This window comes from Nostoc cycadae WK-1 (genome assembly GCF_002897135.1).
GTDB lineage: Bacteria > Cyanobacteriota > Cyanobacteriia > Cyanobacteriales > Nostocaceae > Nostoc_B.
On the sequence record NZ_DF978423.1, the window covers coordinates 208,510 to 266,180 of the forward strand.

The 57,671-nt window shown below is 40.4% G+C and carries 51 protein-coding genes and 2 pseudogenes (1 of these 53 running past the window's edge); 28 read left to right on the forward strand and 25 right to left on the reverse strand.

The window, feature by feature from the left end; all coding sequences use genetic code 11:
* The 8 genes and pseudogenes from NCWK1_RS05235 to NCWK1_RS05265 all read right to left on the reverse strand — a co-directional run.
* A partial coding sequence (locus NCWK1_RS05235; RefSeq protein WP_103123978.1) for a galactokinase occupies positions 1-750 on the reverse strand: 750 nt, incomplete at its 3' end.
* A gap of 613 nt (positions 751-1,363) precedes the next feature.
* Entirely contained in the window at positions 1,364-1,519 is a 156-nt protein-coding gene (locus tag NCWK1_RS30025) for a hypothetical protein (protein ID WP_245894824.1), read from the reverse strand.
* A gap of 195 nt (positions 1,520-1,714) precedes the next feature.
* Positions 1,715-2,116, reverse strand: a complete 402-nt coding sequence (locus NCWK1_RS30030; RefSeq protein WP_245894825.1) for a M24 family metallopeptidase — start codon at positions 2,114-2,116, stop codon at positions 1,715-1,717.
* Positions 2,117-2,146: 30 nt separating this feature from the next.
* A complete protein-coding gene (gene galT, locus NCWK1_RS05250) occupies positions 2,147-3,247 on the reverse strand; it encodes a galactose-1-phosphate uridylyltransferase (protein WP_103123979.1) in 1,101 nt (366 codons plus the stop codon).
* Entirely contained in the window at positions 3,226-3,522 is a 297-nt protein-coding gene (locus NCWK1_RS05255; RefSeq protein WP_245894826.1) for a hypothetical protein, read from the reverse strand. Before NCWK1_RS05255 ends, galT begins: the two co-directional genes overlap by 22 nt.
* A 12-nt stretch (positions 3,523-3,534) precedes the next feature.
* Positions 3,535-4,179, reverse strand: a pseudogene (galE, locus tag NCWK1_RS05260) (UDP-glucose 4-epimerase GalE); the annotation flags it as partial.
* Between the two features lie 188 nt (positions 4,180-4,367).
* Positions 4,368-4,586, reverse strand: a complete 219-nt coding sequence (locus NCWK1_RS30035; protein ID WP_245894827.1) for an SDR family oxidoreductase — start codon at positions 4,584-4,586, stop codon at positions 4,368-4,370.
* Between the two features lie 3 nt (positions 4,587-4,589).
* The gene (locus tag NCWK1_RS05265; protein WP_340641196.1) at positions 4,590-5,711 is read right to left on the reverse strand and encodes a family 1 glycosylhydrolase; all 1,122 of its coding nucleotides are present in this window, start codon (positions 5,709-5,711) and stop codon (positions 4,590-4,592) included.
* Between NCWK1_RS05265 and NCWK1_RS05270 the strand changes: the two genes are divergently transcribed.
* A complete protein-coding gene (locus NCWK1_RS05270) occupies positions 5,711-6,004 on the forward strand; it encodes a DUF4142 domain-containing protein (RefSeq protein ID WP_245894828.1) in 294 nt (97 codons plus the stop codon). The genes NCWK1_RS05265 and NCWK1_RS05270 overlap by 1 nt on opposite strands.
* 37 nt (positions 6,005-6,041) lie before the next feature.
* On the opposite strand, the gene metK is transcribed toward NCWK1_RS05270, so the two are convergent.
* From metK to NCWK1_RS05285, 3 genes are all read right to left on the reverse strand, one after another.
* Positions 6,042-7,226: a methionine adenosyltransferase gene (gene metK, locus NCWK1_RS05275; protein ID WP_103123981.1), complete on the reverse strand. Its 1,185-nt coding sequence runs from the start codon at positions 7,224-7,226 to the stop codon at positions 6,042-6,044.
* Positions 7,227-7,473: 247 nt separating this feature from the next.
* Positions 7,474-10,494, reverse strand: coding sequence for a cation-translocating P-type ATPase (locus NCWK1_RS05280; RefSeq protein WP_103123982.1), 3,021 nt, complete (start codon positions 10,492-10,494; stop codon positions 7,474-7,476).
* A gap of 149 nt (positions 10,495-10,643) precedes the next feature.
* Complete coding sequence (locus tag NCWK1_RS05285; RefSeq protein WP_103123983.1) at positions 10,644-11,168, reverse strand: DUF5132 domain-containing protein; 525 nt, start codon at positions 11,166-11,168, stop codon at positions 10,644-10,646.
* A 308-nt stretch (positions 11,169-11,476) separates the two neighbouring features.
* Here NCWK1_RS05285 and NCWK1_RS05290 point away from each other — a divergent pair, with 308 nt between their 5' ends.
* Complete coding sequence (locus NCWK1_RS05290; RefSeq protein ID WP_103123984.1) at positions 11,477-11,923, forward strand: pyridoxamine 5'-phosphate oxidase family protein; 447 nt, start codon at positions 11,477-11,479, stop codon at positions 11,921-11,923.
* A 35-nt stretch (positions 11,924-11,958) separates the two neighbouring features.
* Positions 11,959-12,165: a ChaB family protein gene (locus tag NCWK1_RS05295; RefSeq protein WP_103123985.1), complete on the forward strand. Its 207-nt coding sequence runs from the start codon at positions 11,959-11,961 to the stop codon at positions 12,163-12,165.
* Positions 12,166-12,382: 217 nt separating this feature from the next.
* Here NCWK1_RS05295 and NCWK1_RS05300 read toward each other — a convergent pair whose 3' ends face one another.
* Positions 12,383-12,610, reverse strand: coding sequence for a hypothetical protein (locus tag NCWK1_RS05300; RefSeq protein ID WP_096580921.1), 228 nt, complete (start codon positions 12,608-12,610; stop codon positions 12,383-12,385).
* Positions 12,611-12,952: 342 nt separating this feature from the next.
* On the opposite strand from NCWK1_RS05300, the gene msrB reads away from it, so the two are divergent.
* Together msrB and NCWK1_RS05310 are read left to right on the forward strand one after the other, a co-directional pair.
* A complete protein-coding gene (gene msrB, locus NCWK1_RS05305) occupies positions 12,953-13,447 on the forward strand; it encodes a peptide-methionine (R)-S-oxide reductase MsrB (RefSeq protein ID WP_096580923.1) in 495 nt (164 codons plus the stop codon).
* A 264-nt stretch (positions 13,448-13,711) separates the two neighbouring features.
* The gene (locus NCWK1_RS05310; protein ID WP_187308060.1) at positions 13,712-18,241 is read left to right on the forward strand and encodes a tetratricopeptide repeat protein; all 4,530 of its coding nucleotides are present in this window, start codon (positions 13,712-13,714) and stop codon (positions 18,239-18,241) included.
* Between the two features lie 117 nt (positions 18,242-18,358).
* Here NCWK1_RS05310 and NCWK1_RS05315 read toward each other — a convergent pair whose 3' ends face one another.
* Positions 18,359-19,684 (reverse strand): alpha/beta hydrolase, encoded by a 1,326-nt coding sequence (locus NCWK1_RS05315; RefSeq protein WP_245894829.1) that lies wholly within the window; start codon positions 19,682-19,684, stop codon positions 18,359-18,361.
* Between the two features lie 118 nt (positions 19,685-19,802).
* On the opposite strand from NCWK1_RS05315, the pseudogene NCWK1_RS05325 reads away from it, so the two are divergent.
* Positions 19,803-21,187, forward strand: a pseudogene (locus NCWK1_RS05325) (IS4 family transposase).
* Here NCWK1_RS05325 and NCWK1_RS05330 read toward each other — a convergent pair.
* Entirely contained in the window at positions 21,184-21,594 is a 411-nt protein-coding gene (locus NCWK1_RS05330) for an alpha/beta hydrolase (RefSeq protein ID WP_103123989.1), read from the reverse strand. The pseudogene NCWK1_RS05325 and the gene NCWK1_RS05330 sit on opposite strands and share 4 nt — an antisense overlap.
* A 182-nt stretch (positions 21,595-21,776) precedes the next feature.
* Entirely contained in the window at positions 21,777-22,703 is a 927-nt protein-coding gene (locus NCWK1_RS05335) for a DMT family transporter (protein WP_103123990.1), read from the reverse strand.
* Between the two features lie 395 nt (positions 22,704-23,098).
* On the opposite strand from NCWK1_RS05335, the gene NCWK1_RS05340 reads away from it, so the two are divergent.
* The 4 genes from NCWK1_RS05340 to NCWK1_RS05355 all read left to right on the forward strand — a co-directional run bounded on the left by NCWK1_RS05340 (position 23,099) and on the right by NCWK1_RS05355 (position 31,467).
* Positions 23,099-25,015 carry a cytochrome-c peroxidase gene (locus NCWK1_RS05340; RefSeq protein WP_245894845.1) on the forward strand — a complete coding sequence of 639 codons (1,917 nt, stop codon included), beginning with the start codon at positions 23,099-23,101 and terminating at the stop codon, positions 25,013-25,015.
* 584 nt (positions 25,016-25,599) lie between these two features.
* A complete protein-coding gene (locus tag NCWK1_RS05345) occupies positions 25,600-28,536 on the forward strand; it encodes a zinc-dependent metalloprotease (RefSeq protein ID WP_103123992.1) in 2,937 nt (978 codons plus the stop codon).
* Between the two features lie 245 nt (positions 28,537-28,781).
* Positions 28,782-30,140 carry a guanitoxin biosynthesis MATE family efflux transporter GntT gene (gntT, locus tag NCWK1_RS05350; RefSeq protein ID WP_103123993.1) on the forward strand — a complete coding sequence of 453 codons (1,359 nt, stop codon included), beginning with the start codon at positions 28,782-28,784 and terminating at the stop codon, positions 30,138-30,140.
* Between the two features lie 82 nt (positions 30,141-30,222).
* The gene (locus tag NCWK1_RS05355; protein ID WP_103123994.1) at positions 30,223-31,467 is read left to right on the forward strand and encodes a glycosyltransferase family protein; all 1,245 of its coding nucleotides are present in this window, start codon (positions 30,223-30,225) and stop codon (positions 31,465-31,467) included.
* On the opposite strand, the gene NCWK1_RS05360 is transcribed toward NCWK1_RS05355, so the two are convergent.
* Positions 31,464-31,850, reverse strand: a complete 387-nt coding sequence (locus NCWK1_RS05360) for a hypothetical protein (RefSeq protein ID WP_096580937.1) — start codon at positions 31,848-31,850, stop codon at positions 31,464-31,466. The two genes, NCWK1_RS05355 and NCWK1_RS05360, sit on opposite strands and share 4 nt — an antisense overlap.
* Positions 31,851-32,409: 559 nt before the next feature.
* Between NCWK1_RS05360 and NCWK1_RS05365 the strand changes: the two genes are divergently transcribed.
* The 4 genes from NCWK1_RS05365 to NCWK1_RS05380 all read left to right on the forward strand — a co-directional run bounded on the left by NCWK1_RS05365 (position 32,410) and on the right by NCWK1_RS05380 (position 36,485).
* Complete coding sequence (locus NCWK1_RS05365) at positions 32,410-33,087, forward strand: M23 family metallopeptidase (RefSeq protein ID WP_103123995.1); 678 nt, start codon at positions 32,410-32,412, stop codon at positions 33,085-33,087.
* Between the two features lie 637 nt (positions 33,088-33,724).
* Positions 33,725-35,317, forward strand: a complete 1,593-nt coding sequence (locus NCWK1_RS05370) for a general stress protein (RefSeq protein WP_096580941.1) — start codon at positions 33,725-33,727, stop codon at positions 35,315-35,317.
* Between the two features lie 101 nt (positions 35,318-35,418).
* Positions 35,419-35,880: a BON domain-containing protein gene (locus tag NCWK1_RS05375; protein ID WP_103123996.1), complete on the forward strand. Its 462-nt coding sequence runs from the start codon at positions 35,419-35,421 to the stop codon at positions 35,878-35,880.
* 173 nt (positions 35,881-36,053) lie between these two features.
* Positions 36,054-36,485: a CAAD domain-containing protein gene (locus tag NCWK1_RS05380; protein WP_103123997.1), complete on the forward strand. Its 432-nt coding sequence runs from the start codon at positions 36,054-36,056 to the stop codon at positions 36,483-36,485.
* A 136-nt stretch (positions 36,486-36,621) separates the two neighbouring features.
* On the opposite strand, the gene NCWK1_RS05385 is transcribed toward NCWK1_RS05380, so the two are convergent.
* On the reverse strand, positions 36,622-38,706 hold the full coding sequence (locus tag NCWK1_RS05385; protein WP_103123998.1) for a glycoside hydrolase family 10-like protein: 2,085 nt from the start codon (positions 38,704-38,706) through the stop codon (positions 36,622-36,624).
* A gap of 423 nt (positions 38,707-39,129) precedes the next feature.
* Here NCWK1_RS05385 and NCWK1_RS05390 point away from each other — a divergent pair, with 423 nt between their 5' ends.
* Positions 39,130-40,077, forward strand: coding sequence for a DNA-methyltransferase (locus NCWK1_RS05390; RefSeq protein ID WP_103123999.1), 948 nt, complete (start codon positions 39,130-39,132; stop codon positions 40,075-40,077).
* A gap of 5 nt (positions 40,078-40,082) precedes the next feature.
* On the opposite strand, the gene NCWK1_RS05395 is transcribed toward NCWK1_RS05390, so the two are convergent.
* Positions 40,083-40,967: a hypothetical protein gene (locus NCWK1_RS05395; protein ID WP_103124000.1), complete on the reverse strand. Its 885-nt coding sequence runs from the start codon at positions 40,965-40,967 to the stop codon at positions 40,083-40,085.
* Entirely contained in the window at positions 40,960-41,184 is a 225-nt protein-coding gene (locus NCWK1_RS05400) for a helix-turn-helix domain-containing protein (protein WP_103124001.1), read from the reverse strand. Before NCWK1_RS05400 ends, NCWK1_RS05395 begins: the two co-directional genes overlap by 8 nt.
* 22 nt (positions 41,185-41,206) lie before the next feature.
* Here NCWK1_RS05400 and NCWK1_RS29415 point away from each other — a divergent pair, with 22 nt between their 5' ends.
* Complete coding sequence (locus NCWK1_RS29415) at positions 41,207-41,353, forward strand: hypothetical protein (protein WP_187308061.1); 147 nt, start codon at positions 41,207-41,209, stop codon at positions 41,351-41,353.
* Positions 41,354-41,430: 77 nt separating this feature from the next.
* Entirely contained in the window at positions 41,431-41,793 is a 363-nt protein-coding gene (locus NCWK1_RS05405; protein WP_146033947.1) for a hypothetical protein, read from the forward strand.
* Between the two features lie 15 nt (positions 41,794-41,808).
* Here NCWK1_RS05405 and NCWK1_RS05410 read toward each other — a convergent pair whose 3' ends face one another.
* Complete coding sequence (locus NCWK1_RS05410) at positions 41,809-43,017, reverse strand: NupC/NupG family nucleoside CNT transporter (RefSeq protein ID WP_103124003.1); 1,209 nt, start codon at positions 43,015-43,017, stop codon at positions 41,809-41,811.
* Between the two features lie 229 nt (positions 43,018-43,246).
* On the opposite strand from NCWK1_RS05410, the gene NCWK1_RS05415 reads away from it, so the two are divergent.
* A complete protein-coding gene (locus NCWK1_RS05415; RefSeq protein WP_096580957.1) occupies positions 43,247-43,516 on the forward strand; it encodes a peptidase in 270 nt (89 codons plus the stop codon).
* A 38-nt stretch (positions 43,517-43,554) separates the two neighbouring features.
* Here the strand turns inward: NCWK1_RS05415 and NCWK1_RS05420 are convergent, their stop codons facing one another.
* From NCWK1_RS05420 to NCWK1_RS05430, 3 genes are all read right to left on the reverse strand, one after another.
* Positions 43,555-43,944 (reverse strand): type II toxin-antitoxin system VapC family toxin, encoded by a 390-nt coding sequence (locus NCWK1_RS05420; RefSeq protein ID WP_096580959.1) that lies wholly within the window; start codon positions 43,942-43,944, stop codon positions 43,555-43,557.
* On the reverse strand, positions 43,934-44,161 hold the full coding sequence (locus tag NCWK1_RS05425; RefSeq protein WP_096580961.1) for a hypothetical protein: 228 nt from the start codon (positions 44,159-44,161) through the stop codon (positions 43,934-43,936). Before NCWK1_RS05425 ends, NCWK1_RS05420 begins: the two co-directional genes overlap by 11 nt.
* Before the next feature lie 185 nt (positions 44,162-44,346).
* A complete protein-coding gene (locus tag NCWK1_RS05430) occupies positions 44,347-45,744 on the reverse strand; it encodes an amidohydrolase (RefSeq protein ID WP_103124004.1) in 1,398 nt (465 codons plus the stop codon).
* Positions 45,745-45,826: 82 nt separating this feature from the next.
* On the opposite strand from NCWK1_RS05430, the gene NCWK1_RS05435 reads away from it, so the two are divergent.
* Positions 45,827-46,618 carry a cysteine hydrolase family protein gene (locus tag NCWK1_RS05435; RefSeq protein ID WP_096580965.1) on the forward strand — a complete coding sequence of 264 codons (792 nt, stop codon included), beginning with the start codon at positions 45,827-45,829 and terminating at the stop codon, positions 46,616-46,618.
* A 3-nt stretch (positions 46,619-46,621) separates the two neighbouring features.
* Positions 46,622-47,077, forward strand: coding sequence for a cupin domain-containing protein (locus tag NCWK1_RS05440; protein WP_096580967.1), 456 nt, complete (start codon positions 46,622-46,624; stop codon positions 47,075-47,077).
* Positions 47,078-47,228: 151 nt separating this feature from the next.
* Here the strand turns inward: NCWK1_RS05440 and NCWK1_RS05445 are convergent, their stop codons facing one another.
* Positions 47,229-48,086 (reverse strand): metallophosphoesterase, encoded by an 858-nt coding sequence (locus NCWK1_RS05445; protein ID WP_103124005.1) that lies wholly within the window; start codon positions 48,084-48,086, stop codon positions 47,229-47,231.
* Positions 48,087-48,239: 153 nt separating this feature from the next.
* Between NCWK1_RS05445 and der the strand changes: the two genes are divergently transcribed.
* The 3 genes from der (at position 48,240) to NCWK1_RS05460 (ending at position 52,171) form a co-directional block, all read left to right on the forward strand.
* A complete protein-coding gene (gene der / locus NCWK1_RS05450) occupies positions 48,240-49,601 on the forward strand; it encodes a ribosome biogenesis GTPase Der (protein ID WP_096580971.1) in 1,362 nt (453 codons plus the stop codon).
* Between the two features lie 81 nt (positions 49,602-49,682).
* A complete protein-coding gene (locus NCWK1_RS05455) occupies positions 49,683-50,615 on the forward strand; it encodes an energy-coupling factor transporter transmembrane component T family protein (RefSeq protein WP_103124006.1) in 933 nt (310 codons plus the stop codon).
* Positions 50,616-50,629: 14 nt separating this feature from the next.
* Entirely contained in the window at positions 50,630-52,171 is a 1,542-nt protein-coding gene (locus NCWK1_RS05460; protein WP_096580975.1) for an anthranilate synthase component I, read from the forward strand.
* Here the strand turns inward: NCWK1_RS05460 and NCWK1_RS29055 are convergent.
* Positions 52,158-52,340, reverse strand: a complete 183-nt coding sequence (locus NCWK1_RS29055) for a hypothetical protein (RefSeq protein WP_146033948.1) — start codon at positions 52,338-52,340, stop codon at positions 52,158-52,160. The genes NCWK1_RS05460 and NCWK1_RS29055 overlap by 14 nt on opposite strands.
* Before the next feature lie 239 nt (positions 52,341-52,579).
* Between NCWK1_RS29055 and pipX the strand changes: the two genes are divergently transcribed.
* The 5 genes from pipX to NCWK1_RS05485 all read left to right on the forward strand — a co-directional run.
* Positions 52,580-52,858 carry a transcriptional coactivator PipX gene (pipX, locus tag NCWK1_RS05465; RefSeq protein WP_096580977.1) on the forward strand — a complete coding sequence of 93 codons (279 nt, stop codon included), beginning with the start codon at positions 52,580-52,582 and terminating at the stop codon, positions 52,856-52,858.
* Positions 52,855-53,523: a YggS family pyridoxal phosphate-dependent enzyme gene (locus NCWK1_RS05470; protein ID WP_096580979.1), complete on the forward strand. Its 669-nt coding sequence runs from the start codon at positions 52,855-52,857 to the stop codon at positions 53,521-53,523. The genes pipX and NCWK1_RS05470 overlap by 4 nt, the downstream gene beginning before the upstream one ends.
* 363 nt (positions 53,524-53,886) lie before the next feature.
* The gene (locus NCWK1_RS05475) at positions 53,887-54,483 is read left to right on the forward strand and encodes a cell division protein SepF (protein WP_096580981.1); all 597 of its coding nucleotides are present in this window, start codon (positions 53,887-53,889) and stop codon (positions 54,481-54,483) included.
* Between the two features lie 87 nt (positions 54,484-54,570).
* A complete protein-coding gene (gene proC / locus NCWK1_RS05480) occupies positions 54,571-55,383 on the forward strand; it encodes a pyrroline-5-carboxylate reductase (protein WP_096580983.1) in 813 nt (270 codons plus the stop codon).
* Positions 55,384-55,482: 99 nt separating this feature from the next.
* Positions 55,483-57,671, forward strand: the 5' portion of a protein-coding gene (locus NCWK1_RS05485; protein ID WP_096580985.1) for a DEAD/DEAH box helicase. The gene runs 484 nt beyond the window's last position; 2,189 of the gene's 2,673 nt are visible here — the first part of the coding sequence; it begins with the start codon at positions 55,483-55,485; the stop codon falls past the right edge of the window.

Sequence of the window (57,671 nt, forward strand, 5' to 3'; positions counted from 1 at the left end):
TTTTTTTATCAGGTGCAAGATGTGAGGTAAGCTTTCTGTCACCTGAGCATCTGTGATATCTCGTAATGCCTTGACTCCCAACAAATGTGCCGCCTCTTCACACTCTGCACGGCGTTGGTTGTATCCGCTACTTGCCAAGGTGCGGGGTACACCGCTATCTATCACTAAAATCGTTGTTTTGTTGGGTAAAGGAAGTATATGACGTTCTAGAGTGCGGGTATCTAAAAACAAAATATGTTGAGTGTCCGCAAGACTAGAAGCCATTTGATCCATAATGCCGCATTGTACTCCTGCATAGTGAATTTCTGCTTGTTGGGCAAGTTGGGCAATTTCCACATCATCTATAGGGAGATGTAAAAGTTGGCGAATTGCTCGGAGTGTTGCGACTTCTAATGCTGCACTGCTAGATAAACCAGAACCTATAGGAACTGATGATTGGACATACACATTCAGCGAAGGAATCGTGTATCCTGCTTGTTTCAAAATTTCAATACAACCAAAAATATAACTGGCAAATCCAGAAGGACTATGATGAATATCTAAAATACTGACATGTTCTTGAAGATTGGCGGAATAAAAATGGTGTTGTCCATCATCACTGAAACTTAACTGTACCGTTGTATGTTGAGGAATCGCTGTTGGCAGCACAAAACCATCGTTGTAATCGGTATGTTCGCCCAGTAAATTCACCCTTCCCGGTGCATTAGCTTGAGTTACTGATAATGTGCCGAATATTTGGAGAAAATCCATAAGTATTTTTTAATAGAAAATTAATTAAATATTGCACATCTGTCTAGAGGTTTAACTTTTTAGAAAAACCTAAGTAGATGATATTTGCGAATGTTTATGAGGTTATATTCTAACTCTGTTTTATTGCTCATAACATTGTATAACTTGATAAAATTTCCTAGAAAAGCTTCCAAGTATTAACAATTACAGACTAACTTCATATTAGATAACTCTTTGAGCAGAACCAACGTTGAAACTAAGGTAATTCTTCAGGCTGATGTATTGATAAGTTAATTTTTAGAAAAATAGCAGCAACAAAGCCAACAATATGGCAAAAAAAGTCTATGCAATTTTTAACAAATCACACGGAAACAAAAGAAAATCAATCTAATTACATTAATCCTGACAATTCCGGCGAGAACCGCTAACTCAGGTGCAGAAGGATAGTGTAATCACTAAACAAGATTTGCCAAATAAGCGATTACGTTATGACTTAACTTTGGTAATCTTGAGTGCTTGCTTATTTGTCACTGCCATTTACTACGGAATTATTAACCCCTAATCTCGCTTTCCTGAACAGAGTAAATGTTATTTCTGATATGGGACACATCATCATTGTGTCCCTTTGATTTTTCTACATTTCCAAAGGTACTGCACGCAATCTTCCATCCACCTCAACATTAGGAAAGTTAGAGTCAAAAGTCAGGTTTTCTAGCTTTTTATTCTTGAGGATGACAAAAGTATCTTCAACCTTCGCTCCTGATAAACTAGGATTCCAAGCGATCGCCATATTTTCTGTTAAAAAGTCGTTTGTTAGTGGATTGGCGACAATCTCTCTGGCTAAATAGCCTGTAGTTCCTCCTTGGTGATGTTCGTGGATAGCATTGGGGAAACCATGCTGTTCATAAGCTTGGGCTAGTGCAGAATAAACTGCGTCAAGAGTTATTCCCGGCTGAGATGTAGATAGGGCGATGGCTTCTATTTCTCACACATGACGATGTAATTCAGCTTCATTTTTTGAAAGGCTACCAAAACAAACAAAGCGCGTGAGGTTGGCATATAAACCATATCCTCTAGCGCAAAATACTAACATTGCCTGCCTTCCAAGTTTTTCTCCGGTTGGGGTAGCATGACGATACAAAGGTAAACGTCTGTCTCCAGCTACCAGTGTCAGCGCTGGATGTAAACCTCTAGCCCACAATGCTTCTGCACCTGCACCCGCTAATTGATATTCTGTCCAGGTAGGACGAGCAGCTTTGAGTACTTCTGTCATCGCTGCGCTGGCTTTTTGTCCGACTTGGCGATCTGCGTCTGTCTGAGGTGTTGAAACCCAATCTTCATCAGCCAATAGTCGCTGTGGTTGAGGTTGGTAGTCAAAATCGTACATTAGCGATCGCAACTACCACAACCTGTAACTTTATACCGAAACTGGCATTTCCAGATTTACAGCCACCGCTTGTAACTCTTTTGCCTTCTCCTCCGGTAAAGCATCATTCGCAAACATCCCGGCGGCGAGTTCTGTTCCCGCCAAATACTTCAGCCTTTCACTGGTACGATAGGGTGGATAAAACTGGGCGTGTAAGTGGGCTTCGGGATGGGCTAATCCGTCAGTTGGCGCACCAAACCAAGCCATTAAATAAGGAAATGGGCGATTCCACAAACCGTCATATTTGAGAGTGACGGTTTTTAATGCTTTGGCAAGTCCCCAACGTTGTGCTGGATTAAGTTCCATAAAACTGCTAACTGGCTGTTTAGGCGCAATCCAAACTTCATAAGGATAACGAGCGCACACGGGGACGAAGGCGATCGCATCTTCATCTTGATAAATAATTCGTTGGTTGTCGGCAATTTCCTGCTGAATTAAATCTTGCAGTAAACCCCGCCTATGTTCTTGATAATACTCCTGTTGCATTGCTAACATCCGCGCTGGCACAGGGGGAACGAAAGGATATGCGTAAATCTGTCCATGTGGATGGTGCAAAGTTACACCAACTTCTACACCTTTGTTTTCAAAGGGCAACACATATTGAATCTGCGGATTTGCCCCTAGTTCGCGGGTGCGATCGCCCCACACTTCCAACAGCAAATCCAGGTGCGCCAATTCTAGGGAACTGAGGGAAGCACTGGCATTTTGAGTAAAAACAACTACCTCACAAGCTCCATTGGCGGGTAACGTTTCCACAATGGTTTCCGGTGGATTGTTGGCTGTGAGGCTCATGGAGGGAAAGCGGTTATCGAACACTGCCACGTCATACTTACCTTGGGGAAGTTCTGTGGGAAACTTCGGGTTGGTGGTAGGTGCCAGGGGGTTATATTCTGGGGGCGGCATGAAAGTCCGGCCTTGACGGTGACTAGCGTAGGCTACCCATTCGCCTCGCAAGGGATGCCAGCGTAGATGGGGATTGGCTTGTACTGGCTCATGACTGGGGCTAGTAGCTTCTAACTGACTAGTAATTGGGTAACGACTATATAAGGTGAGTTTGCGTCCGTCGGGCTTTAACAGCTTGTGGGAGTACATAATCCTTGTCCTGAGAGGGTGGCAGCGCGGATTGCTTCGATAGGGAATTTCGGTGTGCGATCGCTGTACAATAAACCGTTAGCTTCTTGGAAGGTATCTGTGAATTGTGTGTAACAGAAACCGCTAAATAGTTCAATGTCATTGACTGTTTCCAGCAAGGCAGCATATTTCATTTCTAGTTCGGAGATACTTGAGCAGTTTTCATATCCCCAAGCTTGATCCGCGTGAGGTTGATCCAGAGGCGCATAGGCAATCCCACCAAACTCGGTTAACATGACTGGTTGTCAGTAATCTGTACCAAAAATTACTATAGATTCCCTTTTACCTAAAGCAGCTTGTAAAACTAAGGGAATGAGATGAGTTTCGGGGATATGATCTTCGCCTAGCAATCCATTGGGTTCAGCCCCGGCGGCATTAAAATAACGAAAGCTGACAGACTTGAGATTGTAAGCAATATCAAAATCTGACAAAATTCTTTCTACCATCCACTTAGTAGTAGCATAAGGACTAATGGGGCTTTGCGGATGGTCTTCAGTTAAAGGAATAAATTGCGGTACACCATAAAGAGCGCAAGTAGAAGAGAAGATAAATTTATTAATTGATGCCGCTAACATTGCTTCTAACAGCGTCAAAGTACCGACAACATTATTGCGATAATATTTAGCTGGCTCAGTTACAGATTCACCCACAGCAATATAAGCAGCAAAGTGCATAACTGCGGCTATATTATGTGTAGCAAATAGTTGATCGAGAAGAGGGCGATCGCTCATATCCCCTACAATCAGCTTAACCTGCAAAACTTCCTCGACAATTTCTCGATGCCCATTTGAAAGATTATCTAGGACAATAACCTCATACCCTGCGGTTTTTAGAGCTAATACTGCATGAGAGCCAATATATCCGGCTCCCCCTGTAACTAAAATAGTTGACATAATTAAAAATTAACGAATACAAGTTAGTGAATTGTGAATGTGAAGCAACACATTGTGAATGTGAAGCAACGCATTGCAATTGCGAAGCAACGCATTATAAATGCAAAGCAACGCATTGCAATTGCAAGTCAATACATTGTGAATGCGAAGCAACACATTAGGATTGCAAGATGGTAAATATTGAATGGCTAGTTTTTAGTTATTTCCTCAAAGTAGCGAGACATAGCACTGTCGAGGCAAGGCATAATTTCACCGCGATCGCTACCGAGTACACTGTAAATTGGGCGGGGAGCAATTAAACCTAGTTCTTGTGTAGGTAACGCAATCAAATTACTCACACTCACACCTGCGTGTTTTGCTGCTAGTCGGGCTAAATCAGCCCACGCGATCGCACTTTTATTAGCCAAATGCTACAAACCGCTTTCACCATCAATTAATAAATCGAGACTAGTATGAACAAGATCCGGGATGTATGTAGGTGAAATAATGGCATCTTCAGCCACAACAAATTTATTTCCCGGCTCTGGACGATGCCACCATCCTGGTGTATTAAGTAATGGATGATAAGGTTGATTACCTGTAGCTAAATCACGAACTAATTTAGCGATCGCAGTTGGTCTAGGCTGGGGAGAACGTAAATCAAATACGCCTGGTTCGTAATAGCCTGCGGAACGAGTTACTAAGCTATTCCAGTCGTAACTACCTAAAAGCGCCCAAGCTGTAATAGCACGAATATCTACACCTTCAGCTTGTAATTTCTGTACAGCATTCCAAGCTTCGTATAACCAACGTAATTGTTCCTCACGGGTACAGCTAAGGTGAATTTCCGTCACAGCCATTGGTAAGTTGTAACGTTCCCAAACTTCTTGCAGTAATGTGTACACACCTGCAACACTATCGGTACAAACTCGCACCGCCTCAACATCAGCATATTTGTCCCACCCATTACCACCATGCGTCCAAGTTGGATAATTTTCTAGATGCTCATCTAAAAAGCGATCGCTTGTAAGGTAATGATTAATGCCAATAATATCTGGTGGACAGTAAATATTTTGACAAACTTCTTCCAGATCCGTCTCGCTCAAACCACAATAAAGTAAGTAACCCCACATAGAATGAGTTGGGGTAATGCGACCACATAATAAATCAAAGCTTAACCAACGCCGTTCATTTTCAAATTCTGCTTGATAAGCTAGTTTTGCTGTAGTGTAAGTTTTACCTAAGTCTTCCGTTTGTACAAGTTGAGCATGAGGATTAATTTCTCGAATTGCTTGCATTGAAAATGCGATCGCTCGACACTCCACTAATAAAGCACGGGCAAAAGTTACATTATCCCGTCCGTGAGGATACCAGTGACCATACATCCCACTAAATCTTGCTGTTGTTAGTGGTTCGTTAATGGGAGTGTAATATCTGATCCAAGGATATCGCTCGGCAACTGCACGGGCAAACTCAGCTAATTTTTGCGGAAATTCTGGATCTATTAAACTGGTATCACGGGGGCCGCTACCATGATGGACTAATCCGACAATTGGCTAATCAAAAAGGGATTACTACCCCAACTACTTTAAGCCCAAAATATCAGGCTGCGATCGCCAGACTCTCACAATTTTCTGGCGGAGATTTTGACCAAGCATATAAAGAAGAAGCTGGGATTAACTTACATACAGAATATTTTGTTGTGCAACGACGTGAGTCACAACTTGGACAAGACTCAGATTTACAGGCATTTGCTACTAAAAATATACCCATTACCCTGAGACACTTACAAATGGGGCAACGCTTGTTAACTCAAGCCACTCCGCAATCAAGCAAGGGTAATTAATTTCCCTAATTGAAACTAGAACTGAAGTTAAATTCAGTCACAATATACCAACTTTATCTATTTTTTCCCAAGGTAAATCTAGATCCATCCTTCCTACATGGCCATAAACTGCAAGTTGGCGATAAAAACCACCTGGATGAATTGTCGGTAAATGTCTTAAATTAAATTGTTTAATAATTCCTGCCAAGCGAAAATCAAAATGCTTTTCTAATAAATTAGTAATTTCTTCGTCAGAGATTTTCCCTGTGCCAAAAGTTTCTACTTGAACACTCACAGGACGAGACAAACCAATGGAATAACTGAGTTGCACTTCACATTCATCTGCAAGTTTGGCAGCAACGACATTTTTAGCTGCATAACGGGCAATATAAGCGCCTATCCTATCTATCCTAATTGGGTCTTTGCCACTCAAAGCTGAACCACTATGTTTAGAATATTCGCCGTAGGTATCGATCGCGTTTTTTCTGCCAGTTAAGCCAGAATGGACTGCTGGCCCACCTTTAATAAATGCGCCATCGGGATTAATAAATATTCTAGTTTTGGCATCGGGTCGAATTTCTTCATTCTCAAAAACAGGATTAATTACTATTTCTTTAATATCATCTTGTAATTGCTGTAAATCAGGTTTACCTGCTTTATTTTGACTGGCAATTACAGTAATACTATGTATTCTATCAGGACGGCGATTTCGATATTCTACTCCGACTTGAGTTTTACCATCAGGTGTTAGATAGGGTAATATATTTCTGTGTCTAACTTCACTTAATTGTCTGGCTAATTTATGGGCCAACCAAATTGGCAGAGGCATTAGGGTATAAGTTTGATTACAAGCAAAACCAAAGACTGTTACTTGATTTGTCACGGTAATTTTTTCTATCTCTTCATCAGATAAATTATGCTCATCAAATAAGTGAGTTTGGCTGGCTGGCAATTCTCGCAAGCTGGTCAAAATACTACAAGTTTTGCTATTAAATTCTTTTTGTTCGTAACCAATTTGTTCAATTACTTGTCTGGCAATATTGGTAAAGTCTACATTGGCATTTGGTTCAAATCGGGCAGCAATAAATAATATGCCTGTGGAAGCAGCACATTCGGTAATGACTCTGGCGTAGGGGTCTTGTTGTAAGAATCGGTCTACTATGGCATCACTGATTTGATCACACAATTTATCAGGATGTCCTTCGGTGACTGATTCTGATGTGAACATGAAGTCTTTTTTCATAATATTTAGTGTATTGGCGCGACATTTTTTTAACGAACCGCAAAGGACACAAAGTTCGCAAAGAAAGAGGAAAATCAGAGGAATAGCATTGCTTTATCTCAGAAGGCAAATTTGATGGATTACTAGCCTCAAGTATGAATACTAAGATTACTTAATCTTCTTCCTTTGTGTCCTTTGCGTCCTACCCTGCGGGAAGCCGCTGACGCGTCTATGTGGTTCGTTTTTTTTAGTTAACAAAACTCTAGAGTTACAGATTATTATCTGGCATAAGTAATGGTGGAACACCATTGATATTTGGCTGAATATTCTTTGTTGATTCGCTTAACAATAAAGGCCACAAAGCACTACCAATGATGACAGCAGTATCCACAAAGTTAATTGGGGTAATCTTTAAGAGATTTCTTAAAGGTGGCAGAGCGATCGCTAAAATTTGAATAGCAAAGGAACCAACAATGGCAGCATTTAAATAGCTATTACGTGGGAGTTTTTCTTTGCTAAATAGGCTGTGATGTTCGGAACGACAACTAATTGTATGCAGCAATTGGCTTGAGGTCAGGGTGAAAAAGGCAATTGTACTAGCTTGGGGGCTAAAACCATATCTGCGGAGGGCGTAGGCGTAAGCGAGTAAGGTACTAACAGATAATCCGGCGGACTCAAAGACGATTCGACCAAAGTCGGATTTTTTAATGATTGGTTCGTCGGGGTTGCGTGGTGGTTGACTCAAAACTTCTGGTTCTGGGGCTTCCATCGCTAAGGATAAACCAGGGAAGATGTCGGTAACTAAGTTTAGCCAGAGTAATTGAATTGCATTTAAGGGTTCGCCAATACCTGCTGCGGTGGCGGTGGTCATCACCATGATTTCGCTGAGGTTGGTGGCGAGGAGGAAATGTACAGATTTGCGGATGTTGTTGTATATTGTCCTTCCGCGACTGACGGCGACAATCATGGTTTCGAGTCGGTCGTCTTCCAGGACGATATCTGCAACTTCTCTGGCGACATCTGTACCGCCTTTCCCCATAGCCACACCAACTTGGGCGGCTTTTAAGGCGGGTGCATCGTTAATACCATCTCCGGTCATAGCGACGACTTTCCCGGCGGCTTGCAAGGCTTGGACTATTTGCAGTTTATTGCTGGGACTGATGCGGGCGAAGACATCTACTTTGTCGCTGAGGGCGGTTAAGGCTGCGGGGGTGAGATTATTGAGGTTGCTGGAGTCGAGAATTTCTAATTGTTGTTCTTGACTTAATTCTAATTCTTTGGCGATCGCGTAAGCTGTGGGGCTTTGGTCGCCGGTAATCATCACGGTGGCGATACCGGCTTGATGAAAGTCGCTAATAAGTTGTTTTGCACCTTTGCGGATGGGGTCGGCCATACCGACTAAACCCAACCAAATCAAGTCTAATTCATGATTATTATTGCTTTGAAACTCGTTAATGTGGTTGTAGGCTACACCTAATACTCGTAATGCTTTCCCTGCCATGCGATCATTTTCTATAGCGATCGCTCTTTTATCTGCTGGGGTTAATTCTACTATTTCTCCATGTTTTACCCATGTTTGGCAAAGTTCCACCACTTCGGCGGGGCTACCTTTAACGGCGACAAACTTTTTCTCATCATGAATTTGATGAATTGTACTCATCAGGTTGCGATTTTCTGACCGCAGGTTGGTTTGCACTAGAGGATACTTTTGTTTGAGGTCGATGATATCTACCCCAGAACTAATGGCCATGTAAATCAGGGCGTTTTCGGTGGCTGAACCGATAACTTCATACTTACCATTTCCCTCGCGGCTGACTTGGCTTTCGTTGCAGAGAACTGAGACATGAATTAGTTTTAATAGTTCATCGTTGTGATAGGGATTAATTTTTTGTTCCCCTGTGATAAATTCTCCGTCTGCAACTTTGATGTTGTGGGTGTTGCTTTGAATTTCCACGACTGACATTTTATTTTCTGTCAGTGTCCCGGTTTTATCCAGACAAATTGTCTGGACTGAACCCAAGGCTTCAACTGCACTCAAACTCCGCACTAGAACGCGGTTGCGGCGCATATCGCGGATACCCAGGGCGAGGGTGGTAGTAGCGACGGTGGGTAAGCCTTCGGGAACCGCAGCCACGGCGAGGGAAATGGATGATTTCAACATCTGTACTAAGCCGTATCCTCGCCACACACCCAAACCGAAGACTAAACCACAAATACCCATACTGATTAATACCAACTGGCTGCCTACTTGGTCTAGTTGTTTGGCGAGGGGTGTTTCCATTGCGGTGGCTTCGCCCACAAGTTGCTGGATATTGCCCATTTCGGTAGATTGACCTGTGGCGACCACTACCGCCAGTCCTTGACCACCTGTGACAAAAGTGCCTTTATAGGCCATGTTCACGCGATCGCCTAATGGGATATCTTCACCTATAAGCAAATCATCAGTTTTAGTTACAGGCAGACTCTCCCCAGTTAAGGCAGATTCATCAATACTCAGGTTATCTGCTGCAATTAAACGGGAATCTGCGGAGACATAAGTGCCTGGTTTGAGGGCTAAAATATCGCCTAAAACTACATTTTCTGTGGGGATTTCTTGCAGGTTGCTGTCTCTAATTACCCAAGTTGATGCAGGTTCTCGATTTTTGAGAGAGTGAATGATTTTTTCTGATTGGCTTTCTGTGGTATAACCAATTGCCGCATTGAGAATTACTACGCCTAAAATTACCGCCGCATCAATCACTCCACCCGTGAAAATTGACACCCCCGCCGCCACTCCGAGTAATGCCACTGGCAGAGATTTAAATTGTTCAATAATAATGCTGAAATCGGAGCGTGTTTCTGTATGCGAGAGGACATTAGAACCATATTTTTGCAGATTGGCGCTGGCTGATGCACTGGATAATCCATCAGTTGGCGAGGTATGTAATTGGTGAACCACTTTATTAACTGGCAGTAAATACCAATCTTCTCCCTTTTGTTGTTGGGTATTAGTAATAGTTGGTTTACTTACTTTTAATTTTTTCTCGCTTTTATTTGCTGCAATTAACTTGGTTTTTTCTTTGTATGTTAATAAAACTTTTTCAATAAGAGTGCCTATGTCTTTATAGCTTTTTTCTTGGGGAAAATAAACCAAAATTTTGCTGGTTAAAGGATTAGCATTCACCAACTTTATTTCTGGATAATTTCCTAGCGATCGCTCCAGATAATTTTTGAGTTCTGCTGAATTGTGAAGTTCTTCTATTTTATATCTAGCTCTGCCTTTAACTTTAGTATGTATTGCTTGAATCACTGCAATTTTTGCCCCCGTGTTTGCTCTTGCAAAACTGCAATTTTTAAATGTATCTCCATTGTCAAATTATAGATGATGAAACTCTCATTGCTGTTAACAGCAATGTTAAGAGTTTCAAAGTTTATCCCTTAATAATCAGGCTCAATTGATTAATTTTTATTTACATTTATTCGCTGTGATTCCTCAGTAACGTTAAGTTTTATGAAACTATCAAAGGCAAACCATGCTAATATATACCAAGATATCTCTCCAAACTTAAATCCTTGTTTGATTAACTGAGTAAGGGCAAATAAACCAAGACCTAAAGGTACTATCAATCGCAAATCAGCGGCACCGTTAGTCATTGTGTAAACATCGGCATTAAAATCAGACATTACATTTAACAAATCTTTAGCGATCGCTGATTTCCCGTCTGTTAAATAAATTGGAGAAGTTGAGCCATTTCTATAATTAACTTCCTCGGTTGTTGGTCGAGTGCGAACATCGCCTGTTACGGCTGCGACTGTTTCTTGATAACTTTGAGATAGATTTATACCTTCTTTAATAGCCGTTTGGACTAGAGGTTGTTTGATAACTTCAGCTATTAGGACAATTATCGGTGAAAAAATAATCGCGGTCAAACCGTCAACAATTTCTGGTAAATTCACTTTTTCCCAATCAAAGGTAGACTCCATAGTCATATCTCCTCTAGCAGCGACTAATCACTATAGAAGCGTAATCAAACTATTAGCTATTTCCATCGTCCAAAAGTCACAGACATAATTTTAAATTTCCATCTCTAGCATTACTTATGTTTGAGTAATTCAGCTTTTTGACTTCTCTAAGGATGCCGAAATATATTAGTCTATCCAGCAAAATTCTGTCTTTAGACTCAAGTAATCAGCGTAAGTAAATGTTAAGAATAAAAAATAGATTACACCAGAATCAAATATTGGTTGTAATCCATAAAATCTAGGTAAATAAATTAAGAGAAAAAGGTGTTATGGCAATTTCCACAAACAGCGATCGCCAAATTCAAGAACTGCAAACCTTAATTAAAGGTATTGACTATGGGATGTTGACCACAGTCAATGATGATGGTAGTTTGCACAGTTGTCCAATGCACTCTATTGATGAACTAGATACAGATGGGACACTCTGGTTTTTTACTAGCGCTAATTCTCATAGAGTTAGTGAAATTGAACATAATCAGCAAGTGAATGTTAGCTTTACATCATCGCAAAATCAGCGTTATATTTCTATTTCTGGCACAGCACAACTACTACAAGACCGCCAAAAAATGGCAGAGTTATGGAAACCAGAATTACAAACTTGGTTTTCTCAAGGATTAAATGAACCAGATTTAGCTTTACTCAAAGTGAGTATTAAACAAGCTGATTATTGGGATAGTCGTTCTAGCTATCATCCCCAACATATAAACTTGTCTTGAATATCATCCATTTAAAACAGGAGGGTAATAATTTTATGCCCTATCAACAAATTGATGAATTACCAGATGCAGTAAAAGACCACTTACCCAAACACGCCCAAGAAATCTTTCGGGCTGCATTTAATAGTGCAGTAAGAGAATATGATAACGAAGAAAGTGCTTTCCGGGTGGCGTGGAGTGCGGTAAAGCGTGATTACAAAAAAGGCGAAGATGGTCAGTGGTACAAAAAATCAAATAATTAACATGTAATTGATTTTACTGCTGGTCAAAATAAGTGCCAAAAAGCTCTTTCTTTAGTTAGACGCTAACAAAAGTCATAAAAGTTATTTTTCTTACTGGCAGTAGTAGTAAACTTCGATCCTGGGGATTTAAACAAACAATAGTAAAATTCTTGAGCATTCAAGATGAGTAACTAAAAGTTTGTCATGTTCCCAGGTTATTTCGTATTTTTAAACATCATCAACAAGATTCGTTTTGAGAATTTAGTTCTGGCTCACTTTGCAGATGGGTATGATTGATATGCTGAATTAAGCTTTCCGCCATCTCCACAGCCACAATCATTAATTGCTGTTCCATCTTTCCATATCCTCCTTCATCGCTAACCTGGGGGTAAATGTGAGGGTTAGATAGCATGGCGGCTAGTAGTTGAGTCGCAGTTTCTTTTAATTCATACATTTGTAAATTCACACCCTAATTACCTCCGGTTCCCAGCTTTGTCCTGATTCTAAAAAGTGCAGCACTATCTGTCCTCCGACTAACGGGGCGACATCTTAATTTAAAATATCTATCATTAGGTGGGCGCTTTTTTAGCTAAAATGTAAGTCTCCACTTGAAAACGTGCTACTCTGTTCCCTGTTACTTAGCTCAAATATGTTTAGTAATCAAACCAGATTCTTCATCTCTGGCAATGCAATTAAGCAAAAACTCATAATAGATATATAGCGTTTCTCATTTTAGTGGTGTACATTTCTTTAATGTCAGAGATTAAAGGCTGGGGAAGATCTACTTAATTAGATTGGTAATTGCTATATGAAAAAACGCTATTTTTTAGAGGCTGGTGCCGTATTAACAGGTGCAGCCTTATTATCACAGTTTATTAATCCAAGAGGAGAAATCGTGGCAAGTTCTAACACTGAGTTTGAAGTTACCAAATCTGAAGATGAATGGAGCAAAATATTAACAAAAGAACAGTTTTATGTTTTGCGTAAACATGGAACTGAACGTGCTTTCACCAGTCCCCTTGATAAGGAGTATGCACAAGGTACTTATGTGTGTGCGGCTTGTGACTTACCACTGTTTAAATCAGATACCAAATTTAACAGCGGTACTGGCTGGCCAAGTTTCTTTCAACCCATTGAAGGTGCGATCGCTACTACTGTAGATAGGTCGTTGTTTATGACGCGTACAGAAGTACATTGTAGGCGTTGTGGTGGACATTTAGGCCATGTATTTGCTGATGGCCCTGCACCTACAGGTCAACGCTATTGTATGAATGGTGTGTCGTTGAAGTTTATCCCTGCTTAACTAATCAAAGTGCGATCGCTTCTATAACTCAATAGCCCAAAAGCCCAGTTTTCTAAAAAACTGGGCTTCTGCTTTTTTACGAATTATTAAAAATACAGCTATTTTTAATAAAAATATACTTACGTATTGTATCTCTATCTTATACCAAGTTGAAAAATATTGGCAATATAATATATTAATTAAATGCGTCACAACTCTAAAAGCTTTACCGTTACTACCCTTATACTTTCTCTGTTTTGTTTTATAGGACTATCAGCAAATAATGTGTTAATCAAGCAGACATTAGCACAAACTGTTACTCAACCTAACCGCAAAGCACAAGCAGATAAACTCTACCAACAGGGAGTGCAACAATATCGACGTGGATATTATGACGATGCAGTGAAAAGTTATGAACAAGCCTTAGCTATTTACCGCCTACTAGATGATAAAAAAGGAGTTGGGCAAACTCTCAATAATTTAGGACTGGTTTATAATTTAATATTTCAATACCAAAAAGCATTAGAACTTTTGCAACAAGCTTTAGCAATTCGCCAACAAATCAAAGACCGTACAGGTGAGGGAGAAACTCTTGATAATCTTGGCGCAACTTACTTCAACTTAGATCAAAATGAGCAGGCTTTAGAAACATTACAGCAAGCTTTAGTAATTCGCCGTGAAGTCAAGGATAAAGCCGGAGAAGGAGTTACTCTTAGTAGAATTGGGTTAACTTATTCTTATTTAAAACAACAACCTAAAGCTTTAGAAATTTTACAGCAAGCATTAAAAATACATCAAGAAATTGGAGATAAATTTCAAGAAGAATATACTCTATCTAGAATAGGGATAGTTTATAAAACTATATCAAACTATCCTCATGCTTTGGAATGGTTTAATAAAGCTTTAGCTGCCAGTAGAAAAGTAGGAAACCGTGCATTTGAAGGAAGATTGCTATATTTTATTGGGCTTACATATAGCAACCAAAAAAAAGATGACATCGCTTTAGATTCTTACCGCCAAGCCTTAGCAGTTCAACGCGAAATTAAAGACAAAACTATTCAACTGAACACTTTAAAATTAATTATTTCTCAATATTTAGTAATTGCTACAAATGCTAATGTCAGTGGGATAACATCTCAAGCAAAAGATATATCTAATCAAACAGTTAAGTTGGCTGAGGAAGCTTTAGTTATTGCTAAAGAGTTGAATAAAGCAGACCAGGAAGCCGACGCATTAAGAGCATTAGGAAGTGCTTACCAATATTTAGGAGATAATCAAAAAGCCATTGAATTATTACAGCAATCAATTAAAATTGCGCGACAAATTAAAGCACTTGATACAGAACATTCTGCTTTATCTAACTTAGCATCAATTTATAGTAACCAGGGAGAAAATCGCAAAGTAATTGAGTTAAGACAGCGAGAATTAGAAATTTATAGAGAACAGAAAGATACTGCCAATGAAGTTAGTGTATTATTAACTATTTGCAGTACATATAATGTATTGACAGATTATCAAAAAGCAATTGAAGCTTGTCAACAAGCTTTAGTTAAATCAAAAGACATAAAAATTACTGAATTACCACCTACAATACAAGATTATGCTCTAAGTTATCCAGCCTCTGCTTTACAAGGCTTGACTCTTATTTATAAGAATCTTGGAGAATACGAGAAAGCACTAGATTTTGCTAAACAAAGTTTAAGTGCAGTACAAAATCTTCACCGACCAAAATTAGAAGCTGATGCGTTAATTTATTTAGGTTATGTATATCAGGATTTACAAGATTTTCCTAAAGCTATTGAAGTTACTCAGCAAGCTTTAGATATTACCCGTCAAATTAAGGAACCGAAGCTAGAAGCAGATGCTTTAGAGCAACTCAGTGGAATTTATATACGAAAGGGAAATTATAACTCTGCTATTGAGTTAGCACAACAAATGTTAACTATTGGTAAACAGTTACAAAACTCAGGGATAGAAGCAGATGCTTTAGATAAATTAAGTGAAATTTATCTAAAACAAGGTAACTATCAAAAAGCTTTGGAATTAAGACAACAGCAATTAGTAATTTTTCAAAAAAGTAATAAACGTTCTTATCAAATTGCTACTTTAAGTAAATTCAGTGACATTTACCTTTTATTAGGAGATACACAAAAAGCTATTGAAGTAGCAAATCAAGCTTTAACAATAGCAAGGCAATTAAAAGCTCCAGAGTATGAAATGCAACCTTTAACAAGAATTAGTAGAGCATACAATACACAAGGAGAATATGAGCAAGCAATAAAATACGCTCAACAACATTTGGTCATAGCTCAAAAATCCCAAAATTTCGTAAATATCGCACTTGCTTCACTTAATCTTAGTAATGCCTATGATTCGCTAGGAGAATATAATAAAGTCATTGCTATAGCAGAACCAGGATTATTATATACTAAAAAATCTCATATTCGTCCTCTAGAAGCTCAAAGTTTGCTTTATTTAAGCATTGCTTATACCAGCATTGGTAATTACCAAAAAAGTAAGGAATTAGTAGAGCAAAGTTTAGCAATTATACGAGAAATTAAAGACAGTTCTTTAGAAGCTCAAGCACTAGCTTCTCTAGGGAATATTTACAGAAATATCCAAGCTTATCCCCAAGCTTTAGAGCTATCACAACAAAGTTTACAAATTGCTCAAGCAATCAAAAGTCCTGCATCTGAGGTATACGCGTTAGCTAATCTTGGCGATACATATAGTAATTTGGGTGCTTATCAAAAAAGCAATGATTTTTATCAACAACTCGTAGTTAAACAACGACAACTAAAAAATCGTAATGGAGAAGCGTTTGCTTTACTGGCGATCGCAGGTAATTATTACAATACTGGAGAAGCGCAAAAAACTGTAGACTTTGCCCAACAAAGTTTAGCTATTTTAAAAGCAAGTAAAAAACCAGCCTGGGAAATCATACCACATCGGATGTTAAGCCTAGCCTACGGTGAATTAGGCAATGATCAACAAGCAATACAGGAAATACAAACAGTTTTAGCATTTGCTAGAAAGGTGCAGAACCCAGTTTATGAAAAAGATGCGCTGACTGTTTTAGGAGATTTACATCGCAAATTTGGCAGAAAACAGCAAGCAATTACAGCTTATCAACAGGCGTTAACAATTCAAACACCTACAGAAGTTACAGGTGGTGGTTGGGGTATTTATGCTGGGTTAGGTCGTACTTACGCTGATTTAAATCAACCAAATGTGGCAATTACTTACTACAAACAATCTGTCAATGGAATTGAACAAGTCCGTCGTAATATTGAAGGATTACCACCACAGTTACAAGCATCTTTCTTGCAAACAAAGATTGATTTTGGCAAAGTAACCACCTCTGATATTTATCGCCAACTGGCAAATTTATTACTGGCTCAAGGTAGAGGAAAAGAAGCAACACAGGTTTTAGAATTACTGAAAATTCAAGAAATTAAAGATTTTGCCACTACTAGTATTTCTACAACAGAGAAACCAAAAGTTACTTTAAATCCAGAAGAGACAAAAATTGCTACGCCTAATCAATCAATTGTTGCTTTAGCAAAACAAATTAGCGAATGCGAAAAAAATAACTGTAAGGATAAAACGAAACTCAACGATAAACTGACAAACGTAGTTGCAGAGTTTAATCAAGAGTTAGCAAAAATCGACATAGAAATTAGAGAACGCCTAGCAAAAGATCCTGGTGCATTTCGTCCCGATAGTCCCAAAGTTTTAGAAATAGTCAAATCACAACCGGGTACAGTGATGATTTACCCCTTGGTGCTAGAAGATAAACTTTGGCTATTGCTATATTCTGGTGATGCTGCTAAAAAGTTTGAAGTCAAAGTTGGGCGAGAAGAATTAGGAAATACAGTCAAAGAATTTCGGCGGTTAATTGGAAGATGTCAAAATATTGATTGTGATGTTAAAGATATTTCGCAGATTCAGTCAGTTAGCCAAAAACTTTATACCTGGTTAATTAAACCATTAGAAGCAGAACTAAAAGAAAATAAAGTAAAAAATCTCGTGTTTGCGCTTGATAGGGTAACACGTTATATCCCTATGAGTGCTTTGTTTGATGGTCAGCAATATTTAATTGAGAATTATACTGTCTACAATGTTTTATCCGCAGATTTAACAGATACTACGGCTACCTTACCCGCAGGAACACAAAATATTTCAGTTTTAGCAATGGGAGTTTCGCAAGCGGTAGGTGATTTTCCCGCGCTAGAAAATGTCCCTACAGAGTTGAATGCAATTGTTAAAACTAAGAATAATCAACAAGGTATATATCCAGGACAAGAGTTCCTCAATAATGCCTTTGATTTTCGTAATTTACGAGACAATCTCACAGGGAATAAAATTTTACACCTGGCGACTCATGCTGAATTTGTTCCTGATAGCAAAGATGCTTCTTATTTGTTGTTAGGAAATGGGGAAAAACTGGTAATTCCTCAGATTCAAACTTTAACGGGGTTAAGCAATATTAATTTAGTTGTTTTATCTGCTTGTCAAACAGCCCTTGCAGGCTCTCGTCAAGATGGAGTAGAAATTGCTAGTGTTGCATATTCTTTTCTGAATCGAGGTGCAAAAGCAGTGATAGCTTCTTTGTGGCAAGTAAACGATCGCAGCACCAGTTTACTTATGCAGCAATTTTACAGCAATCTAGCCAATAAAAATCACCCGACAAAAGCTGAAGCTTTACGCCAAGCACAATTAACTTTACTACATAGTCATTCTAGTACTACAGAAAATAATTATTCTCACCCTTATTACTGGTCGCCGTTTATTTTAATTGGTAATGGGTTGTAATCTTTAGATCCCCGACTTCTTTAAGAAGTCGGGGATCTGAAACCATAACATTGTTGTCACCAAAAAATCATCGCATACAGCAACGATACGCCAATATTTAACAACCAAAACCCAAAATTAGCTATGGAGTAAGGAAGTTTTTTTTAGGTGTTTGGTATTATCAAAGTCAGCACTAATAACTTGAAATAATTCAACTGTACTGAGAGACTGGACAAGATTTAAACCCAGAGTTGGACTAGAAATTTTTTGGGCGTAAGCAGGATGGAGATATGAAAGATATTGTGGCTTTTTAGCAATATAAGTTTGAAAAAACGGCAGGCTGAAAGCATTTATGTAACGCCGTGTTTGCAAAACATCACCAACGATATCAGTAGGTAATGGGATTTGTCCAGATGTGGAATTTCCATCGCCAATAGCAGAGAAGTGAGTTCCACCGACAAGGGTGACAAGATACTTTTGGGAATTGGTAAACCAAGCAAAAGGTAAAATTTGCTCAAATATAGCGGGTGCGACAATATCATTGCTACTAGCAAAAATCATCACTGGTGTTTTGATTTGGCTTAAACTAGCCTTGCCAAAAATCGAACTTGTTACTGGGTTAATGGCGATCGCAGCTTTAATGCGATTATCTTGTAAATTATAATTAGCAGATTGGTTTGGTATTGCCAAAGCGCGACATTGAAATAATAAAGACATATTCCAAGTTTGATGCAGCGCTTTAGTTGTACAATCTTGTTTTAACTGAGCAAAATTAATTTTCGCACCTGCTAAAGCCAGCGCTGTGTAACCACCTAAAGAATGACCAACAACACCAATTTGTTGTAAGTTAAGTTTACCTTTAATTCGAGTATCTGATTTGTTACCTTTTTCTAGCTGATCCAAGATATATTTAATATCTAAAGGGCGATTTTGAAATTCATCGGGTGTAAATAATTCTGTTTCTTGTACTTGAATTAGCGATCGCAATTGTTGCGTATTACTCTCTGGATGCTGGGGAACAACCACCGCAAACCCATAAGAAGCTAGATGTGTGGCTAAATATTGAAAGTTACTATTATCTGTACCCAAACCATGCGAAATTACAATTAGTGGTGCAGGAAGCAGCAGATTAGGAAGATAAATATCAGTTAATAATGGGCGGTTACGGGTTGAGTCAAAATAATTTAATGTATATTTTTGTGATTTTAAACTTCCTGGTTTTTGCAAGTCTGCTAGTTGTGAAAAATTGCTAGGTTTTGGGATTGTGATAGCTTCTAGATTAGACCTTTGTGTAACTATTGCGATCGCTTGATTAGTCGCCTTTACTAAATTTTCTAGTTCTGTCGCTATATTTAAGCTACTTTCTAAATCAATCCGAATATTCTTAGCCGGATACTTGCGTAAAAGATTTAATAACGTTAAACCATCTGGTTCTGCAACAGCCAAAATTAATGCCGAACGCATCTCTTCTAATATCTGACTTTTCCCGTTAAGTCTTGAAAGGCTTGCTGGTAAAGGGCTTGAAGAACAGCACAGCATATACGGTAAATTAATTGTCATCGGGTACTAAAGGTAACAAGCAATGCTGGACTGGTGGGAGAAGAATTTTGCAACCATATCTCTGGGAGATCGCCGATTGAATGAGCGCGCAATGTCAATTGGGTATGCTCTAAGCCTTGGATTTGGGAAAGCACTGTCAGAAATCTTCAGCAATGGAACGGTACTCAAGAGAGCCTATGAGTTTTTGCCAACCCAAAAGTGCAATTTTCCAGCGTGATTGAGCCGCACTGTCAGATGACGGCAGAAAATGTTGCAGAACGCGACATAGTGCTGTGTGTTGGAGACACAACTTTTCTAGATTATGGCAGTATTGAGGTGAAAAAAGAAGGTTACGGCCCAATTGGTAAAGGGGGTAATGGTTTAATATTACACAGTGCCTTAGCGATAGAGCCTCAGAAAGGTCAATCCATAGGTCTGTTATGGCAAAAACTTTGGAATCGTGAGCCGAAACACAAGCCACCGAAAGATGAAACACCGACACAGAAGAAAAAAAGGCAAGCAGCAGCACGTAAAGAAGCCCGAAACCGCCCTTTTGAACAGAAAGAATCTTATAAGTGGGTAGAAGCTCTAACCACTGTAGAAAAGCTTGTAAGCCAGCACACACAAGTGATTCATGTTTTCGACCGCGAAGGTGATATTACAAAAGTTTTTGATCAACTTCGCCAACTCCAACACACTGGAATCATAGTTCGTGCGGCTCATAACCGTAGTTTAGATTCCGAAAGCGAACGTCTGTGGTCGAAGTTAGAAGCTCAACCTATTAGTTTTGAACAGAAAATTGAATTACCATCCACGAGCCAGCGTACTGCTCGTCAAACCAAACTAGCTATACGATTTTGTCCGGTCAATCTACGTACTCCTTATCGTTTTGATAACCGTAACCCGCTATCTGTGTATGCTGTTTATGCCACAGAAATTGATTGTCCCGAAAGCGAAACACCTGTGGAATGGATGTTGTTAACAACAGAAGTTATTGCAGATATTCAGATGGCTTCTACAATTTTACGTTGGTATACGTATCGTTGGCGTGTGGAAGAATACCATAAAATTTTCAAGTCTGGATGTCAGGTAGAAAAATACAGACTTGCTGCTGATGGGATGAAAGTTCTCATTGGTTTCTTGAGCGTGATTGCGGTAGAACTGTTGCAACTAACTTATCTACACCGCACTCAACCTGACTCTCCTGCCATTGAGATTCTTAACCCCCTTGAACTTAAGATTTTAAAAGCTAAGTCCCCCAAACTTCCCAAAGTATTAACAGTTAGCTGGGCTGTTGAAGTCATTGCCCGTCTTGGCGGCTACTTAGAACATCGAAGTAAAACACCCATTGGTATTCAGGTGCTGTGGCGAGGTTGGTTAAAATTACACGACCTTTGTGAAGGTTGGCAGCTTGCAAAAGAGACTTAACGGGAAAAGTCAGCTTCTAATATCGGTTGCGTTTGCGGTGCTTTATTGTGAATTACTTCTATAAAACGCCTAACTAAAAATTCTCCTTGTGGTGTCGAGAGAAATTGCGATACTACCGCCGGACTAGATTTTACAGGAGTAATTAAAATTCGCTGTAATTCTTGAAATTGTTTTGCAGGAATATACTTTTGATAAGTCGCTAATTCATCATTAATTACACCTTTTTTAGCATAATTTTCTAACGCAGCAACAGAAACAGAAAATTCTACAGATGAATAGGAAATATAAACTCGTTCTGCTGCTTTTACAGATTGATTAATTCCCAATATTAGTAACAATGTTGATATAAATAACAAGAGCGATTTGCTTTTCAGGGTGCTAAACCAATTACTCAATAAACTATTCATCGCTCAACTTTATTGGTGATATTGTTTCACTGGATGTTGGCTTTGGTATTGATTAACGCACCCTATTAATAATGTTAGTTTTTAAGCTTGTAGGGATAATTACGAACAAGACATACTCGCAAAAATCATAACAAATCAGCAATTACTCTGCATCGGTATAGGTGATGTAGTTTTGCATTAAATTATTCAACTCTTTTCCCCAAAGCGATCGCCATCGAACCAGCTACTACTAAAATAGCCCCAACCATCCCAGTAATTGTAATATTTTCCGCAGGGATTAAAGTAGGTACTAATATTGCCACTAACTCAACAGATATTAATGTCACAATCGGCGCTAAAGTTAGCACAGCACTAACACGCGATGCTTCCCAATGTTCTAATGATTCCGCAAAAGCACCATAAGCAATTAACGTATTTAAAGCACAAAAAATTAACATCCCCAACGGCAAATTATTCAGTTTTAAAATAGTGTCTGGTTTTGCTAAAGGTGTAAATAATAAAGCTGCACCTCCATAAATCAGCATCATGATATTGGGTGACGATAAAGATTGTAACAACTGCTTTTGTGCTAAAGCGTAAATAGCCCAAACAGATGCACCTACCACTACCAAACCACTACCAAAAATATATGTACCATGTGCGGTAATTAAATTAGCAAGTTGGTCATGGAAAAATACCACATAACCACAAATCAGTACACCCACACCAACCCATTGACGGAGTGTATAACGTTCGTGAAAAATAACTAACCCACCTAAGCCTAATAACAAAGTTGCTAATTGAATCAGCACTTCTGCATTTGCAGGAGATGTCAACGCTAAACCCTGCATAAAAAAGAAATAATTAGCCCCTAACATCAGTGTAGCGATCGCTAACAATTTCCAAGCAGCGGCAGGTAATTGTTTTAACTTTGGTAATTCACCACGTACCCCTAAATATACACTCAGTAGTACAAACGATACTAAAAAGCGAAACCAAATCACCGTATAGACATCCAGCGCTTGAACTATCACCGCCAGCGCAATTGGTAAAATTCCCCACAAGAAAACAGTTAGAAGCGATAATGCCAGCCCTAAACGCCAGCGGCCAGAATTTTGATGTAATGACATTCAGTTATGGTAACAAAACTCTAATTGCTAGTGCAGAACTCACAATAGATGGTCATTTGTAGAGAAGAAACAACACCCACAAGACAGAAGCACTTTTATACATCCATATAGTAATTACTATTCAATCAACTTTTTTAATGTAATCTTTTTAGCTTGATAAAGTTAAATCAATGTTACGCGGTCAATATCAGGCTAATAGCTTACTATAAAATTTGGTTAAATCTACTTGATGTTTTTTACTAAAAAACATGGCAATTATACCTGTCATTATTGTTGGGCTTGTGATAACGAGCCTACTTACATACTTTCTACTGAGTTTCAAGGGTAGATGGCGAAACAGGCAAAAAATTAAATCTCTGCAATCTAAACGGCTGAGATCTAGGTGGCAAAAAGTGATGATCATTGGAGCGATCGCCACAGTCGCCATCATTGCCGGCAACACCGTATCAGCACAAGTTACACCACCCTTGGCTTCCCTCAAAACAGTTACAGTACCAGAACCTGACAACCTCACAGACTTCGTAAAAAACAAAGTCGCCGCTATTAAGTTAGGAAAAGCACTGTTTTGGGATATGCAAGTGGGGAGCGATGGTGTAACCGCCTGTGCAAGTTGTCACTTCCATGCTGGTGCTGACAATAGATCGAAAAATCAGATTTCCCCTGGATTATTGCGAGTTAACACCGATAAAACAGCAAACCCAGATACAGTTTTTGATGTTGGTGGCGCACCTAACTATCAACTCCAGCCAGAAGATTTTCCCGTCCAGACTAATGATATTGTGTCGTCCCAAGGTGTATTCAACAGCGAGTTTGTGAATGCTACGCCTGGTAATCCGGTAGATCAAGTTAACTTTTTGCCAGATCCAGTGTTTAACGTCAACGGTACAAATGTGCGCCGTGTTGAACCGCGTAACACACCAACCGTAATTGACTCTGTATTTAACTTCCGTAACTTCTGGGACGGTAGAGCGCAGGAAATCTTCAATGGAGTAAATCAATTTGGGTTAAGAGATCCCAATGCTTATATTTATAAAGCCACTACTCCTGGCCATCTGGAATCTGTAAAAGTTAGCCTCAACCATGCGTCGTTAGCTTCCCAATCTGTCGGCCCGCCAATCAGTGCTTTTGAGATGTCGGCTGATGGTCGCACCTTTATAGAAATTGGTGATAAGTTTGGGGCAATTGACCATAAATCTTACAGTGTGGGCAAAGGTAAGAAACTACCTAGAGAGACGGCGAAAAAATTACTTCCCCTAAGACCACTAGCTAAACAGATAGTACATCCAGAAGATAGCGTATTAGGCACAGATAGTAGATCACCTCAAACTGGACTGCAAACTTCAACCTATGAACAATTAATTGCCCAAGCATTTAAAAATGAATGGTGGGAATCTAATCGCGTCATTCAAGTGAATGCTAACGGTAGCAAAAATTTCAGTGATAAACCAAACGGCTCCTTACCACATAATAAGTACACACTCATGGAGTACAACTTCCCGCTGTTCTTTGGACTAGCGGTACAACTCTATGAGTCTACACTTATTGCTGACGATACACCTCTTGATCGCTTCTTAGAAGGAGACACCACTGCCCTCAACGAACAGCAGCAGCAAGGAAAACTATTATTTGAAGGCAAAGCTCGCTGCACTACTTGTCACAATGGCGCAGAACTCACAAGAGCTTCAGTTAGTGCTGTGCGGCAACAACGTATCGGGATAATTAATATCCCGAACCGCAGAATTGTCTTTGACAATGGCTTCTTCAATATTGGTGTAAGACCAACTCTCGAAGATGTTGGTGTTGGTGGTAATGATCCCTTTGGCAATCCACTGTCAGAATCGCGATTATCTTTGTTAGGGACGTTTAAGCAATTGCTTGGTTCTGACCCTAATATTCTTGTTACTGCCAATGACTTATTACTTGCAGATGGTAGTTTCAAGACACCGGGACTACGCAACATCGAACTTACAGCACCTTACTTCCATAATGGTGGCTACTTGACTTTGCAACAAGTTGTGGACTTTTACAATCGTGGCGGAGACTTTCGTCAGCAAAGCGCCCTTGCCCCATTAAATTTAACGGAACAGGAGAAAGCTCAGTTGGTGGCGTTTCTTCAAGCCTTGACTGATGAGCGAGTTCGCGATGAAAAAGCTCCTTTTGACCATCCACAATTGCTCGTTCTCAATGGACATCCAGGCGACTCTACCTCTGTCACTGACGATGGTACAGGCAAAGCTACAGATAGCTTCCTAGAAATTCCTGCTGTGGGTAAGTTTGGTGGCAATGGTACACCTAATTTCTTGGAAGATTAGTAAATTAGCTAGTTTTGCAATTCACTAATATTTTCGTACTACCCCTGTATGTCTACAGGGGTTTTCTGTAGAAAACGGTTGTTGAAATATTTGCATCTTTTATTACTATCTATAGAATTTAATATTAAAAAATTATTAATTTTTAATTGTCGAGTCTAGTTTCGAGATGGTAAAAGATAGAAGTATAAAGTAGTATGTATATCTTATTGACGAAAGTACTTAGTAACAGCTAAATTTCTGGCAGTGAGAGACTATATATTGAGGATAAACTTTAGTTTTAGCTTTCAAAGTTAATTATTTATCAGGAAAATTATATTTTTTAAAAGTTTTTGCCGAAATTGTGTATTTTTTACCATTATCTTTACTCAGCGGGTGACACAATCATACTTACTATTTATTCGCTAAGGAATTGTGAAGAAAAATAATACATAACTGCATAATATCTCTCAAAACTGAAGCCAAAAGTCTGCCAGAGAATATCAGACAACTTCAGGAATTTTTAGGTTGCTTCTACTGATGGCAGCCAAAAATTTTATTGGTAAAAATTAAAAATTAACTCATAATCTTTATCAGGGTTAAAGTAAATGAATAAAGTAACTTTTTATGTAATTTTGTTGCAAGGTTTATTATTAGGAATAGGAACGGCTAATGCTGAGTCTCTACGGACTAACAAAGACAATAAAGCTTTAAATGTTAACCAGCTTGCAGAAATTACAGGCAGCAAAAATAGCCAAGAACCTACCTGGAAAAAATTACCATCGCCGCAAGTTTGGGTAATTAATCAAGATAAAAAAGTCCAAATTCAACCATTTACTTGGGTCGTCAAAAATATCAAGCAAGCAGAAAAACAACCCTTTTTAGAAGTGGGTAAACCCAGCAATAAACCAGAAAAAAAGCCAAATAATCCTGCGAAACCAGCAGCTAAAGATGATTTAGAAGCATTTGATGAAGTAATTAAAGATGCTGAAAAAAAAGAGGGACTATTTACTCTCTATCGCAATTCTAAAAAGAATAAAGTTTACCTAGAAATTAAACTAGAACAGTTAAATAATAATTATTTAGCAACTGCCACATTAGAATCGGGAATTGGCGAACGAGGTATTTATAGCGGTATACCTTTGCAAGATTTTTTGTTTTATTGGCAGCGGGTAGGCGACAAATTACACTTTGTTGTTCGCAACGTTAATTTTCGCACGCGGGATGGAGATCCACAAGCGCGATCGCTGGCTCGGTCATTTAGCGATTCAATTCTCTATATGTTACCAATCAAAAGCGTTCATCCCCAACGCAAAACTATCCTCATCGACCTCAGTGATTTACTCCTTTCCGACTTAGCCGGATTATCTGCAAGTTTAGGTGTGACCGCCACTACAGACCAATCATACTTTGGTGAGGCGAAAGCTTTTCCCCAGAACGTCGAAATTGAGTCGGTATTAAATTTCTCTAGTGGAAGTAGTAGTAGTCGAGATAATCAACGGCTGAATTTCGCCTCCCTCGCTGACGACCGTGGCTTTACTTTACGCGTCCACTACAGTCTTTCACAATTACCCAATAATAATTACCGCCCACGTTTAGCCGACGAACGAGTGGGTTATTTCATCACCGCTTATCAAGACTTAACCAAAGACAGCGGCGACCCCTTTGTGCGTTATGTCAATCGCTGGAATTTAGAAAAAGAAGACCCCAAAGCCAAAATCTCCCGTCCCAAAAAACCAATTGTTTTCTGGATTGATAATGCAGTCCCTTTAGAATATCGTGATGCCATTAAAGAAGGCATCTTAATGTGGAATAAAGCTTTTCTCAAAGCCGGATTTAAAGATGCGATTGAAGCCAAACAAATGCCAGATAACGCCACCTGGGAGCCAGCGGATATTCGCTACAATACAATTCGCTGGATAAACACAGTCGATGGTTATTTTGCAATGGGGCCATCCCGCGTTAACCCCCTAACCGGAGAAATTTTAGATGCAGACATTTTAGTTGATGCTAGTTTTGTGCGGGCATTGAAGAGCGAGTATCGCAAAATTGTCCAACCTAACGCCAACCAAAATCGCACCTCCCTATCAGCATGGATGCAAAATCGCTTTCTTTGCGGCGGGGAAGCAGCCAAAGACCAAAATTCTCCCCAGCCAGAACAAAACGGGTTATTGCGAAATTTATCCAAACTAGCTGGGGAGTATGACTTGTGTTATGGCATGGAAGCAGCTAATCAATTTGCCTTTGGTTCCTTGGCAATGACGCTGTTAAAAGACGGTACACCCAGCCAAGACCAAGTAAAAGAATATATTAATCAATATTTACGGTTAATTATTGCCCACGAAGTCGGTCACACCCTTGGTTTGCGGCATAACTTCCGGGGTAGTACTTTGTTACCACCCCAGGAGATGAACAATAAAGATGTCACCCACAATAAAGGTTTGACTGCTTCTGTAATGGATTACATTCCGCCAAATATTGCACCCCAAGGCACAAAGCAGGGTGATTATTTTCCGAGTGCGGTGGGGGCTTATGATGATTGGGCAATTCAATATGGTTATATCTCCACCCAAGCAACCACTCCCATTGCCGAAAAACCATTGTTGCAGGAAATTGCCAACCAATCTTATAAGCCAGAGTTGAGTTATTCCACAGACGAGGATGTGTACGACCTCGACCCCACCGCCGATGCTTGGGACAATAGTAACAACGTACTGGTTTATTCCCAATGGCAGTTAGATAATTCACGGGTGATGTGGGATCGTCTGAACAAAGGTTATCCCACAGCCGGAGAAAGCTATAGCGATGTCAGTGAACGCTTTAGTACAGTGTTAGGCAATTATTTCCAGCAAATTTATTATGTGAGTAAATATATTGGCGGACAGTCTTTTTACCGCATCAAAGGCGGTGATGCCGACTCTAGCAAACTGAGTGGACAAAATCGTTTACCATTTCAACCAGTCCCCGTAGAAGAACAACGCCAAGCCTTAAAAACCTTACAAAAGTATGTGTTTGCCGAAGATGCCTTAAAATTTTCCCCAGATTTGTTGAATAAATTAGCACCTTCACGTTGGCGACACTGGGGCAGCTATCCCCGCGTTGGGCGTTTAGATTATCCGATTCACGAGTTGGTTTTATTCTTACAGAGTGCGGTTTTGCGAGATTTACTCTCAGGCGATCGCCTCAACCGTCTCAAAGATTTAGAACTCAAAGCCCAATCAGGACAAGCACTGTCACTGCCAGAATTATTTGATACACTTCAATCAGGTATTTGGACAGAAGTCATCAAACCGCAAAGGTCAGCTTTGCAAATCTCCAGTATGCGGCGAGGTTTGCAACGAGAATACCTGAATCTCTTAATTGGTATGGTGTTGCGTAAAGAATCCGTCCCAGAAGATGCGCGGACTTTAGCTTGGTACAAACTCAAGCAATTAGATGAAAAACTGGCTCAGGTCAGTTCTGACGATGAATATAGCAAAGCTCATATTCTCGAAACACGCGATCGCATTGCCAAAGCCTTGAATGCACAATTACAAGGAAATTGAAGAAGCTAAACTCTTTACACAAAAAGATCCCCGACTTTTCAAAAAAGTCGGGGATCTGAGCCAATCCAATTTTCACAAATCAAATCTGATTACCGTATGTCATTTCTTAATGAAATAGTACAGACTGGAATGTAAATCAATACAGTTCACTTAATATCCCCCGCCTGCTTTTTAAAGGGGGGTTGGGGAATCTAAGAAGAAATTGAACAGTATTGAAAGATAAATTCCAGTAAAGACAACAATCTATGACAATTGAGGTCTCACCCAAGTACAACTTCTTGCCTCGCTTTTACAAATTGGCAAGCATTAGTATGCTATCCAACATGATGGTTCCCCTAGCAGGTTTGGTAGACATCGCCTTTTTGGGACACTTGGCAGATATCCGTCACTTGGCGGGAGTTATTTTAGCAACGATTATTTTTGACTACCTTTACCGAGTCTTGAAATTCCTGCGTTCTAGTGTGAATGCGCTGACTGCACAAGCTGTCGGACTCGATGACCACAAAGCCGTACTCTTAGCTGGGATACGTAGTGGCTTAATTGCGCTGGGAATGGGCTTATTAATTCTGTCCCTACAATACCCATTACAAAAACTTGGCTTTACAATTCTCAGCGGTTCCCCAGACATTGAAATTGCTGGGGCTGATTATTTCCAAGCCAGAATTTGGGGAGCGCCAGCCGTGCTGCTGAATTTTGTCTTAATTGGCTGGTTTATGGGGCAAGAAAAGAATAGTGTAGTCTTGCTCATGTCTGTGATTGGTAACGGTTCTAATGTGGTCTTGGACTATTTGATGATTTCGCTGTGGGGTTGGGAAAGTATGGGGGCTGGACTCGCCACAGCGATTAGTCAATATCTGGCGCTAGTGACTGGCGTGATATATGCCTGCTTTAGTATTCCCTGGCAAACTTTACCCGCTGCTATACAAGAAGTATTTGATTGGGTAGCCTTGAAAGATACTGTAGCGCTCAAGAGTAACATTCTCATTCGCTTTGTTGTGCTGATTTCCACTTATGCCATCTTCACCAACTTGAGCGCAGCAATGGGAACAGAAATCTTAGCCGAGAATGGGTTGTTATTACAGATTGCTTTGCTAAGTCAGTTTACAGTCCAAGGTGTGGGAATGACCACTCAAACACTCACTGGGAACTTTTATAGCAAAGGTGCTAAAGAACAGATGAGTTCACTACTGACTGTCTCAATATTAACCAGTTTGGTAATTGCATTAGGTTTTGCTGCCGTATCGGTTCTGTTTCCTGATACAGTATTTGGGCTGTTAACTAATCACGCCGAAGTCAACAAACATATCAGTAATTATACAATTTGGTTATTGCCGCTTTTAGGATTAACAGCCGTTGCCTTTATGTTGGAAGGTTATTTCATCGGCTTAAAAGAAGGTGCAACCCTACGTAATGCAGTCTTAATTGCCTTTGGATTGGGCTTTTTGCCTGTAGCAATTACAGCTTCGTATCTTCACAATAACCAACTATTGTGGATGTCGCTGGTAGCTTATATGGCAGTTAATTTAACAGTATTGGCAGTACAAATACCCCGCACATTTGGTAGCCCAACTCTCGAAAATCAGCAACCACTACCATCTAGTTAGTTAAAGCAGAAAATTGCACGCAGATATACTACTAATATTAAAAACAATTGTTACTTTTGCCTTTTGCCTTTTGCCATAAATCATGACTCCAGTAGATATTCTCATTCTCTCCAATGGCCCTGGAGAAATTACAACCTGGGTGCGCCCAGTTGTCCAAGCATTACGCCAACAACTAGGAGATGACCGTTCTTTAGTCAGAATTTCTGTAGTCTTATCACCTTGCCCAAATGCTAGTGGTAAAGAAGCTGCGATCGCATTATCCTACCCAGAAGTTGATAGAGTTCAGGGAGTAGAACATTTTTGGCAATTTTTACTTTGGGGAAAAACATATAACAATTGGGATTGGAGAAGCCACGGTGTCGTAGTTTTCCTGGGTGGCGATCAAATTTTTCCGGTGATTATTGGCAAAAAACTTGGATATCGCACCGTGGTTTACGCCGAATGGCAAGCCCGCTGGCATAACTTAATCGACCGCTTTGGTGTAATGAAACCAACAGTCGCCCAAAAAGTCTCCCCCAAATACGCTCATAAATTTACAGTTGTCGGCGACTTAATGCTAGAAGCCCAAAACTCAGCACTTAGCACTCAGCACTCAGCACTCATAGGCATTCTCCCCGGTTCAAAAGCCGCAAAACTCACCCAAGGAATTCCCTTAACTTTAGCCATTGCTGAATACATCCACACCAAACAGCCACAACTCAAGTTTGTCATTCCCGTAGCGCCAACTTTGGATTTACCAACCTTAGTCAGCTTTGCTGATCCTCGAAAAAACCCTTTTACCGAAACTTTTAAATTTTCTGGTGCTTCTTTAGTGATGCCAGAACAAAATCATGAGTACCCGTTATTGAAAACAGATCAAGGATTAAACATCGAACTACACCAAGAAAATCCTGCATACAGCATCTTATCGCAATGTAGTATCTGCTTAACGACAGTCGGCGCAAACACTGCCGAACTTGGTTCTTTAGGCGTACCAATGCTTGTGTTATTGCCAACTCAACAGCTTGATGCTATGCGTTCTTGGGATGGTCTACCTGGATTATTAGCGAATTTGCCGGGATTGGGTACAACATTTGCCAAATTAATTAACTGGCTATTTCTGCGACGCAAGGGTTTATTAGCATGGCCAAATATCTGGGCGCAATCAGAAATAGTCCCAGAACTTGTAGGTCAATTGCAACCGCAAGAAATTGGCGAAATGGTATTAGACTTGTTAGCGCATCCAGAAAAATTGGATGCGATGCGTCACAATCTCAGACGCGTTCGCGGTGAAAGTGGCGCAGCACAAAAAATAGCGCAGATTGTTTGTGAGGAAATTGAGTCTTAATCTGAAGACTGACCATCTCGTCGCCCCAGTTCATAAATCCCAGAACCCATACAAGCCAGTATCCCCATACTAATTGCCCAACTGCGCCCTAAGCTGATTTCTACACCCCAGTTACATAAAGTACCTATGCCTAAAAATGGCAGGATGCTAAATAATGAGGCATAAAAAGCGTTTTGAGATTCTCTGGCTTTGCGAGTCTTTTCAAATTCCGTCTGGCTGGTGTAAAGCGATCGCTCGGCAAAATTAAACCAGCGGTTCAATTGCTCAATTACCCATTCACTACACGGGAAAAAACCTAAGTACAGCGCTAAAGACCACAGACTAGCGCCCGCGATCGCAACGGTATCTACTTCAAAAGAGAAAGGTAATATATCAGTCAGCATGGCTTGGGTGCGTCCTGCAAATGGTCATCTTGGCCTTTTTTCAAGCTCAATTGACCTACTCAGCAATTTTAAGCATAAATGCCTGCACGATTTCAACTATCTAGAGCAAAAAGTCACCGTTCACAAGATACAGGAAATAGTCAGCAGGCAATATTTTTCTCAGTTCCTGATTCTCTAGTGCTACTTACGTATATACATAAGTATGGCTACAGCTCCTATGGCTGCAAACTACCAGTAGATAAGAGATAGCAACTAAGCGCATAGTGTAAAAAATATGTTTATCTAGTAAAAAATCTGCAAAATTGCCACTTGAACCTAATTTTTTAATTCCAACATCTGATAACATAATCGAGGCAATGCCTTGGCTATTATCCTTAATCCACAAGTAATTTTAGTAAATTCATCAAACAAAATAACATTGTGATGTAAAAAATTAGCATAAATAATCAAAATTAAAAATTAAAAACAAAATTGCATTTTCTGGCATTAATTAAGAGCTAAATCATCGGGACTTTCTGAAAAGTTTGCAGATAATACTGTGAAAATAAGGAATCAAATAATGGGTCAAAGACCAAAAAAAGTATTGCTTTCTGGAGCTACACTATTAGTATTTGGTTTAGGTGTTGTTGGTTTCAGCACTTTAGGGTCAAATGTAGAAACGGTTACAGCCAGAGAAGTGCAACAAAGAACAGCCACCAGAAGCAATGGTTGGTTAGCCGCTTCTTTTCCGGTAGAAAACTTTCAAGCATACACATCACCCTTTGGTTATCGCCGTTCTGCGACGGGTGGGTCTAATTGGGAATTTCACGGCGGCTTAGATATAGCTGCACCACAAGGTAGTTATATTCGCAATTGGTGGGTAGGGACAGTAGTTAAAGTGGCCGATCGCACTGCTTGCGGAACTCACATAGTTATTAAATCCGGCGAGTGGGAACATACCTATTGCCATTTGGAAGGTCATGTAGAAACTACATCTGGTCGGCGTTACTTGATAGATAGGGCTGGTGGAATTCAGATTTGGGAAGGTCAAGTAATTCCCACTGGAGTCAGGATTGCTCGTGTGGGTATGACAGGACGCACCACCGGGCCGCATCTCCATTGGGGACTGAAATATGCAAATAACTATGTAGACCCTGCTTTAGTGTTACGAGAAATGTTTACTCAGCAACAAATTGCCAGCCGAGAGTCAAAAATTGTTATTCAAGAGTCAAAAAATCAGCGCGATTCTGGTTATTAAAATATAATTCAGGAGTTAGAATCCTGGCTCCTAACTCCTGAATTACATTTTGGCATTTTGGCACATTGACAACTGTAAAAGTTGCTATGCTATTTGAGAGAAAAACATCCTAAATTAGAGCAATATTAATTTGATCCTCTGGTATCAACCAGGGGATTTTTTATCTTCAAATCTAAAAAATTATTAGAACATAACAGTAAAAAATAAATTCTCATACTAACAGTCACAGCAAATAATTTGGTATATATGTCAACAAAAAGACTGGATTGTTATCTCTTAGGAAATAATGAATGACTACATACAGTTGTTAGTTAAATAGATGGGCATAAAGAAATCTCATATCCTCCCTCATTGCAAGGGAAGCAAAGCAATTGCATAGTCTCTGGGATTGCTTCGCTTCTCTGCGAGACGCTAACGCGAACGCTCGCAATGACATTTTATATTTAATTATGCCGACCTACTTAATCAACTAAAAAATATTTTTTGCCAACTAATTATACAGTGACGTATATCTGATGACAGAGAAGAAACTTACTCCGAGGGATTGAGGAAAATTTTAGCAAAAAAGGATAGGAATAGAAGTATTGAACTCAATAAAATTGTAATCACAAGATTTTACTTAATAGGAGAAGTTAAAATGGTTGTTGGTGTACGGAGACGGTCTATAGGCGTATTTTCTAATCGTAGAGATGCCGAAGAAGCATTACATGAATTGAGAAATTCTGGCTTTCCGATGGATAGAGTTTCTGTGATTGCCAGAGATGCAGACGGCAAAGATGATATTGCTGGTACCCAAGTCAGCGATCGCATCGGCGACAAATCTGATGAAGGTGCGAGAGTTGGTGCAGCTACAGGCGGCGCTTTAGGTGGTTTAACAGGCTTATTAGTTGGTCTTGGCACTTTGGCAATCCCTGGTATTGGGCCAATTATGTTGGCAGGTGCAACAGCAACTGCGATCGCCACTACTATTGCTGGGGCTGGTATTGGTGCAGTAGCTGGTAGTTTAATTGGTGCCTTAATTGGTTTAGGAATCCCCGAAGAACGCGCCAGAGTTTATAACGATCGCGTCCAACGAGGCGGCTATTTAGTCATCGTAGATGGCACAGATGATGAAATCGCTAGAGCAGAAGCCATCCTCCATCGTCGGGGAATTGAAGAATATGGTATTTACGACCATCCCCATACCCATGAAGTTCATCGGGAAACTGGTTATAGCAAACACGCTCTAGGTTACTTTAATCTGCGGCAAGATGCAGAAGCCGCAATTAATGATTTACGAGTCGCAGGCTTTCCCCTGAGCCAAATTTCCTTAATTCATCGGGAGTCTGTCAATCAAGATGCCTTAAAAGGCGTGAATTTTAGCGATCGCTTGGATGCTATTCGCTATGGATTACCAGATGACCGTACTCGCTTTTACAACGAGCGTATCAATCACGGCGATTACATCGTTGCAGTCAGTGGTACAGATGACGAAATCAATCGTGCTGCGACCATTCTCAATCGCCATAGAATTCAACAGTGGCAAATTTTTGACCCCCGCAGCCACTCAACAACACCTGTACACCAGCACCAAAACCGCCGCGCCGTGGGTGTATTTTCCCACCGTCGTGATGCAGAAGCCGCGCTGAACGAACTGCGTGATGCTGGCTTTCCTATGAATCGCGTTTCACTCATCGCCAAAGACACAGACGGTCATGGTATGGCTGGTGTCGGTAATAAAGCCGATGAAGGTGCTAAAGCCGGTGCAGCTACAGGTGGTGCATTAGGTGGTTTAGGCGGCTTATTAGTTGGTTTAGGTGCATTAGCCATTCCCGGAATCGGCCCTGTAATTGCTGGTGGTGCAGTGGCGACAGCCTTAGCCACAACTATTGCTGGTGGGGCGATTGGTGCAGCCGCAGGTGGTTTAGTTGGCGCGTTAGTTGGTTTAGGCATTCCCGAAGACCGCGCCAGAGTGTATAACGATCGCTTCCAACGCGGCGATTACTTAGTCATGGTTGACGGTACAGAAGCGGAAATTCAACACGCTCAAACCATCCTGCAACGTCGGGGAATTGAAGACTTTGGCATCTTTGACGCTACCGATATCGATCCAGAAGCTCATCGAGGTTTGGACTGGACAAGACATCAAGAAACCCCAGTTATCGAAACTGGTCACACTCATCATCCAGTAACAGGCAATCATCAAGATCCTACCGTCACAATTGTTGATCGTCGTGATGACACACTCTAACCAAAGTTAGTTGTCAATCCTAACTTGCTTGTTTGTAATTATGGGTGCGATCGCCAGTCAAAAATCCTTCGTGTCCACTATATCTATCACTAATTAAACACATGAAAAAACTAGCTCCCTTCTTCATTAGTAGCTTATTACTTGTTAGTGCTGCTGCTTGTCAAAATCCTTCTAAAACCAGTGAGTCAGCACCCGATACAGTAAGTCAAAATCCTGCATCACCAGCGGCACAAACAACTCAAGAAGCAAAAGAAGACGCTCAAAGTGAATTGCGCCGCAGACAACTTAATGAAGATATTCGCGCGCGTGAACAACGAAATAATGCTACTGGTGGTGATACCAACAGAGCAACAGGCGACCTCGCCAGCGAAGTTCGCTCTAAATTAGAAGCTAATATCCCTGACGGTCAAATCACAGTAGCGGCTGACAAGCAAGGTACAGTAACTGTCAACGGTACGGTGAAAAATCAAGATCAACTGAATAAGATTCAGCCTTTAGCCCAAGAAATTAAAGGTGTTAAAAGCGTAGTTAACAAAGTAGTTGTGGCTCCACCAAAACAATAACAGAGTTAACGGCAAATCCAAATTAATAGACGGGCATCAAGAAACCTAGAAAACTTGATGATGATTACTAATCAGAGGTTGGTTGAGTTAAAACTAACCTCTGATTTAGCCCGCTATTTTATTTTTTGTGCCTTTCTTAGTAAAATTATTATGATGAGTAAAATTCTAAAAATATGGCACTCGAACAAGAATTCAATTCTGTAGATGTGGCATCTTCAACAAGTACAGCCGCTCTTGAAGGTGTAGACACACAAAACTTACCAAAGCTGCCCCCTGCCCGTGAACCTGAAACTCAATGGCAGCAAATAAATCGCCAAATTTCTCAGTTTTTAGATCAGCTACCCTATTATTTAAATCAATTTTGGGTAGCCTACAAATTACCTTTAATAACCCTAGTTTTAGTTTTAGCAGCTACTGTCACACTCAAAGTTGTACTCACAGTACTGAATGCTATTAATGACCTGCCATTGCTAGAGCCAACTTTACAGTTAATTGGCATTATTTACTCTACTTGGTTTGTCTTTCGTTATCTTCTGCAATCTTCAACTCGTCAAGAACTTTTGGCAGAGATTCGCGCTTTCAAAGCCCAAACTTTAGGAGAATAGAAATCCTAATTTGATGAGTGAAAATTTCCAGTTTTCAGATACCCAACTTCTTGAAGAAGTTGGGTATCTATATAATTAAGAACTTAATTAAGCGATCGCTAAAAATTATTCCTCTATTTAAATTAAACACTTTCACTCAATTCACAGTGATAACTACACCCAAACTCTCATTCGCCAATCTATCAACAGCACAGACAGCATAAGTTCCAGGTTGAACAGTGGCAAAGGTTGTCCCAGCCGATAAAATACGCTGAAGTGTCCAACCATCTCCAGCTTGCCGATAAAGTGTCCAAGAACGTACCGGTTGACTATCTCCAAGTTGCCAATTGAGTTTGCCGTCTTTGAATTGCAGGGCTTTGGGTGGTGCGACTGGGGCTGCATTCCGCCAAGACATAGAAGGTACTATTGCAGGTCGAGAATAAAGAGAATTTTTGAATTGGTCAGCAATACCGCGCCGATTTTGATTAATGGCACTCATACTAAAGAAAATATTCCCTAAAGACAAACTTCCGGCTAAGTTCCGGGAAATTTTCACTTGTTTATCAATTTCATCGTCTTTCCAAGCTTTACCATCTAGTTGACCAAGATTATTCCCGGTGTAAATGTGTCGCTGCTGAGAATTAATGTCTGTCCACCACTTCAATAGCGCAGGATAACTTTGTTTGGTTTGGTCAATTCGCCAATAGAGTTGAGGTGCTAAATAATCAATCCAGCCTTGTTCTAACCATTTGCGTGAATCTGCATACAGCACATTGTAAGCATCTAAACCAGTAATGCCGGCTGGTTGTCCGGGGCGGTAAATCCCAAAAGGACTAATGCCAAATTTAATATGTGGCTTTGTCGTCTTAATTCCTTGAGAGAGACGCAACACCATTTGATTCACATTCTCTCGCCGCCAATCATCTAAACTCAACGCACCGCCAGCAGCTTTGTAGGCGGCGTAGGTTCTGCTATCGGGGAAAGATTGGCCTTGAATGGGATAGGGATAGAAATAATCGTCTAAATGAATCCCGTCTACGTCATAGCGTCGCACAACATCCAGAATGACATTGTAGGCTCTATCTTGGACAATTTTTGATCCTGGTTCCATCCACAGTTGATTACCCCATTGATAAACTACTTCTGGATGAGTCACAGCTATATGAGGGCGAACATTAGGAGAACCCTTGATGCTAGTTTTAGCGCGGTAGGGGTTGAACCAAGCATGAACTTCTATATTGCGTTTGTGACATTCGGCGATCGCAAACTCTAATGGATCATAAAATGGTTCTGGCGCTCTCCCTTGAGTTCCCGTAATCCAAGCACTCCAAGGTTCTAATTCCGAAGCATACAAGGCATCCCCTTCTGGGCGAACCTGCAAAATTAAGGCGTTGAAATTCAGTGCTTGCAACTGGTTGACAATTTCCAAAAATTCTGATTTTTGTTGGGCAGTTGATAACCCAGCTTTAGAAGGCCAATCAATATTCGACACCGAAGCTACCCAAGCCCCGCGAAACTCTCGTGTATGGCTGAGTTTTAATGTACCGGGTACTGGAGGAGTGGGTATGGGTGTTGGTATGGGTGTGGGCGTTGGCGTAGGGATAGGTACAGGTGTTGGTACTGGTGTTGTGCTTGCTGGTACTACAAGGTAAACAGAAGGAATCTTCGGGGCGCTACCCAAATACACCAAAGCTTGATAAACCATCACCGCGACATCGCCGCGAGTAGCAGCTGTCGCATAGTTAAGTAACTTGATATTGGGGAAACTAGCCACAAAGCCGGCACTCGTCGCCAATGCTACTTGATTTCTCGCATAACCGGGAATGTTAACTGCATCTTGATAAATTTGGGGTAGTTGGTTGACTAAGTCCGGGTTGATTTTCGCTGCAATTTCCAACCCGTTAACCAGAGAAACTAAAACATCACCCCTAGCAATGCGATTATTCGGACGGAAATATTTATCGGGATAGCCAGCCAAAAATCCGGTTTCGTAAGCTTTTTGAATGGCGCTTGCAGCCCAGTGATTTGCCGGGACATCAACAAAAGGAGTGTATTGGCGCTTGACTGGTACAGTAAAAACTGCTGCAACTATCGCCGCAAACTCAGCACGCGTCACTGAGTTATCTGGGCGAAAAGTCCCGTTGGGATAACCATTTAAAATGCGCCGCCCTGCTAAGGCTTCAATAAACGGACGCGCCCAATGGTTTTGAATATCTGAGAAGCGTGCAGTAGTAGAGACCATTGTTGATTGTCACTAGTTTGCTTGGCTGGATTCTAGCAGTGCGATCGCAATTACTACCGGACTTTCCTATAAATTTTCATATTTAGTAATCTTTTCTAGACTGCGATGTAATTTCAACAACCGCATTGTCAGAAATTAATCAGACAAAATGAGCCAGCTAACAGAGTTTTTGTTGGACATAACTACCAAAATTAAACAGCAAATAATTTAAATTATTATCTAAATTGTTGGAATCATGTAAATTGAATGCTGAAATTTTTGATATTTCTTGAGAATTTTTAATTCACATAAGGTGTATTGTATTTAAACTTTCAATAGTTAATTAAGAAATAATTTTGGTGTTTTTTGTCTGCTAGATAGTTAGAGGTTGCATATACTACGATCACAGTATATGATGACTATAAGTACCAAAACGTTAAGAGTATGACAATTTCTTTAGATTCTATTACCAACAATATTCCTTTATTGATGGGGTTAGATAGAAACCACATAATAGATGTGAAAGATATTTATACAGTTGATTTTAACCAAGCTAATTGTATTTTAAATGGAGATGCCTTAGAAGTTTTAACAAAATTACCAGACTCAATTGTTCAAACGGTAGTCACAAGTCCTCCATATTACGGACAACGTGATTATTCTACAGAAAATCAAGTTGGAATAGAGGCAACAATAGACGAATATTTAAACCGTCTTCTTGATGTTTTTGATCAAGTCAAGAGAGTGTTAAAAGAAGATGGTACGCTTTGGCTAAATATAGGCGATAAGTATATAGATGGAAATTTGGCAGGGCTTCCTTGGAGATTAGCACTTTCCCTGAAAGAAAGAGGGTGGATTTTGCGCTCTGATATTATTTGGTACAAGCCAAATGCTATGCCATCTTCTGTCAAAAATCGTCCAACTACTGACCACGAATATATATTCTTGTTCGCTAAAAGTTCAAAGTACTATTACGATGCAGATTCTATCCGTGAACCACACGTAACTTTTTCAGAAAACAGTAAAATGAAAGGAGGAAAGAAGCATCTTGGTAAGTCGGGAGGAACACCAGAACAGGGAAAAAATTCTGGTAATGGAAACTTGCATCGCGGTCGCTGGGATCAAGCATTTCATCCCAAAGGAAGAAATAAGAGAACAGTTTGGGAAATACCTCTTTCCAAATTTAGAGAATCGCATTTTGCCGTATTTCCAGAAAAGTTAATAGAGCCGTGTATTTTAGCTGGTTGTCCTGAAGGTTCACTAGTTCTTGACCCTTTTTTTGGTTCTGGAACCACAGGAGTTGTCTCTCTTGCCAAAGGGCGCAAATTCATTGGTATTGAATTGAATAAAGATTACTGTGAAATGGCGATGAAAAGGATTTTTGCAACTTAATAGATTTAAATGATAGAGCAAAAAACTTCTATCAAATTTTCTAATTTTTGAACTAATAAAGGTTCCACTTCATTAATTTGGTTTGGATTTTTATTAATATAGATCACTTCTTGACAGCCTAATGCAATTAAATCACACGTCCAAGATTCTGCAATAATGATTGGTATACATTGATAACCATCTTGATTTGCTACTGTAATTGCTTTATGAATATCCCTTGTGAATAAAAGGGCATGACCACCGCCCATTGTTTCACGAGTTTTCACTGGAATAAGAATATCACCCCTAGTACCACTTACTTTAATGTCGTATGTTTCGCCACTGAGTTTAATTTGGGTTTTATCAATCGAGAGTTGAATTTTATGTTTCTCAAATATATCCTTGAGATTACGCCGAACTATTTCCTCAAAAAGATTTCCTTTGATTGAACGGCGACTTCCTTCTAAACGGTCAATTATCACTTCAGAAATTGGTATCCAATTCCATCTTTCACGCTCATCTAAAATTGTGGCAACATATTGTCTAACTTGATTGAGCAACTCTGCCTTACGTTCATTTTGTTGTCCACTGAGATTATTCAATAATCCTTTTAATCTCTGTTCAGGAGCATCTCTAAAAATCCATCCTAATAACAGCCATTTAGCTTTATTTTCATCAGCATATGGGCGCGCTATACCATCATATAGCTTTATATCTTTAGGAATCTTGCGCTCTAAATATTTCTTAATTGCCATTTTAGCCTTTGAGGCATCTTGCTCAATAACAAATTCATAAAGATCAGCATATCCTTCCATTTGCAAGAAGCTAATAAAATCATCAAAAAAAGGTTTATTCAGGTTAGCAACTATTACTAATTCCTTGAGGCGTATATTTTCTGGAATATTATTCATCAAAAAACTCTCTAGGTGAAATGGACAAAGCATCGGCAATTTTCTTAATATTTAGAAGACTCACATTTCTCTCTCCACGCTCGACACCTCCAATGTAGCTTCTATCTAAGTCACATAGGTGTGCCAAGTCTTCTTGAGAAAGTTTATAAATATTTCGGAGATAACGGAGGCGTTCACCAAATTTTTTTCTAATATCTTTTTCGTTAGGTGCTGTCATAGCAATAACTAAATAGGATGTGATGCTTTTAAGTCCACGGACTTTAAGTACCAATTATATTGCATACATCTTAGTATGCGATCGCCACATTTTACCAGTTGCTAAAATAGAACCGGAACAAATAGTCTTAGTATCCGACCAGTGCGAAGATATCAAATATTTTATTTAATATTTTTTCTTACCTTAGCTGCGATTCTGAGCTTTGCTTTATTTACAGATGTTGCACCATTAGTTAGTTGTGATCGGGTGAGATCTACTACGTCATTAAAAGAAAAATATTACGCTTCTCCTATAGAATTGGTAGTTCAACCTTGGCGCGGACAGCATAATGTCTATGGAACATTTCTCATTCCCACTGGTTATAAAAATGATGGCTTTTTTACTTTGACATTACCAGGAAACAAAACTTACTGTGGACAACTATTAAATGTTGGTGGTTTTGTAATTCCAGGTCTTTACCCAAAGCCTAAAAACCGGATTATTAGAGGCTATTTAAATACTCGCATTGCGATTTGGCTGATTTTTCAAGGGCATATCAATGACTTAAAACAACCAGAAAACTGGAAACTAGGCTATTTCGAGAGCAAAAAAATCAAGAAGTCCAGATAAAAATGCAGCAATTTTTTAAATTAATATTCCGGCAATACAAGCAGTAATAAAACTTGCTAATAGTCCAGCAATCATTGTTCTCACACCCAAGTGAGCTAAATCATGCTGGCGCTGAGGAGCCATACCAGTTAATCCGCCAATTGTAATTCCAATTGAGCCAATATTAGCAAAATTGCATAATGCGTAAGTTGCAATAATTACGGCTCGTTGCGAAATTTTGCCGTCTTGAATTAGCTGTTTTAAATCTAAGAAAGCAATAAACTCATTTAAAATTGTCTTTGTTCCCAAGAGCGCCCCTACTTGTTGACAATCTTGCCAAGGTACACCCATCAACCAAGCTATAGGAGCCATAATAACCGATAATATTAATTGCAAAGATAACTGGGGTAAATTAACCAAAGAACCCAACCATCCTAATAAAGCATTTAAAGCAGCGAGTAACCCTAAAAAGGCAATAATCATTACGCCGACATTAACTGCTAATTTTACCCCGTCAATTGCTCCTGTCGTAGCCGCATCAATAACGTTAACATAATTCGTTTCTACATCAATTTTGGCTTGACCTGCTGTTTGAGAAACTTCTGTTTCTGGGTACATTAACTTGGACACAACTAACGATGTTGGCGCAGTCATAAAGAAAGCTGCAATTAAATGTTCTGGAGGAATACCAAAGGAAAGATAAGCGCCTAAAACTCCACCAGCAATTGTTGCAAAACCTCCTGTCATCACTGCATGGAGTTCTGATAAAGTCATACTTCCTATGTATGGTTTAACCATCAGTGCAGATTCTGTTGGCCCTAAAAAGATATTACCTGCACAAGATAAAGACTCGGAGCCTGATGTTTTCATTGTTTTAATCATCACCCAAGCCAGAATATTCACAATTCGCTGTAAAATTCCGTAGTAATACAAAACACTAATGAAAGCGGAGAAAAAGATAATAGTCGGTAATACTTGAAAGGCAAATAAATGGTCTTTAAAATTTTCTCCAAAGACAAATTTTGCACCAACATCAGAAAAAGCTAAAAAATTACTGACAATATCTCCTAACGATTTAAAGATATTTAAACCCCAAGGTGTTTTCAAAATTATTAAGGCAAAAATAAACTCTAATCCTAATCCCCAAGCAACTGTTCGCCAACGAATAGATTGACGTTCAACAGACAAAGCGTAAGATATCCCAATAAATACTAATATTCCCAAGAAAGAAATAGCACGTTCCATATTGACTTCCAAAAATGTACAGCAATGATACTTGGCTATCAAGCATACATAAAAATGTAACTTTTTTAACTTTTTGTAGTTAAGTTGTCTCGGTATTAAACGAAAATGCGATCGCCAATTGAGAATAAAACTCTATACAAATCAAAGGTTTAGAATTTGTAATAAAACTTCCGGCTTAAAACGATGCTAAAACTGATACCCTAAAATTTACTTTGTGCAAAAACTGTTTATGAATCGAATGTTTCGGCGCTACCACCGTCAGATAGCCATTATTCTATGTTTGCCCTTATTTTTAACCGTATTAACTGGTATGGGATTTACCATAGCTCATGAATGGTTACACCAAGATGAGTTAGGCGAATTTCTTTTAGGACTGCATACATTAGAAATCATTCATTTAGAGAAAATTTACCCCATCTTGAACGGGTTAGGCTTACTTGGCTTGTTAATTACTGGTGTAAGTATGACAGGTTTATTCCGCCAACGCGCCTCACAATAATAATTTCGCGTTTTTGTCTGGGATATTGTTAGCATCACTTACCAACTTACGGTTTGCAAATTCTCAACTTGCTGAAAATGGGCATCGCGTGTTACCAGTGTTAACTGATACTGCAATGCGACAGATGCAATCCAAATATCATTTTCCGGTAATGGATGCCCTTTGAGCCGGAGTTTGTTTTTGATTTCACCATATTGACGAGCAGTTTCAACATCACACCCCAGCACGGTATTGTTGGCAACAAATTCATCAACTCTTGCTAAATTCTGTGGAGATCGCCCCGATTTTCTTGCCCCATAAGATAACTCCCCAATTACAATACTGGGAATAAAAACTTCATCAGCTTGGGCAAGATTGTTTTTGATGACTGCTTCATCTGCAAACAAAGCAATAATAATGTTTGTGTCCAGCAAATATCTACCATTCATTGATATCAACCTGCTCACAGTCTTGCTCAATTGCCTCACGCATTAACTGGAGATCATCGGGTGGTATTGAGGCTGCAAAACGTAGCAATTTTTTACCTGGAGTACCGCGAACTTGAGATTTTGCGAGTATTCGAGCAAATTCCAATACCTGCCATTGCAAATCCTGTGGCATCGCTTTTAATTGCTCGATGACCTCATCAATAATGGATATATTCATTTATTTTATCCTCCTTCCTATTCGTCATCCTACACTGCTTCAAGATATGCCGCACAGATGATGTTGAGAAAAGTGAAAAGTGCATTCTTAGTGGTTTATTTTTTCAGAATTTTGTGTAATTTAAAGGAAACAGATAAATCCCCATAATTAAAATTAGGGTAGGGGATTATCAATAAATCGGTGTGTTATAAACCCATCACAGTACGATAATGGGCTTCAATCTCCGCTACAGTTTGCGACTTGCGCTGTGTATCCCACTGGCTACGCTGAAATAATTTTTGCCGCAATTCATCGACGTTAATGCTATTAACTTTACCAGCAACTACTATTTGTTTGCCATTCACCCACGCACTATCAACAGCATTGGTAGGTCGTCCTAAAACTAATAAACCAATGGGATCTGTACGGGGAAGTAATGATAAACTTGTCAAATCATACAGCACTAAATCAGCTTGTTTACCAACAGTTAAAGAACCAATTTTATCTACCATATTCAAGGCTTTTGCACCACCTAAAGCTGCCATTTCTACAGATTGTCGGGGTGTAATCCAATGTTGATAATCTCGGTCTGTGGTGTTGTGCAGAATAGAACCAATTTTGATAGCTTCTAATAAATCTTGGGAATCATTACTCGAAGCACCATCACAACCAAAAGTCACATTTACCCCAGCTTGGCGATATTTTAAAATTGGTGCAATACCGCTACCTAAGCGCAAATTACTTAAAGGATTGTGAACAACGGTAGATTGAGTTGCGGCAAGAATTTCAATATCAATATCATTTAACCAAACACAATGAGCGAGGGAAGTGCGATCGCCTAAGTACCCAAGGCGTTTAAGATGTTCAACAGCACTACAACCGTATTTTTCTTGGGCGAGTTTCTCTTGGGCTTTGGTTTCTAGCAAATGCGAGTGACGACATAAATTATAGCGATCGCTCAACTCAATACAACCAGTAAACAAAGCATCACTACACAGCTGAATTCCTGTGGGTGCAACTAAAATATTCACACCTTCCTCTGGGCGATGAAACTGTCTCACCGCTTCTTCAATAATTGCTAGGGTGTCCGCAGTTGAGCGAAAATACGGTTCATGATTGCGTTCTGTCTCCCCAGAGGGAATACCTGCTGTCAGCGATTCATCTTGAATTAAAGGTGCAATAAAAGCCCGAATCCCAATTTCTCGGTAAGCGCGAACTGCGGTAGCGATGGTTTCTAACTCTTGTCCCGGAATTAACACCAGATGATCTACTACACTCGTACCGCCGGAAAGTAAAGTTTCTACCGCTGTTCCTAAAGCACTGAGGTAAACTTTTTCGGTGTCTAGGGGTGCAAAATCATACAGTTCCGCCAGCCATAATTCTAAAGGCAAAACTGACATAATTCCCCGTTGCCACATTTCGGAAGAATGGGTGTGGGCGTTGACAAAACCAGGTAGTAGCAGTTTATTTTCCCCGTTAACAGCTGTCCCCACAACATCCAAATTAGACGCAATAGCAGAGATTTTTCCCTCTACAACCTTTACATCTGTGGTTGTGTAAGCATCATCTGTGGCAATTAAAACATTTTGAATCGTAAAGTTCACGAGTTAAACCTTGATTAAGTAATTGAACGCTCTACTACATTTCAAGTTACAAAATAGAAAAAGGTGTTGGGTGTTGCAATTTATGAATCAGCCTCTGCGGACTTTGGGAGTTGCGCCAAATGCTTGGATGGTAGATCATGCGATCGCAGATATTACGCGTCCTCCCAAAACCCCACAACCCGTTATTTTATCAACCGAAACGAAAACCCTGCGCCTTGATTTGTCAAAAGCTGCCATCCTCGTTATTGATATGCAAAACGACTTTTGCCATCCCGATGGCTGGTTGGCGCATATTGGCGTGGATGTCACTCCCGCACGTCAACCCATTGAACCGTTAAATAATTTACTTCCTAAACTACGTCATGTTAATGTGCCTGTAATTTGGATAAATTGGGGTAATCGTCCCGACTTACTCAATATCAGTGCGGCTTCGCATCACGTTTATAACCCCACTGGCGATGGTGTTGGTTTAGGCGACCCTTTACCCAAAAACGGTGCTAAAGTTTTGATGGCAGGTAGTTGGGCGGCTGCTGTCGTTGATGAATTACCACAGTTACCCGAAGATATCAGTGTGGACAAATACCGCATGAGTGGTTTTTGGGACACGCCCTTAGATAGTATCCTGCGAAATTTGGGAATTACTACAATATTTTTTGCTGGTGTGAATGCTGATCAATGTGTATTAACTACACTGTGTGATGCCAATTTTTTAGGATATGACTGCATTTTAATTAAAGATTGTACGGCAACAACTTCACCTGATTATTGTTGGTTGGCAACTTTATATAACGTCAAACAATGCTTTGGTTTTGTCACCGACTCACAAGCAATTTTCACCGCTTTAAATCACCCTGAATTAACAGGAGGAACTTAATCAATGCACTCTACTCGTTGCGTAATTCCTGTTATTAAATCTCCTAAAGATTATCAAGCATACCGCATTACTCCCCATGATACCAATCGGTTAGCAATTATCTTTGATTCAACCAACGCTAACACTTCTTTAACTTGTTGTATAGAAATCTTTGATGTGGGAGGCAAAACCCCACCCAATCGCCATCAATGGGCAGTTGAAATGTTTTTTGTTCTCAAAGGTGAAGGAGTGGCTATTTGTGATGGTAAAAAAGTTGCCATTAAAGCCGGAGATAGTTTACTAGTGCCGCCTACAGGTACACATTTAATTAAAAATACAGGTTCTAGTCGCTTGTATACATTGACAATTATGGTTCCTAATGAAGATTTTGCCGAATTAATTCGCAGTGGCACACCAGTAGAATTAGATGCAGAAGATATGGCAGTATTTGGTAGGTTAGATACATTTATGCCGTATTGAATCTGAATTAAATATCAAATGAGAACTCAACAACTATTGAAGATGTTGGGTTTGGTTTTATGTTGGATCAATTTTATCAACAACTGCTCAAATTCATATCCCCGACTGCTTGAAGTAGTCGGGGATATTGTCACTTACCAATTATCAATAACTAATTAGCTGACGTTAAAGTAAACACAGTAATTTCTGGACGGGAAAATAACCGCAGATGTAAACCTGTCATACCTAAGCCCCGGTTGGTATACAAAAACATCTTTTCTACCTGATATTTTCCCAAGTAATACTTTTTCGCAAAAGGTGGCAGAATCAGCGGTTCAATAAATGGTAAACGTATCTGTCCACCGTGAGAATGTCCTGAAAGTTGCAAATCAAAGCGCCCTGTTGCAGCACTGGTAGTCGCAAAGTCTGGTTCATGGGCTAACAATATTGCTGCGCCTGCTTTGGGTAACTGCTGCATCACTAAATCTAGGCGGCTTTTCCCCATCTGTACATCATCTACACCTGCAATATGCAGCGTTGCCCTACCTCGTTTGAGGGTATAAATATCATTACCTAAATAGACAATGTTGCTTTGTTGAATGGCTTTGATAATTCCTGGGGTATCGTTCTCATAGTCGTGATTACCTAATACTGCTACAGTTTGATCTTTGGGTGTGAATTTAGCTAAAGAATCTGCCAGTGAAGGAATTAATTTTGATAAATTGCGTGTAACTAAATCACCTGTAATGGCGATTAAATCGGGTTTTTGTTGGTTAACAAGCTGGACTATCCGATTTAAACGTTGCGGACTCATCCATCTATCCCGGTGAATATCGCTGATTTGCACGATGCGATAGCCGTTAAATTCTGATGCGAGGTTGGGTAATGTCAGTTGTAAAGAATTAATTTCAATCCAATTTGGTTCAATTAACTGGGCGTATAGTAAAATGCAAAAGCCAAACAATATGCACCATCGTATACATCGAAAGGCTGATCTGCTGGCTTTTATCAACCACTTACGAGTTCTCAAGGCACAATCTCCTTCGACTTAATTGCCAAGTTTTTTACAGATGTTTGCAATTTTTTGTTTAATTTTCTTTTACCAGAGAAAATTAAAGATAGTCTTAAAATCGATAGAATAATATAGATGTGATATACTATCTGTTTCTCTACTCCTGGTTTTATGGGACTGCCAATTGTTGCAATTATCGGCCGACCGAATGTCGGCAAATCCACCCTGGTTAATCGTCTCGCTGGGGAACAAACGGCGATTGTCCACGACGAACCAGGTGTGACACGCGATCGCACTTACATGCCTGCTTATTGGAATGATCGCGAGTATTTAGTGGTAGATACAGGTGGTTTAGTCTTTAACGATGACACCGAATTTCTGCCCTTAATTCGCCAACAAGCACTAGCAGCCCTACGAGAAGCATCTGCGGCAATTTTCGTGGTTAATGGTCAAACAGGCCCCTCGCCAGCAGATGAAGAAATCGCTGAATGGTTACGTCAACAACCAGTACCTGTACTGCTGGCTGTGAATAAATGCGAATCTCCAGAACAAGGCATAATACAAGCTGCTGAATTTTGGGAACTGGGGCTAGGAGAACCATACCCCATCTCTGCAATTCATGGCAACGGTACAGGAGATTTACTCGACGAGTTAATTAAATACATTCCAACTGTTACAGAAGTACCACAAACCAACGAAATTAAAGTGGCGATCGTTGGGCGGCCAAATGTGGGTAAATCAAGTTTATTGAATGCTTTTGTCGGTGAAGAAAGAGCCATTGTTAGCCCAATTTCTGGCACAACGCGAGATGCCATCGACACGTTTATCGAACGGGATGGACAACAATATCGCCTCATTGATACCGCCGGAATTCGCAAAAAGAAAAATATCGACTACGGGACGGAATTTTTCAGCATTAACCGTGCTTTTAAAGCAATTCGTCGTGCTGACGTAGTTTTATTAGTCATAGATGCCCTTGACGGAGTGACCGAACAAGACCAAAAATTAGCAGGGCGGATCATTGAAGATGGTCGAGCTTGCATCGTTGTGGTGAATAAATGGGATGCCATTGAAAAAGACTCCCACACTATCTACGATTATGAAAAAACTCTGCAAGAACGGTTACATTTTACCGACTGGGCATCAACAATCTTTGTCAGCGCCTTAACAGGACAAAGGGTCGAAAAGATTTTAGAGTTGGTAAATCAATCAGCAGTCGAACATAAACGCCGCGTGAGTACATCGGTAATTAACGACGTTTTAGAAGAAGCTGTCAGATGGCACTCACCACCAACTTCACGCGGTGGCCGTCAAGGCAAAATTTATTATGGTACACAAGTAACTACCCAACCACCGACAATTGCCCTATTTGTCAACGAAGCCAAACGTTTTAACGACAACTACCGTCGCTACATCGAAAGGCAATTCCGTCAACAACTAGGATTTAAGGGTACACCAATTCGTCTACTTTGGCGGAGTAAAAAAGTCCGCGATATGGAAAGTGGTAATGTCAACCGCGCAACTCGCGTGTAATGAAGTAAAAAGTAAAAAGTAAAAAGGCAAAATTTTATCTTTTTACTTTTGCCTTTTACCTTTTAACTTTTGCCTTATCTTATGGATTTACTGCGATCGCTACCACTAGGCCTATACCTAGAACAACCGCAAACTTGGCTGCATAAACTTGATCCCCGCGTCAAAATTGCTTGGTTGATGAGTTTTTTAACTAGTTATAGTTTTGCGACTAATGAATGGCGCATCTTGTTAGTCGTGCTGTTGATTGTTTTTACCTTATTTGCCAAAATTCCCCGCCGCGTTTGGCAGCAACAATTAGGTTGGTTATTAACACTCACAGTTTTAGTCTTATTTATTGCCGCAGTTAGCCCCGATGGCTTAGGCGTAAGTTATCAGCCTCGTCTCCCAGCTAATGAAAAAATCTTAACTCCTAACTCAGCACAGGCTGAACGCCCCGCTAACAACACTCAGCACGCCCCACTCAGCACTAAAAAATACTCATACGTCCTATTTCACCAAGGGCCAGTGAAAATCACCAGGCATTCCTTAGATTTAGCCGTGCGTCTGAGTACAATTTTATTTACGGTGATTTATAGTACTAACTTGTATCTGTTGACAACTGCACCAGAAGAAATTACTGCGGCGATTGAAAGTATTATGCAGCCCTTACGCAGACTCAAGATACCTGTAACAGAAATTACCTTGACCTTAACTTTATCCTTGCGATTTATTCCCCTAGTTTTAGAAGAAGTGCAGAACTTGATTCGTTCTGTGATGACCAGGGCAATTAATTGGAAAAAACTGGGGTTGAAAGGTGCAGTCAAAGTGTGGATGATAGTCGCAGAAAGACTGTTAGAAAATTTGCTATTAAGGGCAGACCAAATGGCTAATGCCATGATGGTGCGCGGTTTTACTAGCCCTAACGAACACAAAGTTCAGTGGCATGAATTACGACTCAAAACACGAGATTGGTTAGCGATCGCCACTTTAACTTTATTCTGGGGAGTGCGGGTAATTTCTGGTAATAAATTTTAAGCTGTTCACTTATTATGACCAAGCCTTGGCATTGGCGATCGCTCCCCTTAGAAAATCGTACTGGCGCGGAAATTTTCGCAGCCTTATTTCTCCCAACAACACCATCAGGAATCGCTACCCTTCTAGAAAGTCCCTACCCAAACCCAACTAAACAACCTCAACTCAGTCGCTATTCTATCTGTGCAGGCGCTCCTAGGATAGTCGATGGCGTACCGCAGATGTGGACACCACAATTAGGAAAAGTTTTCCCATTTTTGGAAGAGTTGCTACAAAGTAGGGGTGTAGGGGAACAAATATTGAACTCATCCTCATCCCCCCTGCCCCCTGCCCCCTGCCTACCTCCTAATCTCCCCTTCACAGGTGGTTGGTTAGGATGGCTTGGTTATGATGTGGCTTGGGAAATTGAACAGTTACCTTTTGCTAAATCTGATACCTTACCCTTCCCCGTAGCTTTTTGGTATGAACCAGAATCTTATGCCGTTTTGGATCATGTTGAACAAATTCTTTGGATAGCAGGTAGTGACATTAATGATGTAGATAGGTTAAAAATTCTTTTAGAAGAGAAAAAATCAGGGGATTCACTCTACCAAGTTACCGCCTCACAAGATCAACCCATCAGTTTTGCCCCTGAGTTCTTCACATCGCAGTCAGATTATGAAACATCCGTCAACCGCGCCAAAAAATATATTCAGGCTGGAGATATCTTTCAGGCGAATCTTTCTTTACGATTTGCCGCATCTACAAATGCTTCTGGCTGGTCAATTTACCAAACATTACAGAAAATCAATCCTTCACCTTTTGCCAGCTACTGGCAGACTCCTTGGGGTGAAGTAGTTAGCTGTTCACCAGAACGCTTGGTGCTGTTACAAAATCAGCAAGCCCAGACTCGACCAATTGCCGGAACGCGATCGCGTGGTACTACCCCAGAACAAGATAATCAACTGGCACAAGAACTACTCAGCAACACCAAAGAACAGGCAGAACACATCATGCTGCTGGATTTAGAACGCAATGATTTAGGGCGAGTTTGTGAATGGGGAACAGTAAAAGTTGATGAATTGCTCACAATTGAGCGTTATAGCCACGTTATGCACCTTGTCAGCAACGTTAAAGGTACTTTAAAATCCGACCAGAGCGCTGTTGATTTAATTCGTGCCATGTTTCCTGGTGGCACAATCACAGGGTGTCCAAAAGTGCGGTGCATGGAAATCATCGAAGAACTAGAGCCTGTTCGGCGTAGCCTATTCTACGGTTCCTGCGGCTATCTCGACTGGCGCGGCAACTTAGACTTAAATATCCTGATTCGTACCTTGCTATTAGCACCCGCATCTTCAGTTGAGGGGCAGAGGGCAGAAGGCAGGGGGCAGAAGGCAGGAAAAGAATCTCTGACTCAGCACGGGCTGAACGCCCCGCTACCGCTAACAGCACTCAACACCGTTTGGGGACAAGTGGGAGCAGGTATTGTGGCAGATAGTGATCCTGAAAAAGAATGGTATGAATCTCTGCACAAAGCACAGGCACAACTAGCAGCCCTAAAAATCCTCAATTACCAGTAGTTGGCAATTGTTGGTGATTTTGTGCCACAAAATCATAATTATGGCAACATGGAGAGAAGCCAACGCTAACATCAATTTGCAAGTCAGCCTTGGCTATTACTTTAGAGGGTAAATCTTTTGGCGATCGGCAAAACCAAACAAAAAGGCAGATATTTTTTGTGTTATCCATCGCCAATAAGTCCGAGTTATCCAAGTCTCATCAACCCTTGTGTGCCTTTACCTTCTCCTAACTATTAGCTTCATTTGCCTAGTAGGCATCAGATTAATGATTTCATAACTGCTATGTAATGGCAGAAGTTACTCAATTGGAGTAGTTTTAACTAAATATTCTGACGAATAGTATGATCATCGTCTGAATGTTTATCTAGAACTACGAATAAATATTCATACTCCTACCTTGATTCCTAAATGACTTCAGAAACCTCCGAAATTTACATAAATCATCCAACTTGGGGCTTACTTTATCGAATCTGTATGGTTGACGATAACCAAGATATGTTCACTACACTTTATGCCCAAAGATTATTTTTTCTGGTCACAAACGACGTAAAAGGAATTAAATTTCAACCCATTGGACGCACAGAGGCGCGAATGATGTTGGAAAATCGTTTGCGTACCCTGCGACGCAATGGTCAATCTCAGGAGTACGATCAGCTTCAGAGTGTTTTCCAACGCACCTTCCAATGAGTAGTTCGATTGACGAACGTATTGCCTATATTCGCTCCTCACTGCCTACATCTGTCAGGTTAATTGCTGTCAGCAAGCAGGTTCCGGCGGAGGTAATTCGTTTAGCTTACAACGCCGGAATTCGTGATTTTGCCGAAAGTCGCATCCAAGAAGCAGCCAGTAAACAAGCTCAGTTGCAAGACTTATCAGATATTACTTGGCATTTTATTGGACATTTACAAAGTAATAAAGCCAAAAAGGCACTGGAATTATTTGAGTGGATTCACTCTGTCGATAATTTGAAGCTGGCACAGCGCTTAAATCAATTAGCGCAGCAGCTAGGTATCAGTCCAAAAGTGTGTCTGCAAGTGAAAATACTTCCCGACCCGCAAAAGTCTGGTTGGAGCGTTCCAGAATTACTGGCTGACTTAGAAGAACTCAACCAGTGCCAGTTTTTACAAATTCAGGGATTGATGACAATTCCGCCTCTAGAGTTGACAGAAGCGGAAATCATGAATGTATTTAATAGCACTTACCAGTTAGCGAAAGAGATCCAGTTACAAAACTTGCCGAATATTCACATAAAGCATCTTTCAATGGGTATGTCTGGCGATTATCAACTGGCAGTACAAGCTGGCGCAACGATGGTAAGATTGGGAACTATTTTATTTGGCGATCGCCATTAATTTCTCGGACAACCATTATTCACCATTTGTAGCAGTAGCTCTAGGTAGAAAATACAGATAATTTTCCTAGACTACTGGTACAATAAGACACTAAAAAAAATATTAAAAAAAGTAACGAATAATCAAAAAAACCTGTAATTAAGCTTCATATCCTAAAATCTTTGGGATATAATCTTGACTCATTATTGTATCTAGGTTAAGGTACAGGCGTTTACAAAAGCGTCAGTTCATTATCTATAGTTGTAATAGAAGCTACAAACAACGATAAGATTACTAGATTGTCCGTCCTTTGTAGTGATCTTTAGTGGCTACATCAACTAACAGCCAAATCGATAAAGGTAATTTGCATCAGGAGCGTACCAAATGAACAATATTTTTTCTAAACTTCGAGACTTCGTAGGGCTAAACGAGCAGGTAGAATACGAATATTACGAAGAAGAAGCAGAAACGGATAACTACCAAAATCTGTATCAAGAGGAAAATCCTCAACCTGCGCCCGCAGAAGCTACTACACAAAATCGACGTTGGCGGGAACCCATGTCTACAATGGGTAATGATGTAGCAACAGGATCAAAGTCTACGATGGGGAACGTAATTGGTATGCCAGGAGCAGTGAACGGGATTTCAGAAGTATTAGTACTTGAGCCTCGTACATTTGAAGAAATGCCCCAGGCAATTCAAGCCTTGCGTGAGCGCAAGTCAGTTGTACTCAACCTGACAATCATGGATCCAGATCAAGCACAACGTGCCGTTGATTTTGTTGCTGGTGGAACTTACGCATTAGATGGACATCAAGAACGGATTGGAGAAAGCATCTTTTTGTTTACGCCAAGCTGTGTGCAAGTCAGCACCCAAGGTGGAGTTATTCATGAAGTCCCACAACCACCGGCTCGTCCTGTACGTACTGCCCCAACTGCCACTCCCAACTGGGGAAATGAACCTAACCGCATGGCACAATAAGTTTAAATTAATAGTCCAGAGTCAAAAGTCAAGAGTCCTGTGTTTTTGACTCTAGACTATTGACTATGGACTATTGACCATAAACGAATGACTAAAAAATTTGGCTTAATTGGTGGTGGGGTAATGGGAGAAGCGCTGTTATCCCGCCTCATTGCAGATGGCATCTACCAACCTTCAGAAGTAATCGTTAGTGAACCCCAAGGGGCGCGGCAAAATTTTCTACAGCAACAATATGATGTAACTGTGACGGCAGATAACAGCTTGGTATTTCGCCAAGCGCAGGAAGTCATATTTTTAGCTGTAAAACCGCAAGTATTTAGCGCGATCGCCCAAGAATTAGCAGATATTATTTCGGTAGAACACTCACCTTTGGTGATTTCGATTTTGGCCGGAGTGCCTTTACATCACCTAGAAGCAGCATTTCCCCAACTCCCAGTTATTAGAGCCATGCCTAATACCCCAGCCACAGTGGGAGCAGGGATCACAGCAATCTGTTTAGGCGCATACACCAACACCAAACACCACCAAAAAGCTTTGCAAATATTTTCGGCAGTGGGAGAAGTAGTAGAAGTTTCCGAAAGTTTGATGGATGCAGTCACGGGGCTATCTGGTAGCGGCCCCGCTTACGTCTCTATCTTAGTAGAAGCCTTAGCCGATGGTGGAGTCGCCGCAGGTTTGCCTAGAAGTATTGCCAATCAACTCGCCCTACAAACTGTTTTGGGAACTGCACAATTACTGCATAATAGCAAAATGCACCCAGCAGAATTGAAAGATAGAGTTACCAGTCCTGGTGGAACAACAATTGCGGGGATTTGCCAATTAGAAAAAGCCGGATTTCGTTCAGCTTTAATTGAAGCAGTCAAAGCCGCTACAGTGCGATCGCAAGAATTGGGTAAATAGTCTAAAATTCAAACCCATTGACTATTGACCCATGACAAATGACGAAGTTGACAAAAGACCCGTTAATATAGTAAACAGTCTGGTTGCAAATGTGATTGAGTGAATTATCCCGCACCGTCTCCAGAAATTAACTTAGGGTCGATATTTCCCTTTGATCTGGATCAGTTTCAGAAAGATGCGATCGCGTCCCTTAACGCTGGACGCTCCGTAGTTGTATGTGCGCCCACAGGGTCGGGCAAAACATTAGTCGGAGAATACGCTATTTATCGCGCCCTAGCGCGAAGAAAACGTGTATTCTACACCACGCCCCTGAAAGCGCTGTCGAATCAAAAATTACGCGATTTCCGTGAAAAATTTGGTGCCGATTTGGTGGGACTGTTAACTGGCGATGCGTCAATTAACAGAGATGCACCAATTCTGGTGATGACCACAGAAATCTTCCGCAATATGCTCTATGGCACACCCATTGGGCAAGTTGGCATTTCCTTGGTAGACGTAGAAGCAGTGGTATTAGACGAATGCCACTACATGAACGATCGCCAACGCGGTACAGTTTGGGAAGAATCAATTATCTACTGTCCTCGTGAAGTTCAACTAGTAGCCCTCTCCGCTACAGTTGCCAACAGCGAACAACTCACCGATTGGTTAAATCACGTTCACGGCCCCACCGACCTGATTTATTCTGATTTTCGCCCAGTACCCTTGGAATTTAACTTTTGTAATCCCAAAGGTCTGTTTCCTTTATTGAATGAGAGTAAAAACAAAATTAATCCCCGCTTAGTTAAAAAACACCGCAAAGGACAAGGGGATAGAGGTAAAAACGGCAGACCAGAAGCCCCTGGCATCATTTATACTTTGAGCCAGCTACAACAACGAGATATGCTTCCTGCCATTTACTTTATCTTCAGTCGCCGGGGATGCGATAAAGCCGTGGCAGAAGTAGGTGATTTATGGTTAGTTAATGGCCAAGAGTCACAAATATTACGCGAGCAAATCGACGATTTTTTAAACCGTAACCCTGAAGCTGGACGTTCGGGACAAATTGCCCCCCTTTATCGCGGGGTTGCTGCCCACCATGCAGGGATTTTACCTGCTTGGAAAGTGCTAGTGGAAGAACTATTCCAGCAGGGATTGATTAAGGTAGTATTTGCGACCGAAACTTTAGCCGCAGGCATTAATATGCCTGCCCGTACCACAGTTATTTCTACTCTTTCTAAGCGTACCGATACCGGACACCGCTTATTAAATGCTTCGGAATTTCTGCAAATGGCAGGCCGGGCTGGTCGTCGGGGGATGGATAAACAAGGTTATGTGGTGACAGTCCAAACGCCCTTTGAAGGAGCTAAAGAAGCAGCGTATCTGGCTACCTCTAAGGCAGACCCCTTAGTGAGCCAGTTTACACCTAGTTATGGTATGGTACTGAACTTACTGCAAACTCACACCATAGAACAAGCCAGAGAACTAGTAGAACGCAGTTTTGGGCAGTATATAGCTAACTTGCACCTCAAACCAGAATACGACGAGATTGCCGAACTGCAAGACCAACTAGCCCAACTCCAGGAACAAATCGCCGCAGTAGATGAAAATGAAATCGCCGTTTATGAGAAATTGCGGCAACGTCTGAAAGTAGAACGCCAGTTATTAAAAACTCTACAACAACAAGCCCAAGATGATCGCCAAGAAGAATTGGTAATGATGTTGGGCTTTGCTGTTTCTGGAACACTGTTAAGTCTCAAAGGCAAAAATATTACAGTATCTACACCCATAACGGCAGTTTTAGTTGGCAAAAGTCCTGGTTTAGCACAAGCACCTTATTTTGTCTGTTTAGGGCAAGATAACCGTTGGTATGTGGCAACAACGGAAGATGTGATGAATTTACATGCAGAAATGCCCCGGCTAGATGTGCCAGCAGATATGTTACCGCCCCCAGAGTTGCTGTTCAAGCCAGGACAATCTTACCGTGGGAATGAACAAACAGCTGCGATCGCCCAAAGCATTCCCGAACCCGGAGAACCTTTTCATCTGTCACCAGAAGTAGCAGAACAACTCAGTCGCGTTACTGCTATTGAAGAACAAATAGAAAATCATCCTCTGCGACAATCAGGTAATGCCTCAACAATTTTTAAACGTCGAGCGCGTTATGTCGAACTCGAAGCCGAACTTGAACAACTGCAAGAGCAAGTTGAACAACAATCACAACGTCATTGGGAAGAATTTCTCAATTTAATTACGATTTTGCAACAATTCGGCTGTTTGGATAACCTAGTACCCACAGAATTAGGGCGAAT

Bases quoted from the DNA above. Each gene is read 5' to 3' on its own strand.
- NCWK1_RS29415 (WP_187308061.1), top strand. From the start codon at position 41,207: ATGCTTTTAAGTCCACGGACTTTAAGTACCAATTATATTGCATACATC.
- metK (WP_103123981.1), bottom strand. From the start codon at position 7,226: ATGAAAAAAGACTTCATGTTCACATCAGAATCAGTCACCGAAGGACAT.
- NCWK1_RS05420 (WP_096580959.1), bottom strand. From the start codon at position 43,944: ATGAATGGTAGATATTTGCTGGACACAAACATTATTATTGCTTTGTTT.
- NCWK1_RS05345 (WP_103123992.1), top strand. From the start codon at position 25,600: ATGAATAAAGTAACTTTTTATGTAATTTTGTTGCAAGGTTTATTATTA.
- pipX (WP_096580977.1), top strand. From the start codon at position 52,580: ATGACTTCAGAAACCTCCGAAATTTACATAAATCATCCAACTTGGGGC.
- proC (WP_096580983.1), top strand. From the start codon at position 54,571: ATGACTAAAAAATTTGGCTTAATTGGTGGTGGGGTAATGGGAGAAGCG.
- NCWK1_RS05425 (WP_096580961.1), bottom strand. From the start codon at position 44,161: ATGAATATATCCATTATTGATGAGGTCATCGAGCAATTAAAAGCGATG.
- NCWK1_RS05460 (WP_096580975.1), top strand. From the start codon at position 50,630: ATGACCAAGCCTTGGCATTGGCGATCGCTCCCCTTAGAAAATCGTACT.
- NCWK1_RS05375 (WP_103123996.1), top strand. From the start codon at position 35,419: ATGAAAAAACTAGCTCCCTTCTTCATTAGTAGCTTATTACTTGTTAGT.
- NCWK1_RS05315 (WP_245894829.1), bottom strand. From the start codon at position 19,684: ATGCGTTCGGCATTAATTTTGGCTGTTGCAGAACCAGATGGTTTAACG.
- NCWK1_RS30025 (WP_245894824.1), bottom strand. From the start codon at position 1,519: ATGGCGATCGCTTGGAATCCTAGTTTATCAGGAGCGAAGGTTGAAGAT.
- NCWK1_RS05435 (WP_096580965.1), top strand. From the start codon at position 45,827: ATGAATCAGCCTCTGCGGACTTTGGGAGTTGCGCCAAATGCTTGGATG.
- NCWK1_RS05475 (WP_096580981.1), top strand. From the start codon at position 53,887: ATGAACAATATTTTTTCTAAACTTCGAGACTTCGTAGGGCTAAACGAG.
- NCWK1_RS05330 (WP_103123989.1), bottom strand. From the start codon at position 21,594: ATGAATAGTTTATTGAGTAATTGGTTTAGCACCCTGAAAAGCAAATCG.
- NCWK1_RS30030 (WP_245894825.1), bottom strand. From the start codon at position 2,116: ATGTACGATTTTGACTACCAACCTCAACCACAGCGACTATTGGCTGAT.
- NCWK1_RS05385 (WP_103123998.1), bottom strand. From the start codon at position 38,706: ATGGTCTCTACTACTGCACGCTTCTCAGATATTCAAAACCATTGGGCG.
- NCWK1_RS05355 (WP_103123994.1), top strand. From the start codon at position 30,223: ATGACTCCAGTAGATATTCTCATTCTCTCCAATGGCCCTGGAGAAATT.
- NCWK1_RS05390 (WP_103123999.1), top strand. From the start codon at position 39,130: ATGACAATTTCTTTAGATTCTATTACCAACAATATTCCTTTATTGATG.
- NCWK1_RS05285 (WP_103123983.1), bottom strand. From the start codon at position 11,168: ATGGAGTCTACCTTTGATTGGGAAAAAGTGAATTTACCAGAAATTGTT.
- NCWK1_RS05335 (WP_103123990.1), bottom strand. From the start codon at position 22,703: ATGTCATTACATCAAAATTCTGGCCGCTGGCGTTTAGGGCTGGCATTA.
- gntT (WP_103123993.1), top strand. From the start codon at position 28,782: ATGACAATTGAGGTCTCACCCAAGTACAACTTCTTGCCTCGCTTTTAC.
- NCWK1_RS05455 (WP_103124006.1), top strand. From the start codon at position 49,683: ATGGATTTACTGCGATCGCTACCACTAGGCCTATACCTAGAACAACCG.
- galT (WP_103123979.1), bottom strand. From the start codon at position 3,247: ATGTACTCCCACAAGCTGTTAAAGCCCGACGGACGCAAACTCACCTTA.
- NCWK1_RS29055 (WP_146033948.1), bottom strand. From the start codon at position 52,340: ATGGATAACACAAAAAATATCTGCCTTTTTGTTTGGTTTTGCCGATCG.
- msrB (WP_096580923.1), top strand. From the start codon at position 12,953: ATGAAAAAACGCTATTTTTTAGAGGCTGGTGCCGTATTAACAGGTGCA.
- NCWK1_RS05440 (WP_096580967.1), top strand. From the start codon at position 46,622: ATGCACTCTACTCGTTGCGTAATTCCTGTTATTAAATCTCCTAAAGAT.
- NCWK1_RS05370 (WP_096580941.1), top strand. From the start codon at position 33,725: ATGGTTGTTGGTGTACGGAGACGGTCTATAGGCGTATTTTCTAATCGT.
- NCWK1_RS05380 (WP_103123997.1), top strand. From the start codon at position 36,054: ATGGCACTCGAACAAGAATTCAATTCTGTAGATGTGGCATCTTCAACA.
- NCWK1_RS05255 (WP_245894826.1), bottom strand. From the start codon at position 3,522: ATGTTAACCGAGTTTGGTGGGATTGCCTATGCGCCTCTGGATCAACCT.
- NCWK1_RS05365 (WP_103123995.1), top strand. From the start codon at position 32,410: ATGGGTCAAAGACCAAAAAAAGTATTGCTTTCTGGAGCTACACTATTA.
- NCWK1_RS05295 (WP_103123985.1), top strand. From the start codon at position 11,959: ATGCCCTATCAACAAATTGATGAATTACCAGATGCAGTAAAAGACCAC.
- NCWK1_RS05470 (WP_096580979.1), top strand. From the start codon at position 52,855: ATGAGTAGTTCGATTGACGAACGTATTGCCTATATTCGCTCCTCACTG.
- NCWK1_RS05360 (WP_096580937.1), bottom strand. From the start codon at position 31,850: ATGCTGACTGATATATTACCTTTCTCTTTTGAAGTAGATACCGTTGCG.
- NCWK1_RS05410 (WP_103124003.1), bottom strand. From the start codon at position 43,017: ATGGAACGTGCTATTTCTTTCTTGGGAATATTAGTATTTATTGGGATA.
- NCWK1_RS05400 (WP_103124001.1), bottom strand. From the start codon at position 41,184: ATGACAGCACCTAACGAAAAAGATATTAGAAAAAAATTTGGTGAACGC.
- NCWK1_RS05415 (WP_096580957.1), top strand. From the start codon at position 43,247: ATGAATCGAATGTTTCGGCGCTACCACCGTCAGATAGCCATTATTCTA.
- der (WP_096580971.1), top strand. From the start codon at position 48,240: ATGGGACTGCCAATTGTTGCAATTATCGGCCGACCGAATGTCGGCAAA.
- NCWK1_RS05395 (WP_103124000.1), bottom strand. From the start codon at position 40,967: ATGAATAATATTCCAGAAAATATACGCCTCAAGGAATTAGTAATAGTT.
- NCWK1_RS05340 (WP_245894845.1), top strand. From the start codon at position 23,099: ATGATCATTGGAGCGATCGCCACAGTCGCCATCATTGCCGGCAACACC.
- NCWK1_RS05290 (WP_103123984.1), top strand. From the start codon at position 11,477: ATGGCAATTTCCACAAACAGCGATCGCCAAATTCAAGAACTGCAAACC.